We start from the raw sequence: 57264 nt of genomic DNA, 5'->3' as shown, positions 1-57264 counted from the left end.
TCGCTGATGGCTCTGAGGCGGCTGTCCGCGCTGAGGGGCCCGGCGGCCCGGAGAGCGACATGGAGGGTGGGCGTGCCGGGCGGCGGCGGTCGCGGCTCGCCGTCGTCTCCGTCGCCGCCGCCGTGCTGCTGGTCGGCGGCGGTGGCGCCTATCTCGCGGCGAGCAGTGACGCCGGAGGCCGTACCCCCGGCGACGGTGCCCCTCCCGGGCCGCTCGCCCTGGACGGCTGGAGCGGCACGGGCGGTATCGCCCCGGGCGAACCGGACCCGTACGGGGCGACGTACATGGCCCGGGGCGATCTGCCGGCCGGGCCCGGCTCCGCGCCGGTGTACGTCCCGGAGGGCCAGGTCGGCAAGGACGCGGTGGTCCGGCTGGCCAGGGCGCTCGGTGTCGGCGGCGCTCCGGTGGCCGAGGGGCGGATCTGGCGGGTCGGCGGCAAGGACGGCTCCGGGCCGAGCCTCCAGGTGAACCGGGACGCGCCGGGAAGCTGGACCTACAGCCGGTATGCGCCGGGCACCGACGACTGCAGGAAGGGTGTGCTCTGCGTGCACGACCCGATGGCCCCCGCGGGCACCGCGGTGAGCGTGGCGAAGGCGACCGGGGCCGCCGCGCCGGTGCTGAAGGCGGCCGGTCTGGACGACGCGAAGATCGACGCGAGCCAGGTCATGGGCAGCCAGCGGGTGGTCAACGCCGATCCGGTGGTCGGCGGGCTGCCGACGTACGGCTGGACGACCGGCCTGACCGTGGACCGGCGGGGTGAGCTGGTGGGCGGGCACGGACTGCTCGGGGCTCCGGCGAAGGGCGACACGTATCCCGTGCTGAGTGCCGGGAAGACGCTGAAGCTGATGAACGCGGCCCCGAAGGGCGACCACCGGATGGGGATCGGCGGCTGTGCCAGCCCGATGCCGCTGAAGGACCGGCTGGAGCGGCCCTGCGGGGAGTCCACGGGCGTGCCGAAGCAGGGAGCGGACCCGGGCACCGACACCGTCACCGTGGAGAAGGCGGTCTTCGGGCTGGCCTCGCACTCCGTCGCCGGGCGGCAGACGCTGGTGCCGTCCTGGCTGTTCGAGGTGCGGGGGCCGGCCGGCCAGGGCGCGTCCACCGTTGCGTATCCGGCGGTCGATCCCCGGTATCTGGCCTCGGCGGCCACGCCCCCGGCTCCGTCGGCTTCCGGGACGCCGACGCCCCGGACCGTGCGGGTGACCGGCTACCTGGCCGACGATCGGGAGCTGACCGTGAGCTTCTACGGCGGGGTGTGTGCCGACTACGAGGTGGCCGCGAAGGAGAGCGGCGAGCGGGTGACCGTGACGGTGACCGAGCATCGCCGGCCGGACAAGGTGTGTGTGCTGATCGCCAAGGAGTACGTGAAGACGGTACGGCTGGCTGCGCCACTGGACGGGCGGACGGTGGTCGGTGCCGACGGCAGCCGTATTCCGCAGGGCAAGCCGGGGGCACTGCGTCCCCACACGCCGGCACGGACTCGCTAGCCTCCCGGCGTACGACGAAGGCGGCGGCCCCGTGCCGGGGTCGCCGCCTTTTCAGACCGTCGGCTCAGCTGAAGGAGTCGCCGCAGGCGCAGGAGCCGGTCGCGTTCGGGTTGTCGATCGTGAAGCCCTGCTTCTCGATCGTGTCCACGAAGTCGATGGTGGCGCCGCCCAGGTAGGGAGCGCTCATCCGGTCGGTGACGACCTTGACCCCGCCGAAGTCCTTCTCGACGTCGCCGTCGAGCGAGCGCTCGTCGAAGAAGAGCTGGTAGCGCAGGCCGGAGCAGCCGCCGGGCTGGACGGCGACACGCAGCGCGAGGTCGTCACGGCCTTCCTGGTCGAGCAGGGCCTTGACCTTGGCCGCGGCGGCGTCGGTCAGGATGATGCCGTCGGTGACGGTGGTGGTCTCGTCCGATACGGACATCTACATCTCTCCCGGGTTGTACGGAGACTGCTTGCCGACGAGTGCAACCGGCGCTTCCGCGGATTCATTCCGGGCCGGGCAGTCCTGTCGCGTTTTTCCTTCTCTTCATGCTCGCACATGCCCGTGAGCACCGGCAGCGGCCTGTGGAGGGACCTTGCGGGGAGTCGGGCGGGATTCACGTCACATCGACGCTATGGCCATCGTCAAACTGACGTGAACCAGTTATGATAGATAGCGTCAGTTAGACGAAAAGTAGAAAGGGTGCGTGTCGTGACCACCGCCCAGACCCCGGAGCTCGACGTGCAGCCGACTCCGCTCGCCCTGCTGCTGCTCGGCCGTGAGGCCGACCCGAAGAGCGAGCGGGGCGTCGAGTGCCCCGGTGACCTGCCGTCGCCGTCCGACCCCGACCTGGTCGAGCGCGCCCGCGCGGCCAAGGAGAAGCTCGGCGACAAGGTCTTCGTGCTCGGCCACCACTACCAGCGCGACGAGGTCATCCAGTTCGCCGACGTCACGGGTGACTCCTTCAAGCTGGCCCGGGACGCGGCCGCGCGCCCCGAGGCCGAGTACATCGTCTTCTGCGGTGTGCACTTCATGGCCGAGTCGGCGGACATCCTCACCTCCGACGACCAGAAGGTCGTACTGCCCGACCTCGCCGCCGGCTGCTCCATGGCCGACATGGCGACGGCCGAGCAGGTGGCGGAGTGCTGGGACGTGCTGACGGAGGCCGGGGTCGCCGAGCAGGTGGTCCCCGTCTCGTACATGAACTCCTCGGCGGACATCAAGGCGTTCACCGGCAAGCACGGCGGCACGATCTGCACCTCGTCCAACGCCAAGCGGGCGCTGGACTGGGCCTTCGAGCAGGGCGAGAAGGTGCTGTTCCTGCCGGACCAGCACCTGGGCCGCAACACCGCCGTCCGGGACATGGGCATGTCCCTGGACGACTGCGTGGTCTACAACCCGCACAAGCCGAACGGCGGCCTGACCGCGGACGAGCTGCGCGCGGCGAAGATGATCCTGTGGCGGGGCCACTGCTCGGTCCACGGCCGCTTCAGCCTGGACTCGGTCAACGACGTGCGCGCCCGCATCCCCGGCGTGAACGTCCTCGTCCACCCCGAGTGCAAGCACGAGGTCGTCGCCGCCGCGGACCACGTCGGCTCGACGGAGTACATCATCAAGGCCCTGGAGGCGGCCCCGGCGGGCTCCAAGTGGGCCATCGGCACCGAGCTGAACCTGGTCCGGCGGCTGGCGAACCGTTTCGCGCCCGAGGACAAGGAGATCGTCTTCCTCGACAAGACGGTCTGCTTCTGCTCGACCATGAACCGCATCGACCTGCCGCACCTGGTCTGGGCCCTGGAGTCCCTGGCCGAGGGCAACCTGGTCAACCGGATCGAGGTCGACAAGGAGACGGAGGCGTTCGCGAAGCTGGCGCTGGAGCGGATGCTGGCGCTGCCGTAGTCCGAGAGCCCCAGGAGTCCACGGCCCCCGGCCGGCCTCTTCGGCCGGCCGGGGGCGTCGTCGTCAGGGATGCCCGCAGAACGGTGCCGAAATACTCAGGCCGCCGTCGACCACCAGGTTCTGGCCGGTGATGTACTCGGCGGCGGGCGACAGCAGGAAGTCGACGGCGTCGGCGACCTCCTGGGGGGAGCCGGGGCGGCCCTTGGGGATGTGCGGGACGATGTCGTCGGCGGTCAGGCCGGTGGCCCTCAGGTAGTGGCCCAGGGAGTCCGTCGTGATCATCCCGCCGGTCACCACGTTGACGTTGACACCCTTGGGCGCCAGCTCGGCCGCGAAGTAGCGGGCCCAGGCCTCCAGGGCCGCCTTCTGGGCGCCGATGGCCGCGTATCCGGGGATGGCACGCCCGGCGGCCAGCGACGAGACGGCCGCGATCCGTCCCCCGCGGTCCATGAGCCGGACGGCGTGCTGGGCGGCAACCACGAAGGACTGGGAGTTCATGGCGTGGCTGCGCGCGAGGTGGCGCAGTTCCACCTGCTCAACGGTCTTCGCGGGACCCGCCGCCGCGTTGGCGACGAGGTGGTCGAGCCGGCCGTACCGCTCCTCGACGAAGGCGAACAGCTCCGCGATCTGCCCGGGGTCCTCCACGTCGGCCCGGCACAGGCTGCCCTCTCCCCCCGCCTTCTCCACCTCCTCCAGGGCGCTGTGCGCGGCCTCCTCGTCCTGCTTGTAGTTGATCACCACATGGCCCCCGCGCCGGGCGAGCGTGACCGCCACGGCCCGCCCGATGCCTCGGGAGGCGCCCGTGACGAGGGTGACCTGGTCCGATCCCGTACGTCCGCTCACGCGGCATCCCTCCGCCCGGCGCCGAAGTCCTCCGGCCCGCACCAGCGCAGCACCGTGCCGCCGTAACTCATGCCCGAGCCGAACGAGACCAGCAGGACCTCGTCGCCGGGGCGCAGCCGGCCCGACTCGACGGCCTCCCACAGGGCCAGGATCACGCTGGACCCGCTGGTGTTGCCGAGCCGGTCCGCCACGACGACGCCCTTGCTCTCCGGCTGGCCGAGTTCGCGGACCAGCCGGCGCAGCAGTGTCGGGTTGGCCTGGTGGGAGACGATCAGGTCGACGTCGTCCAGCGTGGTCCCGGCCGCCTTGACGACCTGTTCGACGAAGTCCGGGATGACGTCCAGCGCGAAGTCGCGCACTCCCCCGCCGTCCATGCGCATGTAGTTGGGCCCGCTGAAGCGGTTGGGCAGACCCTCGGGCGGGTCCAGACGCTCCGTGAAGGCCGTGTAGTACAGCTCCGGTTTGGTGCGCATCAGCGTGGGCCCGACCCCCTGCCCGTCCCGGCACGCCTCCAGCAGGTAACAGCCCGCGCCGTCACCGAAGATGGCGTGCCCGGTGCGGTCCTCGGGGTCCAGGCACTGGGCGACCGTGTCGGCGATGACGACGGCGACCCGGTTGTACTCCCCGGAGCGGATGTACTTCACGCCGACGTCGAGCGCGAACACGCCGCCCGCGCAGCCGCCCGCGTTGATGTCGAAGCCCCTGATGTCGAAGAGGCCCGCCTTGCGCAGCACGGCCGCGGCCATGGCCGGCAGCATGTGGTCCGGGGTGCCGGTGCAGCAGATGACGAGGTCTATGGTCTCCGGGGCGATGCTCGCGCGGGCGCAGGCGTCCTGGAGCGCCCCGACCGCGAGGTCGGAGGTCAGCTGGCCGGGCCGGGCCACCCGGCGCGTGGTGATTCCCAGCTTGGTCCGAATCCATTCGTCACTGGTGTCGAAACGGGCGACGATTTCTTCGTTCGATATCTCGAGGTCGGGCACAAAACGCCCTACCGACCGAATGCCCACGGATACCGGAGCAGTATTCCACACCGTCCGCACACCCCTTTCCAAAAGGCTTGCCTTGTATTGCACGGTCACTCACGATTAAATAATCCTGCCGCGTTTCGGCTCCGTTTCCAGGAAAGGTCCTCATGTCTCGTGCCGTTGCTCTCATCACCGGCGGAACCTCGGGTTTGGGTCTCGCGACCGCACAGCGGCTGCAGGCCGACGGCATGCGGGTGGTGCTGGTCGGCCGCTCACGGGAGCGGGGTGAGGAGGCGGTCTCGCGGCTGGGCGGCGAGGCGGTGTTCGTGCCCGGGGACGTCGCTGTCGAGGGCGATGTGGAGCGGGCCGTCGGGGCCGCCGTCGAGCAGGGGGCGCTGCGGGCCGTGGTGAACTGCGCGGGCCGCGCGCACGCGGCGCGGGTGGTGAGCCGCTCCGGTCCGCACCCCCTGAAGGAGTTCACCGAGGTGATCGAGGCCAATCTGATCGGCACCTTCAACGTCGTCCGCCTGGCCGCCGACGCGATGGCGGCCAATGAGCCGGTCTCCGCAGAGCGCGGAGTCATCGTCAACACCGCCTCCATCGCCGCGTTCGACGGCCAGATCGGGCAGGCCGCCTACGCCGCCTCCAAGGCCGGAGTGGCCGGCATGACCCTGCCTCTGGCCCGGGACCTCGGGCCGTTGCTGATCCGGGTGGTCACCGTGGCCCCGGGGCTGTTCGACACCCCGGCGGCCGATGTGCTGCCCGCCGACAAGAAGGCCGAACTCGCCGGACTGGTGCCTCATCCGCGCAGGTGGGGAGCGGCGGAGGAGTTCGCGGAGCTGGTGCTCCACATCCTCCGCAACCCCATGCTCAACGGCGAGACGATCCGGCTCGACGCCGGCCTGCGGCTGCCGGCCCGCTGAGCCGGCCGGGCCGTTCGCACGGCGCGCGGGGCGGGCATCGGTTGGCCCCGCGCGCCGTGCAGCTACCACGCGACCGGCAGTTCCTGGCATCCGTAGACGATGGCGCCGTCCCGCATCCGCACCTGGTCCGCCGGGACCGTCAGGCGCAGTCGGGGCAGCCGGTCGAGCAGGACCTGGAAGCCGATCCGCAACTCGGCGCGGGCCAGTTGCTGGGCCACGCACTGGTGCACGCCGAAGCCGAAGGCCACGTTGCCGGAGGGCACGCGCGCGATGTCGAAGCGGTCCGGGTCCGTGAAGCGCTCGGGGTCCCGGTTGGCGGCGGGCAGCGACACGGTGACGGTCTGCCCGGCGCGCACGGTCTCCCCGCCCAGCTCCACGTCCTCGGCCGCGCCGCGCGAGATGCCGAACTGGATGACGGTCAGATAGCGCAGAAGTTCCTCGACGGCGCTGTTCATCAGTCCGGCGTCGGCGCGCAGGGCGGCGAGCTGGTCCGGGTGGGTCAGCAGGGTGTAGGTGCCCAGCGAGAACATGTTCGCGGTGGTCTCGTGGCCCGCGGTGAAAAGCTGGAACGCCACACTGGTGAGTTCCACATCGGAAAGTTCCGCCGACTGCACGAGTCCGCTCAGCAGATCGTCGCCGGGCTCTTTCTGCTTGAGCGCCACGACATTCGCGAGGAATTCGAAGATGATGCGGTAGCAGTCCTTCACCTCCTCGGCGGAGGAGTCGATGCGCAGCATCTTCTCGGAGACGGGCTGGATGTCCTGCCAGTCGGCGTACTGAATTCCCAGGAGATCGCAGATGACCCGGGACGGCAGCGGCATGGCGAACGCGGTGACGAGGTCCGCGGTGTCCGCGCCGTCCGCCTGCATCCGGTCGATCAACTCGTTCGCGACCGCGGCGATCTTCGGTTCCATCTCCCGCATCCGGCGGGTGCTCAGCTCGCCGGTGAGCAGCCGCCGGTACTTGGTGTGCTCCGGCGGGTCCATGCCGACGAACATGCCGGGCACGTCCTCCTCGGGTGGCTGGCCGTCGCCCAGGACGTCATGCACCGCGGAGTGCCGGATGCGCGGGTTCGAGCTGAACCGGGAGTCGGACAGCACCTGCCGGGCCAGCTGGTGGCTGGTGACGATCCAGCCCTCATGGCCGTCGGCATAGGTCAGCGGGGCCACGGGGCAGCGCCCGCGCATCTCGGACAGCTCCGGCGGGGGATCCAGCGGGTGGACCCGTGCCGTGGGGATACGGGGTGGCGTGGTTTCCTGCTGGGTCATACGCGCTCCTGGTTCGTGGTGCGGGCGCGGAGCAGTTCCGCGGTGCGCTCCGCGAGGGCCGTGCGCTCCGCTGCGGACAGCAGGCCCTCGGGCGAGGTGATCTCGATGCTGAGCCGGCCGTCGTACGAGGTGACGACGAACAGCAGCAGGCCGTGCATGGTGGTCGTGGTGTAGCCGCGGAAGTCCGTGATGCGCAGACCCCGCGGTGCGGTGAACTCGGGGATGGGACCGAGATTGGTGACGACGAGGTCGACGGAGACGGGTTCGGCGGCGGCGAACTGGCCGGCCTGGAGGATCGCGCGCTCGGCCTCGCCGTCGTCGATGGCCTTGTCGAGGCGCTCCTTGATGACCCGGCCGACTTCGGTCGGATCGGCGCCGCGCGGGACGGAGACGGCCGTCTCGACGCCGCTGACGAAGTTGGTGGACTCCTCGACGGTCACCACCGGTTCGGTCCGGTTCCGCAGGTCCACCGGGCAGCCGCAGACCAGGTCCAGGGCGTCCGCGCCAGGGCGTCCCTCGCGTACGGCGACGGTCGCGGCGCCCGCCACGAAGCCGTGCACCGAGAAGGAGTCGGCGCGCAGCACGTCCCGCAGCAGGGCGGTGTCCTCGGTGTCGAGCCGCAGCCGCTGGGGCACCACCCGCAGCGGCTCCGGGGAGGGGGCAGCGGCCAGGGCCGCGCGCAGTGCGTCCCGGTCCACCGCGCTCTCCACGACACCGGCCGTGTGACGGTCCTTCAGCAGGGTCTCGGCGGACAGCTGGGCCGGGGCCGCGGGGGTGGCGTAGGGCGATGTCCGGCCCTCGGTGAGCGCGGTGTAGTTGCGGCACAGCTTCTCGAGCAGGGTGACGCCGCCGCGCCCGTCGATCATGCTGTGGTGCAGGACGAGGATGATGCGCGCGCTGTGCTCGGAGCGCACGAGGACGAGCCGGCACAGCTGCTCGGTGGAGTCCAGCGGGCGTGCCATCTCGGCCAGGTAGACGGCCTCCTCGTCCTCGGGTGTGCCGTCGGTCTCCCGCAGGGTGACCTCGGGCAGCCGACCGGGCGGAATCCGGAAGAAATAGCCGTTCTCGTCCCGTCCGAGATTTCCCGTCAGGAGTGGAACCGCATGGCACAGCGCCTTGAACGCCTGGATGAGTCGGCCCGGGTCCACTGCGCCGGCGGCGGCTATCGAATAAGAACCGGACCAGTCGACAAACGCGTGATAAGCCTCGCTGGGATCCAGGTACCGCAGCCGTGACATCAAGACTCATTCCCATCGGAGCCGTCCAGTAAAATACCGTGCGCCGGCGTTCCGAATTGGTTCGGCAAGAATTCTCACGGAACGCGTGACCTCAGTATTTCCGGACGTCACCCGAGGTGTCTTCCGCCCAAGAACCAGGTCCGCGAGCCCGTCTCCGGGCCGGGCTCGCCGAGCTGGGACCTGGACCATCGACCAGTGTGGTGAACGCCGCGTGGAACGGGTCAGGCGCCGCGGGCTCCGATGGAATGGCCGTGGGGCGTGGTGAAGGAGCCCATGGCGGCGATGAGCTGGGCTCTCGTGCTGACGCCGGACTTGGCGAGCACGTTGGAGACATGGAACTTGACAGTTTTCTCGGTGACGCACAGGGCCGTCGCGATGGCCTTGTTGGACAGCCCCTGACAGAGCAGGGCGAGGACGCCGTTCTCGCGCTCGGTGAGCAGGTCCCGGAAGCGGTGGTCCACTCCCGGGGGCGTACAGCCTGCTCGGACGGCCTGCAGCAGACAGGCGGTGAGCTCCGAGGAGGCGAAGCCGCCGTCATCCACGACCGCGTGGACGGCGTGGACGACGTCGTCGTTGGCCGCGTTGCGGTGGACGACTCCGCGCACATTGCCTCTGACCAGGTCGGCCAGTCGCTCGGGGCTCATCGCCTCGATGCCGTAGACAACGGTGGCAGGAGGGCTGGAGACGGCCCGGTCCAGTTCCTGGACCAGTTCGGTCAGCCCGGCCTCCAGCAGGACGACATCGGGTCGGAATTCGGCAACCCCCTTCACCGCCTGTCGTTCGTCCGCCGCTTCCGCGACCACGGAGATTCCCGGGTCCTGAGCGAGCAGCATTTTCAAACCGAATCGTGCGTGCGGATGACTGTCGCACACCATGACATCGACCGGGTTCCGTATGGAATGGAACCGACTCTTACCCGTGAGACTGACCGGCAATGGGCTCCCCCTACCTCGTACCGTCAACCTCAGGCAGGCTAATCGAACGCCGGTGCGCCACACAAGAGTTCAGCCACCTCGACTCGATCACATCGCAAATATGTACGCTTTCATTCATTTCTCCGTTCGCGCTCGCCCAGTACCACGTCTGTCACGGAAATCGCCTCGCACGGGCAGTTGTCCGACGCGATCTTGACTGATTTCTCGCTGCCGGGTGGCGCAAAATGCTCGTGGAGGATCACGCGGCCGTCCGTGTCCCGTTGGTCGAATATCTCCGGCGCGCTCAGCGCGCACATGCCCGAGCCGCAGCAGCGGTCCAGGTCGACGGTGATGCGCAGGGTCACGGACAGGCCACCGGCTCCCGGCGCCGGACCGGCGACACCGTCATAGGCATGTGATTGGGGTTGACCGTGGCCCACGGCATCTCCTTGACCTTGACTCCGTCGGCGAGCGTCAGCTGCCAACGGCGGACGATCGTGCCCAGCACCACATGCATCATCGCCCAGGCGAACTGTTCGCCGATGCAGTGCCGGGGACCCGCCCCGAACGGTGTGTAGGCGCCCTTGGGGAGACGTGCGACCGGCATGTCCAGCCAGCGGTCCGGGTCGAAGCGCAGCGGGTCGGGGAAGAGGTCGGGGTCGCGGTGCACGGCGTACGGGCTGTAGAACAGCTCGGTGCCGGCCTTCACATGGCCGCCGCCCAGCGGGAAGTCCCGTACGGCGCGCCGGGAGATGACGAGGATCGGCTGCCGGACCCGCATGAGCTCCTGCAACACCCGCCGGTTGTAGGGCAGGTTGCCGACGTCGGCCATCTCGAAGTCCCGCTCGCCGACGACCTCCAGGACCTCCGCGCGCACCCGCTCCGCCATCTCCGGGTGCCGGGCCAGCTCGTAGAAGAGCCAGGCCATGGCGGTGGCGGCGGTCTCCGAGCCGGCCATGGTGACCGAGACGATCTGGTTGCACAGCTCCTCGTCGGTCATCGGACGTCCGGTCTCCGGGTCACGGGCCGCGAGCAGCATGGACAGCATGCCCGCCGTGCCGGGTTCGGCGGCGCCCTGCCGGTAGGCCAGCATGACGCGGCTGATCGCCTCGCGGAGCTGGGCGAAGGCCGCGTCGAAGCGGCGGTTCATGGGCAGCGGCAGCTTCTCCAGCAGGTCGCCCGGCGACACCGTGCGCCACATGATGGCCTCCAGCACGGTGGGCAGGATCGCCGCCAGCTCCTCGTGCGCGGCCCGGTCCACGACCGAGCCGAACATGGTGCGGGCCAGGATGTTGAAGGTGATGTCCCGCATGGCCTTGTCCACCGGGATCTCGTCGCCGGCCCGCCAGTGCGCGGTCTTCTCCTCGGTGACCTCGCGCATCACCTCGACGTACCGGGTGATCTCGTCACGGTGGAACGAGGGTTTGATCATGGCCTGCTGGCGGCGGTGCTCGTCGCCGTAGGCGTGGATCACGCCGTTGCCGGTGAGCGGGCGGACCTTGTCGTAGAACCGGCCCTTGTCCAGCAGATCCTTGCGGTCCGTGAGCAGGGCGTGGATCAGCGGCGGTGAGGTCACGAACAGCGAGGGCATCGGGCCCAGGTCCACGCGGACCAGGTCGCCGTGGGCGCGCAGCGAGGTCAGAAAGCCCAGCGGGCCGCGCATCAGGGCCAGTGCATGGCCGAGTCCGGGCACCCGCCCGGGGGCGGTCGTGTACGAGACGCTCACGCGTGCGCCTCCGAGGTCGGCGCGGCCAGCCGGCAGTAGGCGCGGTCGCTGTAGACGGTGCGGTCCAGGTGCAGGGTGAGCATCCCGGAGCGGACACCGTTCCACCGGTGCCCCGGCCCGTTGTAACGGGACGTCAGGTACGACCACTGGAGGTTGCCGGCCATCATGTGCCACAGCGCGTCCAGGTAGGCGCGGATGTCGTCGCGGCGGCCCAGTTCGCCCGCCTCGATGGCCGCCCTGGCCTTCATGAACTCGGCCCGCTTGCCGTCGATGAGGGCGAACAGGCGGTCCACACCCTCCTGGAGGCCGAGTCCCTCGCTCAGCCGCAGGACCGAGAGGGCGTTGACGTAGTCGTCCATCATCGCCTCGGCCCGGAAGGAGAACATGTCGTTCGTCAGCATGATGTGCACCAGCGCGATGTCGATGATCTCGCGCAGTTCCGCGTGCCGCTCAAGGTCCTCGGTCAGGTCGATGCCGAGCCCGTACTCGCCGAGCACGAAGTACATGCCCATGCCGACGCTGTCCTTGCGGACGCCTATGTAGGTGTCGTAGTCGAAGACCCGGTCCTCCGTGCGGGAAGTGATCTCGTGGACGCACCCGGCGAGGAAGCGCCGCACCTCCGCGAGGAACCGGTCCCACACGGCGGGCGGCATGTCCGCGCGCATCTCCTTCCACAGTCCCTGGAGGACCGAGCCCCACATCTCGGTGCCGTCGGCCTGCTCGTCGAGGATGCCTGCCAGCAGGACGAACAGTTCCTGGGCCGCGGCGGGGTCCTTGCCGAGCTTGTCCCGGTCCACCATCGCGTTGTCGAACACCGAGAGGTACTCGGTGTACTTGCACAGGTGGCGCAGCCGGTCCTCGCGGGCCGTGGGCAGCACCAGACAGGTCCACAGGGAGGCGGTCTCCTCCAGGAGGAGGTCCATCTCCCGGGGGTCGTCCATGGCGAAGCCCATGGTCTCGCGGACCCAGGCGTCCGACTCCCGCCGGATGTCCTCCGTCTGCGGGTGGCTGCACGCGGGGAGCAGATAGGGGAACTCTGGGAGATAGATCTCCGTGCCGTCCGAGAACGGCTTCGGGATGGTCGACATCCGGTCATTCACCTTTCACGATGCACGCAGGCTGCCGCCAGCGACTCCAGCTCGGTCAGCGCGGGAGGCTGGAGGCCGGCGCCGCGCAGGGCCTGGACCGCTCCGGTGTGCCGCTCGCCGATCATCCGCTCGATGACGGCGGGCGCTCCGGTCGCGCGGACCACGTCCCGCAGTTCGGCGAGGTCGTCGAGACCGAGCCACTCGGATCCGTAGAGCAGGTCCAGCCGGGCGTGCTGCGCGGGGTCCGCCATGTTCCGGGCGACCGTGATGAGCGCGGTCGGCTTGCCCTTGCGGGCGTCGTCCAGCGGCTCCTTGCCGGTCAGCTCGGGCGCGCCGAACAGGCCGATCATGTCGTCGCGCAGCTGGAAGGCCTCGCCCAGCAACAAGCCGAAGGTGTCGTACGCCGCGAGCAGCGCCTCGTCCGCGCCGGCCAGCGCCCCACCGATCTGCAGGGGATAACGGATGGTGTAGCTCGCCGTCTTGTGTCGGACGATCTTCAGCGCGTCGGAGAGGTCGCCACCCCGTGCCTCGCCGACGAGGTCGAGGAACTCCCCGTACAGCGCCGAGATGCGCAGCCGGGCGAACAGCCGGCGGGCACGCTCGTCCTGTACCACCAGGGGGCTGTCGTGGTAGATCTCCTCCGACCAGACCAGGCAGGCGTCCCCGGCGAGCAGCGCACCGTGGTGCCCGAACGCCTGGCTCTCGCCCTGCCAGTCCTGTTCGGCGTGCCACTTGTCGAGGGACAGGTGGACGGTGGGCCGGCCGCGCCGCAGATCGCTGTGGTCGATGATGTCGTCGTGGATCAGGGCCGCGGTGTGGAACAGCTCCAGCGCGGCGGCCACCGCGACGAGGTCGGTGTCGTCCGCGGATCCGCCGGCGCCGCGCCACCCCCAGTAGCAGAACAGGGGGCGGATCCGTTTGCCGCCGTTCAGGATGAAGTCCCGCAGGACCACGAGCACCTGGCGGGCCGCCGGGTCGGGCTCGTCAGTGATCCGCCGCTGCAGGAAGCACTCGAGACTCCGGTCGACCCGCGCCGTGACGGCCGCGCTTTCCGTCAGCGCGTCGGTGAGGGTCACCTGTCGCGCCTGACGACCTTCATGGGCAGCTCCCCGGGAACGAGGGCACCCATGGCGATCGGCTTCACCGGCTCGCCGGTGATGGGCTGCACGGACCAGCGCTGCAGCAGGGTCGCGAGGACGGTCTGGGTCTCGAACCAGGAGAAGGACTCGCCGATGCAGTTGCGGACACCCGCGCCGAACGGCATGAACGCGCTGCGCGGCACCTCCTTGGCCCGCTCGGGCAGCCAGCGGTCGGGGTCGAACGCCTCCGGGTTGTCGTACACCTTCGGGTCGTGGTGGACGGCGTAGATGGAGTACAGGACCTCGGTGCCGGCCGGGATGAGGTGACCGCCGAGTTCGGTGGCCTTCACGCACTTGCGGCCCAGCGCCCACACCGGCGGGTACAGCCGCAGCGCCTCCTGGATGACCCGCCGGGTGTAGTCCAGGGCGCGCAGGTCGCCGGCCTCGACCGGACGGTCGCCGACGACCTCGTCGACCTCCTCCTGCATCCGGCGCTGCACCTCGGGGTGGCGGCCGAGCAGCATGCAGGTCCAGCTCATGGCGCTCGGCGTGGTCTCGGACCCCGCCGTCAGGAGCGTCATGAACTCGTCCTGGATCTGCTTGTCGGTCATCGACTTGTTGCCCTCGTCACGCGCGGTGAAGAGGAGGTTCATCAGGTCGTCCGGCCGCTCGCCGATGCCCTTGTCCTTGGCCCGGTAGTCGGCGATGATGCGCCGCCCCATCGAGTAGAGCCGGCCGATCGCGCTGTGGAACTCCCGGCTGGACTTGTTGGGAATGCGGTCGAGCAGGCCGGGCGGAATGGCCGCGCGCTTCTCCACACCGGAAATCACGATCGGCATGGACTTGTAGACCTCGGCCACGTCCTGTTCCACCATGTCCGTGGAGAACAGCGCCTTGATGACGATGCGTACGGCGAGTTCGTAGAACATGTTGTACATGCCGACGCGCTGGCCGTCCCGCCAGGTGTCGAACACGTCGGTCGCCGACTCGCGCATCACGTCGACATACGTGGCGATCTTCTCGTGGTGGAAGGCCGGCTGCATGAGCAGGCGCTGCCGGCGGTGGAAATCACCCTCGGACAGCAGGATTCCGTTGCCGAGCAGCGGGCGCGCCTGGTCGAACTGCATCCCCTTTTCGAAGGACTTGGCCTTGCGGACGAGAATGTCGTACAGCATGTCGTGGTCGCTGACCACATAGGCCTGTTTGGTGCCGAGCCAGATCCGTACCAGGCCGCCCTGCTCGCTGACGCTCTGGAAGAACCTGAGCGGGTTGCGGAACATCTGTACGGCGTGGCCCGCGAGCGGAATGCGCCCCGGCATCGGAGGAACTGACGGTGCGGCGGTCGCGAGTGCCATGGTTCTTCTTGCCTCCGTGGGTGGGACGTAGAGGGGGGTACGTCGAGGGGATGCAGGACGGCCGGGCGCGGGTCAGGACCAGGTGACGGGCAGCTCGGCGAGGCCTCGGAAGACGAATCCGCCCGGCAGGTACCGGGGCTCGAAGCCGTCCGCGAGGCGCAGTCCGGGCAGCGCCTCCACCAGCGTCTGCAGGGCGATCTGCGACTCCAGGCGGGCGAGGGAGGCTCCCACGCAGAAGTGGATGCCGTGGCCGAAGCCGAGGTGGCGCGGCGGGCCCTGCCGGTCGAGGCGGAAGGTGTCGGGGTCGTCGACCCACTCGGGGTCGCGTCCGGCGGCGGCGAACATCACGCGCAGCCTGGCCCCTTCGGGGACCTCGGTGTCGCCGACCCGCAGGGCCTTGGTGGCGACGCGAGGCGCGCCCTGCACCGAGGAGTCGAAGCGCAGCGCCTCTTCCACGGCGGCGGGGACCAGCTCCGGGTCCTTGACGATCTGCTCCCACAACGCGCGGTCGCGCAGCAGCTGGTGGACCGCGTTGGAGATCAGGTTGGTGGTGGTCTCGTGCCCCGCCGCGATCATCACGCGCAGGGCGACGACGGCGTCCTCGACCGTGCACACCGGGTCGTCCGCGTCGGCGGCCCGCACCAGTTCGGTGAGCAGGTCGTCGGCGGGCTCCTGGCGGCGCTGCTCCAGCAGGCCGAGCACGTACTTCTCGTACGTCACCACGTTGCCGGCGCAGTGCACCTGCTGCTCCGGCGGCAGCGGGACGACCTGCAGGGCGAGCCACTCGTTGTTCCACTGCTTGACCGTGGCCCGGTCCTCCTCCGGGATGCCGATGATGTCGCAGATCACCGTCATCGGAAGCGGGTAGGCGAATTCCTGGAGGAGATCGCAGCCGTCCTTCGCCGTGATGTCGGCGACGAGCCGCTTGGCTATCTCCCGGATCGACGCCTCACGGCGCCGCAGGGCGCGCGGGGTGAAGTACTCGCTGATGAGATTCCGGAACCGGGTGTGGGCGGGCGGGTCCACGTTGTAGAGGGCGACCCGGAAGAACAGGGAGTCGTCCAGGATCTCCTTCGCCTCCGGGCAGAAGGGATAGGAGCCGTCGAGGTTGTAGCGGCTCGTGAAATGCTCGTGGTCCCGCTGGACGGCCTCGATTTCCGCGCGTCCGGTGACGATCCATTCGTCCAGCGCGGTCTGGTGGGCGACCGGCTGTTCCTTTCGGGCGCGCGCGAATGCCGCGTAAGGACACGCGGTGTATTCCGGCGACATGGGGTCGAAGAGTTCTGCGGCGGAAGGGTCGGGCGACATCGGGAGCGCTTTCCTCCTGTATTCGGGCGGTCGCCGACCGCCGGTGGCGGCAGGATCTCGCCCGCACGATCGGATTAAAGGATCACCGACCGGCGATACGGGTGTCTTCCGCCGAGAGGCCAGGATCCGCGTGCCCGGCCAAAGACGAGGAGGTGCGGTTTCCTGGTCGCCGGACCAGGAAGCCGCACCTCCGTGAGAGCCGCCCGCGGGCCGCTGCACCCCTGCGGGCTCCGCGTCCGCGGCGTGGACGTGATCAGGCCGCCGATGGCGACCACCGCGAGAGGCTGGGCGATGAAGCCGCCCTCGCCGGTGACACCCAGGGCCATGGGAAGCAAGGCGAAGATCGTCGCGGGCGCCGTCATCAGGATGGGGCGGAGGCGGTGGCGGCCGCCCTCGATCACCGCGTCCACGACGCCGTAACCCTGTCCGCGGTACTGGTTGATCAGGTCGATCAGCACGATCGCGTTCGTCACCACGATGCCGATCAGCATCAGCATGCCGATCATCGCCGGGACGCCCCTCGGGGTGCCGGGGGCGACCAGCAGGCCGATCGCGCCCGTCGCCGCGAACGGGACGGAGACCAGGAGGATCTTCGACCGGAGCTCGGTGCCGATCGCGCCCGTGTTGTCACCCGTCGGCCCGGCCGTGACGGTGGCGGAGCGCCGGCCGTCGATCCGGGTCAGCGACACCGGGCCGTCCACCAGCTTCACCGTGGCGATGTCACCCGGCTTCACCGGGCCGAGGCGCAGCGCCTTCAGCTCCTTGTCCGGGCCCTGCTCAGCCCGCAGTACGCCGGGGTGGAGACCCGCAGTACGCCCGGGTGGAGATCAGTCCATCCGCGGACGCACCAGCCCCGACTCGTACGCGATCACCACGAGCTGTGCCCGGTCGCGCGCGCCCAGCTTGGCCATGGCCCGGTTGACGTGCGTTTTCACCGTCAGCGGGCTGACCTCCAGGCGCTCGGCGATCTCGTCGTTGGAGTGGCCGCCGGCGACCTGGACGAGCACCTGCCGCTCCCGGCCGGTGAGCGCGCCGAGCCGCTCGGAGCGGGCGGGGTCGCGGCCGTCGTCGTCGCCCTGGGCGAGGAAGCGGGCGATCAGGCCCTTGGTGGCGGCGGGAGACAGCAGGGCCTCACCGCCCGCCGCGACCCGGATGGCGTTGAGCAGCTCCTCCGGCTCGCTGCCCTTGCCGAGGAAGCCGGAGGCGCCCGCGCGCAGCGCCTGGACCACGTAGTCGTCCACCTCGAAGGTGGTCAGGATGACCACGCGGACCTCCGCCAGGGAGGGGTCGGCGCTGATCAGCCGGGTGGCGGCGAGCCCGTCCGTGCCGGGCATCCGGATGTCCATGAGGACCACGTCGGCGGCCTGCTCCTTGGCCAGCCGGACCGCCTCGGCGCCGTCGGCGGCCTCCCCCACGACCTCCATGTCGGGCTCGGAGTCGACCAGTACCCGGAACGCGCTGCGCAGCAGTGCCTGGTCGTCGGCGAGCAGGACACGGATCGTCATGCGGGCTCCCCCGGGGCCGTCGTACGGGTCTCCGTACGGCTCTCCGTACGGCTCTCGGTACGGGTCTTGAGGGGCAGGATCGCATGGACGCGGAAGCCGCCGCCGAAGCGGGGTCCGGTGATGAGGGTGCCGCCGACGGCCGTGACCCGCTCGCGCATGCCGAGCAGTCCGTGCCCGCCGCCCGCCCCGGGCACCCCGGCCGCGCCCGCCCCGTCGTCCAGCACGGTCACCTCCATGTGCGTCCCGACCCGGACGACGCTGACCTCGGCCCTGGCCTCGGACCCGGCGTGCTTCTGCACATTGGTCAGGGCCTCCTGGACGATCCGGTAGGCGGCCAGGTCGACGGCGGCGGGCAGTTCGGTGCCCTGGTCGGCACGGGCCACGTGTACCGGCAGTCCCGCGTTGCGGAAGGTGGCGGCCAGCTCCTCCAGGCGGCTGAGGCCGGGTGCGGGCTCGGTCGGTGCCTCCGGGTCACCGGACTGCCGCAGCAGTCCGACGGTGGCGCGCAGCTCGTCGAGCGCGGACCGGCTGGCCTCCCGGACGTGGGCGAGGGCCTCCTTGGCCTGGTCGGGCCTCTTGTCCATGACGTGCGCGGCGACCCCGGCCTGCACGTTCACGAGGGCGATGTGATGGGCGACGACATCGTGCAGGTCCCGGGCGATGCGCAGCCGCTCCTCGGCGACGCGGCGGCGGGCCTCCTCCTCGCGGGTGCGTTCGGCTCTCTCGGCGCGTTCCCGGATGGCCTGGACGACCGCGCGCCGGCTGCGTACGGCGTCCCCCGCGGTGGCGCCGATGCCGGTCCAGGCGAGCACGCCCAGGTTCTCCTGCGCGTACCAGGGCAGCGGGCCGCCGAGCATGGCGGCGGCCGTCAGCACGGTCATGGTGAGCAGGCCGACGCGCCAGGTGGTGGTGCGGTCGGTGGTCGCGGCGACGGTGTACAGGGCGATGACGGCGGACATCGTGACCGGGGCGCGTGGGTCGCCGGTGACGCACTCGATCACCGAGAGGGCGCCGGTGGTGGCGAGGACGGTCTTGGGGGCGCGGCGGCGGAGGACGAGCGCTACCGCGGCGAGGAGCATGAGCAGGAGGCTGAGGGGGTCGGGGGTGCGGACGCCCCAGGTGACGCCGTGCGCTCCGCGGGGGACGACGAACGAGCCGGCGACCATGCACACGAGGGCGCCTGCGGCGATGGACGCGTCCAGGGCCCAGGGGTGGGCCTTGAGGCTGCAGCGGGCGCGGTCGAGCGTGCGGGCGGAACTCACGGGTGAACAGTACGGGTGCCGTGCGGTGCCCTGTACTGGTGCCGGTCGGGGGTGGGACCGGGCGCTGCTCGCTGAAGGTGCCTCCCCCGGAGGGGGTACCCCAGCGTCCGCCTGTGCCGCCCCGGGGGCGCGGGGAACTGCGCGATCAGGCGTCGGCGGCCCGCAGTCCGCGGGCCGCCCGAGCCGGCCGGGCTCTCACCCGGGGATCAGCCCGTCGTCGCTGAGCATGTCCCGGACCTCCTCCAACGACGCGTCGGCCGACGGCAGGATCAGCTCCGAGGGTTCCAGCGAAGCGTCCGGCAGGGGCCGGCCCAGCTCACGGACCTTGTCCAGGAGGGCGTGGAGGGTGGCGCGGAAGCCGGCGCCGTCGCCGCTCTCCATCGCGGCCAGCAACTCGTCGTCCAGCTTGTTCAGCTCGACGAAGTGGGAGTCGTCCAGCTGCACCTGGCCCTCCCCCATGATCCGTACGATCACGTCGGCCTCCTCGGCTCGGGTCCCGGCCCGGGCTACTGCTTGTCGAAGCGCGGGGTGTCCTGCGGCTGCTGCTGGGTCTGCCCCTGGCCCGTGCCGCCCTCGATCGCCTGCTGCGGGGAGCCTCCGGCCAGCTCGGCCTTCATGCGCTGCAGTTCCAGCTCTACATCACTACCACCGGACAGCCGGTCCAGCTCGGCCGCGATGTCGTCCTTGGCCATGCCGGTCGGGTCGTCCAGGGCACCGGAGGCGAGCAGCTCGTCGATCGCGCCGGCGCGGGCCTGGAGCTGCTGCGTCTTGTCCTCGGCGCGCTGGATGGCCAGGCCGACGTCGCCCATCTCCTCGGAGATGCCGGAGAAGGCCTCGCCGATGCGGGTCTGGGCCTGGGCGGCGGTGTAGGTGGCCTTGATGGTCTCCTTCTTCGTCCGGAAGGCGTCGACCTTGGCCTGCAGGCGCTGGGCCGCGAGGGTGAGCTTCTCCTCCTCGCCCTGGAGGGTGGCGTGCTGCGTCTCCAGGTCGGTGACCTGCTGCTGGAGCGCGGCGCGCCGGGACAGCGCCTCGCGCGCCAGGTCCTCACGGCCGAGCGCGAGCGCCTTGCGGCCCTGGTCCTCCAGCTTGGTGGACTGCTGCTGCAGCTGGTTGAGCTGGAGTTCCAGACGCTTGCGGCTGGTGGCCACGTCGGCGACGCCGCGGCGGACCTTCTGCAGCAGCTCCAGCTGCTTCTGGTACGAGTAATCGAGGGTCTCGCGCGGGTCCTCGGCCCGGTCAAGGGCCTTGTTCGCCTTCGCGCGGAAGATCATCCCCATACGCTTCATGACACCGCTCATGGGCTTCGCGCGCCCCCTTCTGACGGACTCCAGCTCACAGATCCTGCGACAGGACCCACAGTACGGGCCCTGACTCCATTACCGCACTGTTCGGGGAGTGATGCGCTCATCCCCGAGGACGACTGCGGACGCTCCCGCTCCGGCGTGAGGAGTAGGTGATCCCCCACCCGCCCGCACCGGAACGCCCCCTCTGTCCCCCTACAGACGTCCGGTGTTGCCGGATCGTTCCCGGCCGGGCTGGGGTCCATGCCGGTGCAGCCCTTACCCTTGGGTTTTGTGTTCCGTAGCCGTGCCAAGGACGAGAAGGCTCCCGCCGACAAGACGGCGGTAGACCTCTCCAAGCAGCCCCGTGACCCGCAGGCCCCGAAGGGCAGGCCCACGCCCAAGCGCAGTGAGGCCCAGTCCCAGCGGCGCAGCGTGGCCCATACGCCGACCACCCGCAAGGAGGCCGCGAAGCGTCAGCGCGAGGAGCGGCGCCAGGCCCTGGAGCGGCAGCGCCAGGCGCTGGCCAGCGGGGACGAGCGCTACCTGCCCGCCCGGGACAAGGGTCCGGTCCGCAAGTTCGCCCGCGCCTGGGTGGACTCGCGGTTCAATGTGGCGGAGTTCTTCCTGCCGCTCGCCGTGGTGATCCTCGTGCTGAGCGTGGTGCGGGTGCCGGCGATCCAGTCGACCGCGCTGCTGCTGTGGCTGGTGGTGATCGTGCTGATCGTGGTGGACGCGGCGATCAGCGGGTTCCGGCTGAAGAAGCGGCTCGCGGAGCGCTTCCCGGACGAGAACACGCGTGGCGCGGTGGCCTACGCCCTGATGCGGTCCCTGCAGATGCGCCGGCTCCGGCTGCCGAAGCCGCAGGTCAAGCGCGGAGAGCGGCCCTGAGCGCAGAGGCTTTCACCGGGGGTGCGGCCAACGCGTGGCTGAGCAGGCTGGGCAGGCTGCGTGATGTCGTACGGCAGGAACTGGTGGCCCGGCAGCTGGACGAGCAGATAGCCGGGCGGTTCCCGGTCGGGCAGCGGCTGCGGGTGCTCGACGTGGGCATGGGCCAGGGCACGCAGGCGCTGCGGCTGGCCCGGCTCGGCCATCGGGTGACCGGCGTCGAGCAGGACCCGACCATGATCGCCGCCGCGCGTGAGGCGCTGGCCGCCGAGCCGGAGGGCATCCGCGAGCGGGTCCGGCTGGTGGAGGGCGACGGGCGGGACACCGGTGTGCACTTCCTGCCGGGCAGCTTCGACGTGGTGCTGTGCCACGGGGTGCTGATGTACGTGGAGGAGCCCGACCCGCTGGTGGCCGGCCTGGCGAGGATGCTCGCCCCTGGCGGACTCCTCTCCCTGCTGGTGCGCAACGGCGACGCACTGGCCATGCGCGCGGGCCTCGCCGGTGACTGGGCGGGCGCGCTGGCCGCCTTCGACACGACCGCTTACCGGAACCGTCTGGGCCTGGACGTCCGCGCCGACCGGCTCTCCGCGCTCACCGCCACGCTCGCCGGGATCGCGGCCCCGCTGCACGCCTGGTACGGCGTCCGGGTCTTCACGGACACCGCGGCGGACGACGCGCCGATCCCGGACGACCTGGAAGCCCTCCTCGCGGTCGAGGAGAGGGCCGGGCGCACGGACCCCTACCGCGGGGTGGCGGCGCTGCTGCACCTGTGCGGCGTACGCGGCTGAGACCGTTCGGGGGAACAGCGCGGGCCGGGTGATCACCGCCCGGTGAGACTCGGGGCATGGACGCTTCCCTCACCCGTGCCCTCCGGAAGGCCGTGTCCGCCGTCGCGCCGGTCTGCTGCGCGGCCCTCGCCGTCGGCTGCACCGGCTCCTCCGCTCCGGCCGTCCAGGACACCGCCGCACCGGCACGGACGGCCGTGCTGCCGGCCGTGAACGAGCTGCAGGCCCAGTACCAGAAGGTCATCAAGGAAGTCCTGCCGTCGGTCGTGCAGATCCAGGCCAGCCATGACCTGGGTTCCGGGGTGGTGTACGACGACAAGGGGCACATCGTCACCAACGCACACGTGGTCCAGTCGGAGAAGACGTTCCAGGTGACCACGGCCAACAACGAGGAGCCGCTCACCGCGCGCCTGGTGTACTCCTACCCCGAGCAGGACCTGGCCGTGATCAAGCTGGACAAGGTGCCGGCCGGGCTGAAGGCGGCTCAGTTCGGCGACTCCGAGAAGGTGGAGGTCGGCCAGATCGTGCTGGCCATGGGCTCGCCGCTCGGGCTGTCCTCCAGCGTGACCCAGGGCATCGTCTCGGCGACCGGGCGGACCGTCAGCGAGGGCAGCGCGGGCGGGGGTACCGGCGCGACGATCGCGAACATGGTGCAGACCTCGGCCGCCATCAACCCCGGCAACAGCGGCGGCGCGCTGGTGAACCTCGCCGGGCAGGTCATCGGCATCCCGACGCTCGCCGCCGCCGACCCCGGCCTCGGGGGCAGCGCGGCGGCCGGCATCGGGTTCGCCATCCCCGCGTCCATGGTGAAGACGGTCGCCGGCCAGATCGTCAAGAACGGCAAGGTCGTCGACTCCGGGCGGGCCGCGCTCGGTATCACCGCGCGGACGGTCGTCGACGACCGCTACCAGCCCGCCGGGGTCGCGGTGGTCACCGTCAGCAGCGGCGGCGCGGCCGACCGGGCGGGCCTGCGCCCGGGCGACATCATCACCAGGCTGGGTGACCACTCCATCACCACCATCACCTCCCTCTCGGAGGCGCTGGCGACGGACAGGCCGGGCCAGCGGATGACAGTGACCTTCCAGCGGGACGGGGCCGTACGAACGGCGGAGGTGACGCTCGGCGAGCAGTGAGAAAGCGGGGGTACGGCCCCGAGCCGTACCCCCGGGCCCGGGCCTACGCCTCCATGGCGGCGTGCAGGCTCATCGGTCCGTAGATCTCGGTGTTCTCCTCGAACAGCCGCACCTGGTCGGCCCCGCCCTCCAGCAGCGCCTTCCAGTGCTCCCCGATCCAGGATTCGGCATCCCCCTGGGTGGTGAACTCCTCGGGCTGCACCGCGGGCTGGACCTCCGTCCCGTCGGCCTTCTCGAACCGCCACGTCCATGCCGTCATGTGGGCCTCCTTGTGATCCAACACCTGCCGGAAGACTAGCCGGAAGCGCAAGACCTGATCGGACGGGCGAAAATCGATCCGTGGACGTGACTCTGCTCGGTACCGGCGCCCCGGCCGGACTGCCCCGGCCCGACTGCCCCTGCGCCGCCTGTGCGACCGCGCTGGGGCCCGACGCGCGGGCGGCCACGGCCGTGTTGGTGGACGGGGCGCTGCTGCTCGATCTGACGCCGGGCGCGGCGTTCGCGGCGGCGCGGGCCGGGCATTCGCTGGCCGGGGTGCGGCAGGTGCTGCTGTCCCATCCGCACCACGGGCCGGTGGTGGAGGTGCCGGCCGGACTGCCGCAGCCCGGGCGGGTTCCGGACGGGCGGGAGTTGGCGGTGCTGACGGGGCATCGGGTACGGGCGCTGGCGATGGACGCGGGCGGCACCGGATACGACGTGACCGGCCCGGACGGCCGGCGGCTGCTCTACCTGCCGCCCGGCGGGGCCCCGGCCGGTCTGGAGGAGGCGACGGCGGAGTCGTACGACATGGTGCTCGCGGACGTCGTGGGCCGCCCGGACGCGCTGGCCCGGCTGCGGGCGGTCGGCTCCGCCGGGCCGACCACGGACGTGCTCGCCGTCCACCTCGACCACGACGTGCCGCCCGGTCCGGAGTTGCGGCGCCGGCTGGCGGCGGCCGGGGCGCGGGCGGTCGCCGACGGCACGACGCTGACCGTCGGCGCGTACGAGGACGTACCGGACGTGCCGCGCCGGACGCTGGTGCTGGGCGGGGCGCGCTCGGGCAAGTCGGTGGAGGCCGAGCGGCGTCTGGAGACCTTCCCGGACGTGCTGTACGTGGCGACCGGCGGGACGCGGGACGGGGACGGCGAGTGGGCGCAGCGGGTGGCTCTGCACCGGGAGCGGCGGCCGGGGTCGTGGCGTACGGCGGAGACGACGGACCTGGTGCCGTTGCTCCGCGAGGACGGGCCGCCGCTGCTGATCGACTGTCTGTCGCTGTGGCTGACGGACGTCATGGACTCCGTGGGGGCGTGGGACGACGCGGAGTGGGCGGGGGGCGGTGAGAAGTCCCTGCGGGAGCGGGTGCGGGAGCTGGCGGACGCGGTGCGCGGTACTCGGCGGACCGTTGTCGCCGTGTCCAACGAGGTGGGGTCGGGGATCGTGCCGGCGACTGCCTCCGGCCGTCGGTACCGGGACGAACTGGGGCGCCTGAACGCGGCGTTCGGGGCGGAGTGTGAGCAGGTGCTGTTGGTTGTCGCCGGTCAGGCTCTGGTGCTCCGGGGCTGAGTGGGCGCCCGGTGCCGGTGCGGGCCGGGGCCGGGGCTGTATCGCTGTGCGGCTCCGCCGCGTGGGCGCGACCAGCCACGACGCACCCGCGGTCAGCCGCGGTCCTTGCGGGCCACGATCCTGTACGCGTTGGAGAACGCGGTGCGGCGGAACAAGGGCGCCAGGATGTGGTCCACGGCCGACGCCAGGTCCAGCAGGGGCGCCGCGACGATCCTCAGCAGCAGATGGGGAGCCGAGGCCAGGGCGACGGCGCCTGCGAGGTCGTAGGGCACATGGGGGTCCGTGCGGTCGATCACGAGAACGGTGCAGCCCAGGGACTCCAACTCGGCGCGCAGATTGGCCAGAGGCATCAGGTGCAGGTGGCGGGGCTGGCCGTACGGCAGCCAGAGCCTGCCGAGCAGCGCGGCGAACGCGCAGCGCGGGTCGGCGACTTCCACGACGAGGTGGCCGCCGGGGCGGAGGACCGTCAGGGCCGCGCGGAGTTCGGCGCGCGGGTCGGGCGCGTGCTCCACATGCCGGAACATGCTGACCACGTCGTAGCGGGCGCGCAGCCGGGCCGCCATTCCGGGGGTGGAGAGGTAGCCGCGGTGGGCCTCCTCGACCCGCTCCTCCAGCTGGGCCTGCTGCACCCGGGCCGTCGGGTCCAGGCCGTCGAAACTCGTGTACGGGAAGAACTCCTTCGCCGCCTCGGGGAAGCGGGCGTGGCCCGTGCCCACGTCCAGCCAGCTCTCCGCCTCGGCCAGCGCCGACAGCCTGCGGGCGGTGGCGCGGTGCCGGCGCCGGACCGCCTCGGCGGACAGGATCCGGGCGGTGAACTCCTCCAGGTGCCGTTCGTAGACGTCCCGGTGGAAAAAGGTGAACCCTTCCGCCGTGAGCCGGGGGTTCTGGAAGACGTGGCCGCACTCACGGCACCGGTCGACGGCGAACCTGCCCGGCCGGTGTCGCAGGGGGTCCCTCGCGCGCACCCGGGTGCGCAGCTTTGCGGAGCCGCACCAGGGGCAGTTCTCGCGGCGCGGCTCAAGAAACGGGTCGGCCGACCGCGGGAGGGTCGTCGGCGTGAAAGGCGAGGTCGGCATGGACGGCTCCCTGTGCGACATTCCGCTGCAAACCGGAACGTATGGGATCCCGATCTTGGGTGCAATGACGTCGTGGGGGTGTGGTGGTGATGTGGCGCGGAAGCGTGCGTTCTCTGGCGGTACTGTTCGGCGAATGAGCAGGCTTAATCTGGACGACTTCACCGATCTGATCGAGCGCCCGGACGGGGGCGTGCGCCGCGACGCCGAGGCCCGGCGGGAGCGCCAGATCGTGCCGCCCGGGGCGCTGGGACGCCTCGACGAGCTGGGCGAGTGGCTGTCCGCCGCGCAGAGCGCCGTACCGGTACGGACCGTGGAGCGGCCGCGGGTGATCCTCTTCGCCGGTGACCACGGGGTCGCCGAGCTGGGCGTCTCGGCGCGTCCCGCGGGCAGCGCGGAGCAGCTGGTGCGGGCGGTGCTGGAGGGCGCGAGCCCGGTGTCCGTGCTCGCGCGGCGGCAGGAGGTGCCCGTACGGATCGTGGACATGGCCCTGGACTGCGCGCCCGACGCCTTCCCGGAGGACGTCGTACGGCACCGGGTGCGACGCGGCAGCGGCCGTATCGACATCGAGGACGCGCTCACCCTCGACGAGGCGGAGGCGGCGCTGCGCGCGGGCGTCGCGGTCGCCGACGAGGAGGCCGACTCGGGTACGGACCTGGTGGTGCTGGGCGACATCAGCGTGGGCGGGACCACGGCCGCGGCGGTGCTGATCGCCGCGCTGTGCGGGACCGACGCGTCGGTGGTGACCGGGCGGGGCGGGCTCGCGATCGACGATCTGGCGTGGATGCGCAAGTGTGCGGCGATCCGGGACGCGCTCAGGCGGGCGCGGCCGGTGCTCGGGGACCAGCTGCAGCTGCTGGCGACCGTGGGCGGGGCGGACCTCGCGGCGATGACCGGGTTCCTGCTGCAGTGCGCGGTGCGGAAGCTGCCGGTGATCCTGGACGGGGTCGTGGCCGCCGCGTGCGCGCTGGTCGCGCAGCGGGTCGCGTTCCGGGCGCCGGACTGGTGGCTGGCCGGGCACGACAGCGGGGAGCCGGGGCAGGCCAAGGCGCTGGACCGGATGGCCCTGGAGCCGCTGCTGGAGCAGGGCGTGAAGGTCGGCGAGGGCGCGGGCGCGCTGCTGGCGCTGCCGTTGGTGCGGGCCGCGGCGGCGCTGGCCGCCGAGCTTCCCGAGCAGGAGCCGGAAGAGTCCGAGAAGGAGTCGGCAGAGCTTTTCGAGAAGGAACCGGAACACACGAACGAGTAGGCGTGTTCCGGTCGGTCCGGCACCCAGGACGTGCCGGCCGGGTCGGCGGTGGAACAGCGCGCACGCCACGGAGACCGGAAAAGTACGGTTGGTCAGGGCAGCACCCATATCATCCTGCCCCATGGGAGATGCCCGAATTGCCGTGCGGCTGCAGGCCGAGCCGGGGCGCACGGGTGAGGAGGGGCGGCGGTCCACCGGGGCCTCCCGGCGGGCCGCCGCCTTCGCCGTCTGGTATCTGCGGACCGTCGCCTTCATCAACTTCCTCAGCGCGGTCTGGGTCTCGCTCGGCCGGGACGTGCGCCGGCACAACCAGGACGACTTCTTCACCCCGTACCTGTTGACGGCCGGCTTCGCCTCGGGCGTCTTCACCGCGTTCCTGGCCATCACCATGCGGCGCAGAAAGCGGGCCGCCTGGATCCTCAACCTCGTGCTCAGCGGCTCCTTCCTCGCCCTGTTCGCGCTGGCCATGGCCTTCCCCGACATCCAGCGGTACGCACAGAACTGGATCTCGCTGGGCCTCACCGCCGCATTCGTCGCCGCGCTGCTGGTGGGCCGCCGGGAGTTCTACGCCAAGGGCGACCGGTCCAACCCGCGGCTGGCGGCGACGGTCGCCGTGGGCGGCGGGCTCATCGCCAGTCTGCTCGCCGGGCTGCTGGTGACCGTCACCAACCAGGCGCCGGACGCGGCCCGTTCCACCTTCCTGGAGCGCTGGCACTACGGCACCCTGCGCCTGGTGTCGGTGGCCGCCGAGGAGTCCCGCTTCCAGGGGATCGACCCGCCGAACTGGGCCAACGTCGCCGTGAACGTGCTCAGCACGGCCCTCGTCCTCGCCGTGCTCTACGCCGCCTTCCGCTCCCGGCGCGCCGTCGACCCGCTCACCGAGGACGACGAGAAGCAGCTGCGGGCCCTGCTGGAGCGGCACGGCGAGCGGGACTCGCTGGGCTACTTCGCGCTGCGCCGGGAGAAGAGCGTGGTGTGGTCGCCGACCGGGAAGGCGGCCGTCGCCTACCGGGTGGTCGGCGGGGTGAGTCTGGCCTCCGGTGATCCGCTCGGGGATCCGGAGGCCTGGCCGGGCGCGATCGCGCCGTGGCTGGCCGAGGCGCGGGCACACGGCTGGATCCCGGCGGTGATGGGGGCGAGCGAGGAGGCGGGCACCGTCTACGCCCGGCACGGGCTGGACGCCCTGGAACTCGGCGACGAGGCGATCGTGGAGGTCGCCGACTTCACACTGGAGGGCCGGGCGATGCGGACGGTCCGGCAGGCCTGCAACCGGGTGAGGCGCGCCGGGTACGAGGTGCGGATCCGGCGCCACGAGGACATCCCCGCGGACGAGATGGCGTATCTCGTGGGGCGTGCGGACGACTGGCGGGACGGGGCGACCGAGCGCGGGTTCAGCATGGCGCTCGGCCGGCTCGGGGACCCCGGCGACGGACGGTGCGTGATGCTGGAGTGCACGGACGCCGAGGGCCGGCTGCGCGCGCTGCTGTCCTTCGTGCCGTGGGGGCCGCACGGGCTGTCCCTGGACCTGATGCGCCGCGACCGGGACTCCGACAACGGACTGATGGAGTTCATGGTCATCGAACTGCTGCGGCGCGCCGACGAGATCGGGATCACGCAGGTGTCACTGAACTTCGCGATGTTCCGTTCGGTCTTCGAACGTGGCGCGCGCCTCGGTGCCGGTCCGGTGCTGAGGCTGTGGCGCTCGCTGCTCAGCTTCTTCTCGCGCTGGTGGCAGATCGAGTCGCTGTACCGCGCCAACGCCAAGTACCGGCCCATCTGGGAGCCACGGTTCCTGCTCTTCGAGAAGAGCGCGGACCTGCTGCGCATCGGCCTCGCCTCGGCCCGCGCGGAAGGCTTCCTGGAGGCGCCGGGACTGCCGAAGTGGCTGCACCGCAGGCACCTCGGCACGCACAGATGACCGTACGGGGATGAGGAACGCTTGATGGGAACGCTCGCCCGCTGGGCGCGTGAGGAGTGGGGTCTGCTGTACGTCACCGTACGGCAGGCCCTGCCGAAGCGGCGCCTGCGGGCGGTCCCGATGACGCTCGGTGCGGTGTGCCTGACGGCCCTGCTGCAGCATGTGCAGAACCAGTCGTGGGGCTACCAGCTCGTGCTGAACGCGGGCGGCGTACGGGCCGAGGACCCGCTGTGGCTGGCCCTGCTGCGCACTCCCCTGTCGCTGTTCGTGCCTGCGCTGGATCTGCCGGTGTGGGGCGCGCTCGCGCAGATCCTGCTGGTGTTCGGGATCGCCGAGATGTGCATCGGCTGGTGGCGGACGCTGGCCATCGCCTACGTCGCCACGCTCGCCGGCACGCTGTACGCACGCATCGGCATCACGCTCGGCACGCACGCCCCGTTCGGGTTGCCGTGGACGGACGCGCAGGTGGTGGACACCGGTCCGTCGGCGGCGGTGGTGGGGCTCGCCGTCTTCGTGAGCTGGCGGTACGGCGCCTACCTCACCTCGGGCGCGGTGACGTTGGCGATGGTCGTCGAGGTGCTGCTCAAGGAGAACCTGGCGGGCAAGGAACACCTGGCCGCGCTGATGGCCGTGGGGATGCTGTGCCTCGCGGTGGCGCTGCGGCACCGCCGCGGGCACGGGCTGGGGCGGGCGTACGGCCGCCTGCTGCAGCGCGGTCAGCGGCCGCCGGGCAACCGGGCCGGGCGCGGGTCGGGCTTGCCGCCGATCCAGTCCTGAAGGGCGCGGCGCGGCCCGGCCCAGCGGCGGTCGTGGCGGTAGGCGCGCAGGGCCGCCTTGGCGCGGGCGCGGGGGCGGCGGCCGTAGCAGCGGCGGGCCCACGGGGAGCCGGGGCGGGCGAGCCGGATCGCACCGACGAGCGCGACCAGCGGCACGATCACACCGAACACCGCGGTGCGGGCCTTGCCCTTGCTCAGGGCCACGAGGGAGAGCAGGAAGTTCCCGGCGATGTTGGAGATGACCGTACCCCGGTCGGCCAGTTCCTGCTGGGACAGGTCGTTCACACCGAACGGTGCGAAACCGGCCAGCAGCAGCCCGACGATCGCGGCGGTGAGCACGACGACCTCGACGCTCTTGCGGCCCTCCTCGGTCCAGTAGACGTCGTCCAGGTGCAGGATCAGTGCGAACTCGTCCAGGACCAGACCGGCGCCCGTCCCGAACAGGACGGCGGCGACGGCCCCGCCCGTACCGTGCCGGTCGCTGGCGACCGCGCCGAATCCGCCGACGAGGGTGAGGACGACCCCGGGGACGACGTGGTGGATGTGCAGCCCGCCCGCCTTGACGTTGCCGAACGGGCCCTTGCCGGCCCGGATCAGCCGGGTGATCACCCGGGTGATCATGAAGGTCAGCAGGAAGGCGGCGAGGGCGAGCAGCAGCGGGAGTTTGCCCGGTTCGGCGATGTTCCGTACCCACCAGTGCCCCATATGCGCACCATATCCCCGGGCGCGGACGACGGCTCCGCGACCGCCGGATAACCTTCGCCGGTGCTCAAGTCCAGTCCTCTCGACGGCCTCCGCTTCGCCTTCGGCACCCTCACCGTGCTGCCCGTCCGGGTGCACCGCTGGGACCGGCAGGCCGCACGCGGCGGCATGCTGGGCGCCCCGGTCGCCGGGCTGGTGGTGGGCGCCTGCGCGGCCGGACTCGGACTGCTCCTGCTCCTTCTGGGCGCCGGTCCGCTGCTCGCCGCCGTCGCCTCGGTCGCCGTACCCGCCGCCCTGACCCGCGGGCTGCACCTCGACGGCCTCGCCGACACCGCCGACGGGCTGGGCAGCGGCAAGCCCGCGGAGGACGCCCTCAGGATCATGAAGCAGTCGGACATCGGCCCGTTCGGGGTCCTCACCCTCGTCCTGACCCTGCTGGCCCAGGTCGCGGTCCTGGCGCAGTTGTACGGCGACTCCTGGGCCCGGGGCGCACTGGCTGCCGTGGTCTCGGCCGTCGCGGCCCGGCTGGCCCTCACCCTCGCCGCCCGAGCAGGGGTCCCGGCCGCCCGGCCGGAGGGGCTGGGCGCAGCGGTGGCCGGGGTGGTGCCGGTGGCGGGGGCGGCGGCGGCTGCGGCGGCGGTCATCCTCGGTTCGGCCGCGGGGGGTTGGGCCTGGGGCCCGTACGGTGCCGTGCGCGCGGCGGCCGCGGTACCGCCGGCTCTCGTAGCCGCCGAACTCCTGCTGCGCCGCTGCGTGAGGCGCTTCGGCGGAGTCACCGGGGACGTCTTCGGCGCGCTGGCGGAGACGGCCGCGACGACCGCCCTGGTGGTCCTGGCACTGGGTGGCTGAGGCGCGCCTCCTCCCCCGTCGGCGCTAAGCTCTTCGCCCGCACACGGACAAGAGAGTTGCATTCGGGGGAATTCCGTGCTGAAGCTGCGCCGCTTCACGGCCTGGTCCATAGACTTCGCACTTGTTGTCACGGCAGCCACCGTGCTGGCCGTCCTCACCTTCCACAGAGTCACCGCGCTGGTGACGGACGTGCCCGAGTTGGCGACGAAGGGCGGCCTCGACCTCGTCACCTCGCGCGGCGACGTCATCGGCGCCTCCGAGCACCTCGGCCTGTCCCTCTGGGACAAGGTGGTGCTGGACGTCGAGGAGGCCTTCGGCGCGCTCGTCCTCGTCACGTTCCTCTACCAGTGGGCCTGCCTCACCTGGCTCGGCCGCACCCTCGGCAAGGGCCTGCTCGGCCTCCAGGTCACTCCACGGCTGTCCCGGCACGCCCTGCGCCGGGCCGCGGTCAGCACCGCCGCCGACGTCGCGGTGTACGCGCTGGCCTGTGTGCTGCTGATCGAGGGGCACTTCGCGCTGTCGGTGCTGGTGTGGGCGGTCGCGGTGGTGCTGTTCCTGGTCAACGCGCTGACGGTGTTCTCCCCCGGCCGCCGCTCCCTCGCCGACCGGCTGGCCGGCACCTCGGTCGTGGGCGCGTTGAGTGGCCACCGCGCCACACGCGGGTGAACACCCGAAGGAATGAGCGAACGGGCACACGCGCGTAGTCTCGTCCCGGGTGTTCGCCGACAGGGTGAAGGCCCCGGTGGCCACCTGCGCCCACGCATGGACCTAGGGTCGGCTCTCGGGCCCGGTCGACCCACCCCATTTCGGCCAAGCAACTTCACATCGGAAGCGAGATTTCACCACCGTGACTGCTCTGACTCTCAGCACCGCCGCGGCGCCCGGCCTGCGGGCCGACGCGATCGTGATCGGTGTCGCCAAGGGTGCCCAGGGGCCCGTCGTCGCGCCGGGCGCCGAGGCCGTGGACAAGGCGTACGACGGCAAGCTGGCCGGCCTTCTGGAGACCCTCGGCGCCTCGGGTGCCGAGGGCGAGCTGACGAAGCTGCCCGCTCCGGCCGGCTTCAAGGCACCGCTCGTCGTGGCGGTCGGCCTGGGCGCGGAGCCGGACGCCAAGAGCGAGAACGCGGACGGCGAGGGCTACGACGCCGAGGCGCTGCGCAAGGCCGCCGGTGTGGCGGCCCGGGCGCTGGCCGGCTCGAAGAAGGCCGCGTTCGCGCTGCCCGTCGACAGCCCGGGCGCCGTCGGCGCGATCAGCGAGGGCATCCTGCTCGGCGCGTACTCCTTCGACGTCTACAAGGAGAACGCCAACGGCAAGGACGCCAAGGCCAGGAACGGCAAGGCGCCGCTGGCCGAGGCCGCGGTGCTCGGCGGCAAGCCGCGCGACGCCGCCCACAAGGGTGCCGTCGCCCGCGCCGTCGCGGTCACCGAGGAGATGAACCGCGCCCGCGACCTGATCAACACCCCGCCGAACGACCTCACCCCGGCCGTCTTCGCCGGCCTCGCGCAGACCGCGGCCAAGGAACACGGCATCAGGGTGCAGGTGCTCGACGACAAGGCCCTGGCCAAGGGCGGCTACGGCGGCATCCTGGGCGTCGGCGGCGGTTCCGCGGCCACCCCGCGCCTGGTGAAGCTGTCGTACAAGCACCCGAAGGCCGAGAAGCACCTCGCCTTCGTCGGCAAGGGCATCACCTACGACTCGGGCGGCATCTCGCTGAAGCCGGCCGGGCACAACGAGACGATGAAGTGCGACATGAGCGGTGCCGCCGCCGTGTTCGCCGCCGTCGTCGCCGCCGCGCGGCTCGGCCTGGAGGTCAACGTCACCGGCTGGCTGGCGCTGGCCGAGAACATGCCGTCCGGTTCCGCCGTGCGCCCGGGTGACGTGCTGCGCATGTACAGCGGCAAGACCGTGGAGGTCCTCAACACCGACGCCGAGGGCCGGCTGGTGCTCGCCGACGCGCTGTGGGCGGCCTCGCAGGAGAACCCGGACGCCATCGTGGACGTCGCGACGCTCACCGGCGCGATGATGCTGGCGCTGGGCAGCCGGACGTTCGGGGTCATGGCCAACGACGACGCGTTCCGCTCCGCGGTGTTCGAGGCGGCGGAGGAGGTCGGCGAGCCGGCCTGGCCGATGCCGCTGCCGGAGCACCTGCGCAAGGGCATGGAGTCCCAGGTCGCCGACATCGCGAACATGGGCGAGCGGATGGGCGGCGGGCTCGTCGCGGGTCTGTTCCTGCGCGAGTTCGTGGGCGAGGGGATCACCTGGGCGCACCTCGACATCGCCGGGCCGGCGTTCAACGAGGGCGGTCCCTTCGGTTACACCCCGAAGGGTGGCACCGGCTCCGCCGTGCGGACGCTGGTGCGGCTGGCCGAGCTCACGGCTGCGGGTGACCTGGGCTGACTCGCTGAAGGCTCGGTCCGTTCCGTAGTACGGCTCCGCCGCGTGGGGGTGTTCGCGCCCGCGCGGCGGAGCCGCATATCGGACACAGCCCCGCGCCCCTTGCTCACGCGCGCTTCGTTTTCAGCTGTACGTGGGGTGTCTCACACCCCAGCCCGGCGTCTCGTCCGCCTCGAACAAGTGCAAAGATGGAGCCCGGCAGGACAGGGCCCCCACCGAAGGGCCGAAGCATCAAGCGGCCGGACACCAGCCGCCTGCCGGTCATCGGAGACCGGCGTACGGCGCACATGCATGGAGGACGTGACGTGGCGAACGACGCCAGCACCGTTTTCGACCTAGTGATCCTCGGCGGTGGTAGCGGTGGTTACGCCGCGGCCCTGCGCGGGGCGCAGCTGGGCCTGGACGTCGCCCTGATCGAGAAGGACAAGGTCGGCGGCACCTGCCTGCACCGGGGTTGCATCCCCACCAAGGCTCTGCTGCACGCGGGCGAGATCGCCGACCAGGCCCGCGAGAGCGAGCAGTTCGGTGTGAAGGCGACCTTCGAGGGCATCGACGTCCCGGCCGTCCACAAGTACAAGGACGACGTGATCTCGGGCCTGTACAAGGGTCTGCAGGGTCTCATCGCGTCCCGGAAGGTGACGTATATCGAGGGTGAGGGCCGGCTGTCCTCCCCCACCTCCGTCGACGTGAACGGTCAGCGGATCCAGGGCCGCCACGTCCTGCTGGCGACCGGCTCCGTGCCGAAGTCGCTGCCGGGCCTGGAGATCGACGGCAACCGGATCATCTCCTCCGACCACGCCCTCGTCCTGGACCGCGTGCCGAAGTCCGCGATCATCCTGGGCGGCGGTGTCATCGGCGTCGAGTTCGCCTCGGCGTGGAAGTCCTTCGGCTCGGACGTCACGATCATCGAGGGCCTGAAGCACCTCGTCCCGGTCGAGGACGAGAACTCCTCGAAGCTTCTTGAGCGCGCGTTCCGCAAGCGCGGCATCAAGTTCAACCTCGGCACCTTCTTCCAGAAGGCCGAGTACACCCAGGACGGCGTCAAGGTCACCCTCGCCGACGGCAAGGAGTTCGAGGCCGAGGTGCTGCTGGTGGCCGTCGGCCGCGGGCCGGTCTCGCAGGGCCTGGGCTACGAGGAGGCCGGGGTCGCCATGGACCGCGGCTACGTCCTCGTCGACGAGTACATGCGCACCAACGTCCCGACCATCTCCGCGGTCGGTGACCTCGTCCCGACGCTCCAGCTCGCGCACGTCGGCTTCGCCGAGGGCATCCTGGTGGCGGAGCGTCTGGCCGGTCTGAAGGTCGTTCCGATCGACTACGACGGTGTCCCGCGGGTGACGTACTGCCACCCGGAGGTCGCCTCCGTCGGCATCTCCGAGGCCAAGGCCAAGGAGATCTACGGCGCGGACAAGGTCGTCGCTCTGAAGTACAACCTGGCGGGCAACGGCAAGAGCAAGATCCTGAAGACCGCGGGCGAGATCAAGCTCGTCCAGGTCAAGGACGGTGCCGTGGTCGGCGTCCACATGGTCGGCGACCGCATGGGTGAGCAGGTCGGCGAAGCCCAGCTGATCTACAACTGGGAGGCGCTGCCGGCCGAGGTCGCCCAGCTCATCCACGCCCACCCGACGCAGAACGAGGCGCTCGGCGAGGCCCACCTGGCGCTGGCCGGCAAGCCGCTGCACTCCCACGACTGAGCCTTCGGTCAACGGGCGCGACGACACAGACTTCCGCAATTCGTTAGGAGCAACCGAAACCATGGCGGTTTCCGTAACCCTTCCGGCGCTCGGTGAGAGCGTCACCGAGGGCACTGTCACCCGCTGGCTGAAGGCCGAGGGCGAGCGCGTCGAGGCCGACGAGCCGCTGCTCGAGGTCTCGACCGACAAGGTCGACACCGAGATCCCCTCGCCGGCCGCCGGTGTGCTGGCCTCCATCAAGGTCGCCGAGGACGAGACGGTCGAGGTCGGCGCCGAGCTGGCCGTCATCGACGACGGTACCGGCGCCCCCGCGGCCGCCCCGGCCCCCGCCGCCGCCGAGGCCCCGGCTCCGGCTCCGGCCGCTCCGGTGGCTGAGGCCCCGGCCCCCGCCCCGGCCCCCGAGGCCCCCGCCGCTCCGGCCGCTCCGGCCGGTGGCGCCGAGGGCACGGACGTGGTCCTGCCCGCGCTCGGTGAGTCCGTCACCGAGGGCACCGTAACCCGCTGGCTGAAGTCGGTCGGTGACTCCGTCGAGGCCGACGAGCCGCTGCTGGAGGTCTCCACCGACAAGGTCGACACCGAGATCCCGGCGCCCGCCTCCGGCGTGCTGCTGGAGATCGTGGTGAACGAGGACGAGACCGCCGAGGTCGGCGCCAAGCTCGCCGTCATCGGCGCGCCCGGTGCCGCCCCGGCCGCCGCTCCGGCTCCGGCCGCGCCCGCCCCGGCTCCCGCCGCCGCTGCCCCGGCCCCGGCCCCGGCCGCCCCCGCGGCTCCGGCCCCCGCCCCGGCCCCGGCCCCCGCTCCGGCCCCCGCCGCTCCGGCCGCGCCCGCCGCTGCCGCCCCGGCTCCGGCGCCCGCTCCGGCCCCGGTCACCCCGACCGCCGCGCCCACCTCCCCGACCGCCACCCAGGCGACCGACGAGGGCGCGTACGTCACCCCGCTGGTGCGCAAGCTCGCCGCCGAGAACGGCGTCGACCTGGCCACCGTCAAGGGCACCGGCGTGGGCGGCCGCATCCGCAAGCAGGACGTCATCGCCGCCGCCGAGGCCGCGAAGGCCGCCGCCGCTCCGGCTCCGGCCGCCGCCGTCGCTCCGGCCGCCGCGAAGAAGGCCCCGGCGCTGGAGGTCTCCCCGCTGCGCGGCCAGACCGTCAAGATGCCCCGCATCCGCAAGGTCATCGGCGACAACATGGTCAAGGCGCTGCACGAGCAGGCCCAGCTGTCGTCGGTCGTCGAGGTCGACGTCACCCGCCTGATGAAGCTGCGCGCCCAGGCGAAGGACTCCTTCGCTGCCCGTGAGGGCGTCAAGCTCTCGCCGATGCCGTTCTTCGTCAAGGCCGCCGCGCAGGCGCTGAAGGCCCACCCGGTCATCAACGCCAGGATCAACGAGGCCGAGGGCACGATCACCTACTTCGACGCCGAGAACATCGGTATCGCGGTGGACTCCGAGAAGGGCCTGATGACCCCGGTCATCAAGCACGCCGGCGACCTCAACATCGCGGGCATCGCCAAGGCCACGGCGGAGCTGGCGGGCAAGGTCCGCGCCAACAAGATCACCCCGGACGAGCTGTCCGGCGCGACCTTCACCATCTCCAACACCGGTTCGCGCGGCGCGCTGTTCGACACGATCATCGTGCCGCCGGGCCAGGTCGCGATCCTCGGCATCGGTGCCACGGTCAAGCGTCCGGCCGTCATCGAGACCGAGGAGGGCACGGTCATCGGCGTCCGCGACATGACCTACCTGACCCTCTCCTACGACCACCGCCTGGTCGACGGCGCCGACGCGGCCCGTTACCTGACGGCGGTCAAGGCGATCCTGGAGGCGGGCGAGTTCGAGGTCGAGCTCGGCCTCTGACTTCCCTGATCGGACCGCAGTACGGCGCCCCGTCCGGAGCTTCTCCGGGCGGGGCGTTTCGTGTTTGTCGGCACACGTTGCGTGTAAGGCTCGTCTCACCTGCGCAAAAGCGGCCCCACACCTCCTACCCGCGGAGCGAACGCGCCGTATTGTCTAACCGTCAGCCCTCCCGAAGGAGCCCTCATGACCGCGCCCGTCGTCCACTCGCTGCGCGAACAGATCCGCGAGCACATCGTGGAGGGAATCGTCAGCGGGCGCTGGCAGCCGGGCGAGCGCATCGTGGAGCGCCGTATCGCCACCGAGCTGGAGGTCAGCCAGACCCCGGTCCGCGAGGCCCTGCGCGAGCTGGAGTCCCTCCGCCTGATCGAGTCGGCCCCCAACAAGGGCGTACGCGTCCGCAATCTGACCGCGGCGGACCTGGAGGAGAGCTACCCCGTCCGGGCCGGCCTGGAGGCCATCGCGGCGGAACTCGCGGCCGACCGCCTCGCCGAGGACTGCTCGGCCCTGGAGCCGCATGTGGCAGCGCTCTACGACGCCGACCGCAACGCCGACGGCACGGCCCAGGTCCGCCACACCGTCGGCTTCCACCGCGAGCTGGTCCGGGCCGCGGACAACTCGGTGCTCCTGCACACCTGGGAAGGCCTCGGTATCGAGGTGTTCACGGCCCTGTCCATCCGCTGGCTGGGCACGGTGCAGCAGTCGTACGCGGAGGAGCACGAGGAGCTGGTGCAGGCGTTCAAGCGCCGGGATCCGCGGATCGCGGAGCTGGTGAAGGCGCACGTCCTGGGCTGCGCGCCGCGCCCTTGATCGCACCCGAGCATCCCCCCGCTCACCTGCGAAAACAAGGCGATTCGGCGTCACCCGGTGCCATCCTCGAAGGCACCCCGTGCCGACTTTCTCGAAATCGAGAGGTTTTCCCCCCGAACCCTTTGATCGATCATCGATCAGGGAGTTACAGTCGCCGACGGACTTCCACCGAGGTCCGCGCCCTGTCCTGCCAAAGACCAAGGGCACCCCCGAACCCCTTACCGATGAGGGAACCCCCTTCGACTGAGGAAGGCGGCGACATGACCGACCCCAACGCCATCCAGCCGAGCGCGCTCGACCAGCTCCCCGACCGCGACCCGGAGGAGACCGCCGAATGGCAGGCCTCCCTCGACGCCGTCGCCAGGGAGGCCGGGCCGCACCGCGCCGCATACCTGATGCGCCGCACGCTGGAGCGCGCCGAGGCGGGCGGCATCGCGCTGCCGAAGCTCCTCGAGACGGACTACGTCAACACCATCCCCACCTCCGCCGAGCCGGGCCTGCCCGGCGACCCGGAGATGGAGGCCCGGATCACCGCCTGGAACCGCTGGAACGCGGCCGCGATGGTGACCCGCGGCGCGAAGTACGGCGTCGGCGGCCACATCGCCACCTTCGCCTCGGCGGCCTGGCTGTACGAGACCGGCTTCAACCACTTCTTCAAGGGCAAGGAGGGGGACGGCTCCGGCGACCAGCTGTACATCCAGGGCCACGCCTCCCCCGGCATCTACGCCCGCGCCTTCCTCGACGGCCGGCTGAACGAGCACCACCTGGACAACTTCCGCCAGGAGGCCGGCGGCAACGGCCTGCCGTCGTACCCGCACCCGCGCCGCCTGCCCTGGCTGTGGGAGTTCCCGACGGTGTCGATGGGCCTCGGCCCGCTCTCCGCCATCTACCAGGCGCGCTTCAACCGCTACCTCACCAACCGCGGCATCAAGGACGTCTCCGCGTCCCACGTCTGGGCCTTCCTGGGCGACGGCGAGATGGACGAGCCGGAGTCGACGGCGGCCCTCGCGCTCGCCGCCCGTGAGGAGCTGGACAACCTCACCTTCGTCATCAACTGCAACCTGCAGCGCCTCGACGGCCCGGTCCGCGCCAACTTCAAGATCGTGCAGGAGCTGGAGGCCCAGTTCCGCGGGGCCGGCTGGAACGTCGTCAAGACGCTGTGGGGCACCGCCTGGGACGAGCTGTTCCAGCTGGACACCACGGGCGCGCTGGTACGCCGCCTGCGCGAGGTACCGGACGCGCAGATCCAGACGTACCAGACCCGCGACGCCGCCTACATCCGCCAGGACTTCTTCGGCAAGGACCCGGCGCTCGTCGAGATGGCGAAGCTGCTGAGCGACGACAAGATCCTTGAGTGCTTCCACCTCTCGCGCGGTGGTCACGAGGCCCGCAAGGTCTACGCCGCGTACAAGGCCGCCGTCGAGCACAAGGGCGCGCCGACCGTGATCCTGGCCCAGACGGTCAAGGGCCACACCCTCGGTGAGGGCTTCGCGTCGAAGAACGCCAACCACCAGATGAAGAAGCTCTCGGTGGACGAGTTCAAGACGATGCGCGACCTGCTCGGCCTGCCGATCAAGGACAGCGACTTCGTCGACGGCGTGGTCCCCTACGGCCACCCGGGCGCCGACTCCCCCGAGGTCCGCTACCTCCAGGAGCGCCGCGCGGCCCTCGGCGGTCCGGCCCCGGCCCGCCGTACGCACGCGCTGGCCCCGCTGCCCGCCCCCGCCGAGAAGGCCTTCGCCTCCTTCGACAAGGGCTCCGGCTCGCAGAACGTGGCCACGACCATGGCCTTCGTCCGCCTGGTCAAGGACCTGGTCCGCGACAAGGAGACGGGCAGGCGCTGGGTGCCGATCGTCCCGGACGAGGCGCGCACCTTCGGTATGGAGTCGCTGTTCCCGTCCCTCGGGATCTACTCCCCCAAGGGCCAGACGTACGAGCCGGTCGACCGCGACCAGCTGATGTACTACAAGGAGGCCAAGAACGGCCAGATCCTCAACGAGGGGATCACCGAGGCCGGTTCGATGGCCGACTTCATCGCCGCGTCCACCGCGTACGCGACGCACGGCGAGGCGATGATCCCGTTCTACATCTTCTACTCGATGTTCGGCTGGCAGCGCACCGCCGACCAGATGTGGCAGCTCGGCGACCAGCTCGGCCGCGGCTTCCTGGTCGGCGCGACGGCGGGCCGTACGACCCTGACGGGCGAGGGCCTGCAGCACGCCGACGGCCACTCCCCGGTCATCGCGGCGACCAACCCGGCCGCGCTGACGTACGACCCCGCGTTCGCCTACGAGATCGCGGTGATCGTCCGTGAGGGTCTGCGCCGGATGTACGGCGAGGCCAAGCCGGGCGAGGACCAGAACGTCTTCTACTACCTGACGGTCTACAACGAGCCGCTGCCGCAGCCCGCGAAGCCGCAGGGTCTCGGCATCGACGAGGGCATCGTCAAGGGCCTGTACCGCTTCAACACGGCGGAGTCCGCGGGCGTGACCGCCCCGGCGAACGCCCCGCGCATCCAGCTGCTGGGCTCCGGTACGGCCATCCACTGGGCCCTCGAAGCCCAGAAGCTGCTCGCCGAGGAGTGGGGTGTCGCGGCCGACGTCTGGTCGGCGACCTCCTGGTCGGAGCTGCGCCGGGACGCGATGGAGGCCGACGCGGCGCTGCTGCGCGGCGAGGAGCGCGTGCCGTTCGTCCGCCAGGCGCTGCAGGGTGCCGAGGGCCCGGTCCTCGCGGTCTCGGACTACATGCGCCAGGTCCCGGACCAGATCGCGCAGTGGGTCGAGCAGGACTGGTCCTCGCTGGGCGCCGACGGCTTCGGTCTGTCGGACACCCGTGAGGCCGCCCGCCGCCACTTCGGGGTCGACGCCCAGTCGATCGTCGTCGCGGCCCTGGCCCAGCTCGCCAAGCGCGGCGAGGTGAAGGCCACGGCGGTCAAGGAGGCCCGGGAGAAGTACGGGCTGTAGTCACCGGGGTTCTGTGAAGGGGTACGGCTGCTGCCGTACCCCTTCCTTGTCGGTACCCCCCGGCATCATGAGACGCATGCGTGCCGCACGCCTGATCAAGATGGTTCTCCTCCTCCAGTCCCGGCCCTCCATGACCGCCGCCGAGCTCGCGCGGGAGCTGGAGGTGTCGGAGCGGACCGTGACGCGGGACGCGCAGGCGCTGTCGGAGGCGGGGGTGCCGGTGTACGCCGACCGGGGGCGGGCCGGGGGATACCGGCTGGTGGGTGGATACCGGACCCGGCTCACCGGGCTGGCCCGGAGCGAGGCCGAGGCGCTGTTCCTGAGCGGGGTGCCGGGGGCGCTGAGGGAGATGGGCCTGGAGGATGCCGCGTCCGCCGCCCGGCTGAAGGTGTCGGCTGCGCTGCTGCCGTCCCTGCGGGACGCCCCGGACAGCGCCGCGCAGCGGTTCCATCTGGACGCGCCGGCCTGGTTCCGGGAGCCGGAGACGCCCGCGCTGCTGCCGGTGGTCGCGGAGGCGGTGTGGGACGACCGCCGCGTCACCGCCCGGTACCGGCGGGGCGAGGAGGAGGTGGAGCGGCTGCTGGAGCCGTACGGGCTCGTGCTGAAGGCGGGCGTCTGGTACCTGTGCGCGCGGGTGGTCGGCGGTGGGGCCTTCCGGACGTACCGGATCGACCGGTTCGGCGCGGTGGATCCGCTGGAGGAACGCTTCGCCCGTGATCCGGACTTCGATCTCCCCGGCCACTGGGCCGAGCAGGCCGAGCGGTTCGCGCGCTCGCTGCTGCGCGCCGAGGTGATCGTACGGCTGTCCCCGGGAGGCGTGCGCGCGCTGCGGTACGCCTGCGACCCGATGTCGGCGCGGGAGGCGCTGAGCGAGGTGGGCGAGCCGGACGGGGAAGGCTGGGTGACGGTGACGCTGCCGGTGGAGTCCGAGGAGGTCGCACACACGCAGCTGACGGCGCTCGGCGCGGACGTCGAGGTGCTGGCCCCCGAGAGCCTGCGCGAGCGGTTCGCGGAGACCGCTGCCCGGCTGGCCGCGCTGTACGGCGGTCCGCGCCCCCCTGACCGTACGGGCGCCGGGTAACGATCCGCCGCACTCCGGCGCACTCCGCGTGCGTCCCTCCGGTGGAGGCCCGATGCTGGTGCCGTGATGGACGAGACGGAGTTCTGGGAGCTGATCGACGCCGCCCGCGAGACCGCCGAGGGCGATCCCGAGGAGCAGGCCGACGTGCTCGTGGACCGGCTGCTCCGGCTGGACCCCGATCTGGTCCTGGACTTCGCCCGTCACTTCGAGGCGCGATACAACCGTGCCTACCGCTGGGACCTGTGGGGCGCCGCCTGGGTGCTGCTGGACGGGGCCAGCGACGACGCGTTCGACTTCTTCCGGTGCTGGCTGATCGGCCAGGGCCGCGAGGTCTACGAGGGCGCCCTGCACGATCCGGACGCGCTGGCGGAGTTGCTGGGCGAGTTCGACGAGGAGATCGACGGCGACGGCGAGGAGCTGGGCTACGCGGCGGACGAGGCGTACGAGCAGTTGACCGGCACCGTCGCGCCCGATCTGGGTATCGCCCCGGCGCCCGCCGAGCCGGAGGGCACACCGGTGGACTTCGAGAACGAGCGGGCGCTCGCCGAACGGTTCCCCCGGTTGTGGAACCGTTTCAGGGAGTGAGCGGCCCCACCGCGCGGTGCAGCGGGGCGGCGTCGGCCCGGTCGAGCCTGGTGACGTGCACGACCGTAGGGCGCGCGGGGTTCTCAGGGCCCTGCGTGGCGGCTATGGCGTTCCTGTGGACGGCGGCGCGGGGGCGGTGCGGGGCCGGAGGGCGGCGGTGCGGCCCTGGAGGCGGGCGGCCTTCTCCCTGATCTCAGGGAGGCGGGCGGTGAGGGCGGCGCCGGGGCAGCTGGTCATGAACCCGGCGTTGTGGCCGGCGAGGGCGGGCAGGGTGGCGGTGGTGCCGGAGCGGTAGCGGCTGTGGCTGCTGCTGGAGACCAGGCGGACGGTCGCGCGCGGGTCGACGTCGGCGAGGCCGAGTTTCCAGGCGGTCAGGGCGGCGATCGCGTCGGTCATGGCCTGGGGCACGGGGACGCCGGCGGTGAAGGTGCCGAGGGCGGCGATGCCGGCGGTGCGGTGGTTGAAGCCCAGGGTGTGGGCGCCGGTGACGGGCCGGTCGACGCCTCCGGCGCGGCCTTCGTAGATGGTGCCGCAGCGGTCGACGAGGAAGTTGTACCCGATGTCGTCCCAGCGGCGGTCGCCGGTCTGCCCGGCGTACAGGTGCTGGATGATGCGCGGCGCGTCGGCGCAGTCGTACGCGCTCGGCGAGTCGGTGTGGTGGACGAAGACGGCGACCACCTTGTCGTCGTAGCGCGGGGGCGGCTGGGTGCGCCGGGCGGTGCCCAGCCAGACGGAGCGGGGCACGATGTGCGGCCGGGCGGCGCGGTGGGCCGGGGTGCGGGCCGGTCCCGGCCGGTCCGGACGGATCCCCTGGGGGCGCCCGGCATCACGGGCGCACAGGACGAGCGCGAGGACGGCCACCAGCCCGGACAGACCGCCGACCAGCAGCAGGACTCCGGGCACCCGCCGGCGCGCCCGGCTCCGCCTTCCCGGGCGCTCCGGCGGTTCCGGCGGTCCAGGCGTGGCCGCTGCCCCGGAGAGCCCGGGTCCCTGCGGTGTCCCGAGCATGCCAGGGTCTCCCGACGGCCTCGGCGCCCCCGCACTCCAGGCCTCCGGGATCTCCGTCCCCTCCGAACGCGCCTCCCCCTCCGCAGTCCCCACCCCCTCCGGACCCTCCCCGGTCTCCGCTCTTTCCGCTCTTTCCGCTCTTTCCGTGGTCCCCGGCGGCCCCGGCGGCTGTCGGGTTCCGGAGCTGTGCACTGTTCTTCGGGCGGCGTGCATGGTCCCACTCTCGGTGTGGCGGGGCGTGTCCGCGATGTGCGCTGTGCCACCCGGCGGAACCATCGTCCTGGTCCGGGACGTTTCTGGGGGTACACACATACGTGGCCGGTTCGACGCCCGGTGGCCGTGCCCGTACGGGTGACTGATCACCGGGCCCGTCCCGTCCGTACTGAGGGGTCCGAGAGAAAGGCGGCTCCGTGGACCTGCTCGACCTGGTGCTTGTGCTGGTCATCCTCGTCTACGCAGCGTCCGGTTACCGGCGCGGGCTGGTCGCCGGCTGTGTCTCGCTGGCCGGGTTCGTCGGCGGTGCCGTCGTCGGCGTATGGGTGCTGCCCTGGGTGACCGGCCTGGTGGAGCGGGGTACGGCGCAGGCGACGGTGCTCGCGGTGGTGACGGTGCTGGTGCCGGCGGTGTTGGGGCACGAGCTGGCGGGCCGGCTGGCGCTGCGGCTGCGCGGGGAGCTGGACCGGGGTCCGCTGCGGGTGGCGGACGGGATAGGGGGCGCGGCGGCGAACTCGGTCGCGGTGCTGATCGTGGCCTGGGTGGCGGCGAGCGTGCTGGCGGCGGCCCCCTCGCAGACCCTGACCACGGCGATACGGAACTCGACGCTGCTCGGCGCGGTGCAGCAGGCGATGCCGGACACCACGCCCGCGTGGTTCTCACGGGCCACGTCGGCGCTGACGGAGGCGGGTTTCCCGCAGGTCTTCAACCCGTTCGAGAACGAGTCGACGGCCCGGGTGGCCCGGCCCACGGGTGACAGCGTCACCCCGGCCGCGACGCGCGCCGCGAAGCTGAGCACGGTGAAGATCGAGGGCGTCTCGGGCAGCGAGGGCCGGGAGGGCAGCGGGTTCGTCTCTTCCGCGCGGCATGTGATGACCAACGCGCACGTGGTGGCGGGCATCGACCACCCGAGCGTGCGGGTGGGCGGCGTCGGGCGGTCGTACGGGGCCCGGGTGGTGCTCTTCGACCCCGACCGGGACGTGGCGGTGCTGTATGTGCCGGATCTGCGGGCCCCGGTGCTGCGCTTCGACACGGGCGCGGTGCGCGGCGCGGCGGCGGTGGTGGCGGGCTATCCGCAGGACGGCAGCCTGAACCTGCAGGCGGCGACGGTGGCGAGCCGGGTGCGGGCGACCGGGCAGAACATCTACAACGACGGCGTGGTCACCCGGGACATCTACTCGATCCGGTCCACGGTCCGGCCGGGCAACTCCGGCGGCCCGCTGCTGACCACGGACGGCAAGGTGTTCGGCGTGGTCTTCGCCCGCTCCACCTCGAACGCCGAGACGGGGTACGCGCTGACGGCGGACGAGGTGGCGGGCGACGCCCGGCGCGCCGCGGGGGCGACAGTGCCGGTGGACACGGGGCAGCTGGTCAGCTCCTAGCGAGCGGAGGGGGTCACAGCCGCCGGCCCATGAGCACGTCGTCGACGTAGGCGCCGTCGAGGAGGAACTCCCCCGGCTGCACTCCCTCGACAACAAACCCCTCGGACGCGTACAGCGCGCGGGCCGGGGCATTGTGCCCGAGCACCCGCAGGCTCAGCCGCCGTGCGCCGCGCCCGCGCGCCTCCTCGACGGCGGCCCGGATCAGCGCGCGCCCGAGCCCCCGCCCGCGTGCCTCCTCGGCGACGGCGAGGCCCTGGATCTGCAGGACGTGCGCGTTGGAAGCCAGCGGGGTCGGGCGGGCGATGCGGACATAGCCGACCAGCCGCCCCTCGGTCTCGGCGACCAGGTAGTCCCCCGGGAGGTGGCGCTCGTCGAAGAACGGCTTGTACGGCGGCTCCGGTCGCGGCGACACGGCGTGCAGGGTGGACCAGGTGGCCCGGTCGAGGACGGCCAGTTCCTCTTCGTCGGCGGCCACGGCGATGCGTATGTACGGCTCCGGCATGGCGATCACCTTACGGCGGGCGGCCGGAGCGCCTCACGCGTATTTCGGGCGGGCCTGCCGGGGCCGCGGGCATGCTGGGGCCATGGAGCGTATGCGAATCGCCGTGGCCGGCGCGTCCGGGCTCATCGGCAGCGCCCTGGTGCGGTCCCTGACCGCGGACGGGCACGAGGTGGTGCGACTGGTGCGCCGGGCGGCTGCGGGCCCGCACGAGGTCTGCTGGGACCCCGTGGGGCAGTACGTCGACGCGGCGGGGCTGAGCGGCTGTGCCGCGGTGGTCAATCTGGCCGGGGCGGGAATCGGCGACCGGCGCTGGACGCCGTCGTACAAGCGGCTGCTGCGGGACAGCCGGGTGCTGGGTACGGCCGCGCTGGCGGAGGCGGTGGCCGCGCTGCCCGAGCCGCCGCGGGTGTTCGTCAGCGGCAGCGCGATCGGCATCTACGGCGACACCGGCGACCGGGTGGTGGACGAGGACGCGCCGCCGGGCGACGGTTTTCTGCCGTCGCTGTGCGTGGAGTGGGAGGAGGCGGCGGCGCCCGCGCGGGAGGCCGGCGTGCGGACGGTGTTCGCGCGGACGGGTCTGGTCGTGGCGCGGGGCGGCGGTGCGTGGGGGCGGCTGTTCCCGCTGTTCCGGGCGGGGCTCGGGGGGCGGCTGGGTGACGGGCGGCAGTACTGGTCGTACATCGCGCTGCACGACGAGGTCGCCGCGCTCCGGTATCTCATCGACCACGGCACGCTGTCCGGGCCGTTCAACCTGACGGCCCCGCAGCCGCTGACGAACCGTGAGATCACGGCGGCGATGGCACGGGTGCTGCGCCGCCCGGCGCCGTTCGCGGTGCCCGCACCGGTGCTGCGGGCGGTGCTGGGCGAGCTGGCCGGGGATGTGCTGGGGAGCCAGCGGGTGGTGCCGAAGCGGTTGTTGGGGGCGGGGTTCCGTTTCGCCTTCCCTGGTATCGATGACGCGATCCGCTCCGCGGGCTGAGAGGAGAACCTGCAACACGGGCGAACAGACGTGACCGTATGCGACCTCCATGCGACCGTGCCCTGTTGATGCGCGACTGTTTGCGACCGATCACGGCCCTAACCTCGACCCGAACTCGGGTATCCCCGGAGCCAGTTGGGGGCATGACGTCTCCACCGGCCGCGCAACCACAGGAGGGGCCTCGTGCTTGAGCCCGCGTACCAGGTGGACGTCGTCATCGTGGGAGCCGGAATCGCCGGACTCTCGGCGGCTCATCGGCTGACCAGCGCAGGAATCTCAACCGCAGTCCTGGAGGCCGCCCCGTACGTCGGCGGCCGCATGTCGACGGAGAAGGTCGACGGCTTCCGGCTCGACCGCATCGGACAGCTGCTGTCCACGTCCTACCCCGAACTCCGCATCACCCCGGGCCTGGACTCTTTGGTGCTGCGCACCTTCGCGCCCGGTGTCCTGCTGCACCGCGACGGACGCGCACAGCGCGCCGGCGCACCGGCGGCCGGAGGGAGCGCAAGGGGCGCACTCCATGTGGTGCGCGCCCTTGCAAGCGCCCCCAGGGGGCCGGCGGCCACCCCGGGCCGGGTCGGCGCGCCGGTGGGCGGCGCGGTCGACCAGGCCCGGCTCGGCACCGCCCTCGGCCGGATCGCCACCACCCCGGTCGAACGCATCCTGGCGCGCCCGGAGATGCCCGCCGGACAGGCCCTCGCCCAGCGCGGGATGCCGGGGCGCACGATCGACGGCTTCCTGCGCCCGCTGCTCGCCACGCTGCTGTGCGACCCGGATCTCAGCACCTCCAGCCGGTGTGCCGACCTCGCACTGCGGGCCTTCGCGAGCGGCCGGCTGTGTGTGCCGGAGGGCGGCGCGGAGATGCTGCCGGTGCTGCTGGCGCGGGCCCTGCCGCCCGGCACCGTGCACACCGGGGTGCGGGTCACGTCGGTCTCCACGACCGCGGTGACGACCGCCGAGCACGGCGAGATCCGCTGCCGGGCGGTGCTGCTGGCGACGGACGCACGGGCCGCGGCGGAGCTGCTGCCGGGCCTGCGGGTGCCGGACTTCCACCCGGTGACCGTGGTCCACCACACCACCGACGATCCGGCGGCGGCCTTCTCGGCGGGTACCTCGCTGCTGCTGGACGCCGACCGCGGCGGGCCGGTGGCACACACGGCGGTGCTCAGCAGCGTGGACCCGAGCCGGGCGCCGGTCGGCCGGGTACTGATCTCCTCGACGGTGCTGGGCACCCCGCCCGAGGGCACCGACACCGCGGTGCGCATCCACCTCGCCCGGCTCTACGGCACCTCGACGCGCCGCTGGGAGACGCTGGCGGTCCACCACACCCCGGAGGCCGTCCCGGCCATGCGCCCCCCACACGACCTGCGCCGCCCCGTGCGCCTCCTGGCGGGCCTGTACGTCTGCGGCGACCACCGCGACACCAGCACGGTCCAGGGCGCCCTCCACTCGGCCCACAGGGCCGCGAGCGCCATCCTGGCCGACCTGGGCGCAGCTGGTTCCCTGCACCGGGCCGACCCGGCACCGACGTTGCCGCGGGCGGCGTAGGAGAGTGCGGCACCGCCGGTCACCCGACCGGTGGCGCCGGACCCTGTTCAGCCCGCCCTCATGCCAGCGCCGCCACCTTCTCCCGGTACCCCCTGACCGGTGCCGCGTCCCGGTACGGCTCCAGCCGGCGTTCGAAGTCCCGCACGTACTCCACCGCGCGAGCGCTCCGCATCTCCGCGGCCTGCCCCGCCGCCTCGGCGGCAAGCGCGCACGCCTGGTCGAGTTCGCCGAGCCCGAGGCGGGCCGTGGCGAGGACGACCCGGCAGAAGAGGCGGCTGCGGGCGTAGGAGGGGGCCCGCAGCTGCAGCGAGCGTTCGGCGTGCTGGGCGGCCGCCCGGAACTGCTGCAGATCCCGGTGGCAGTGCCCGAACTCGTCGGCGAGCTGCGCCTCGTCGAAGAACTTGGCCCAGTACGGCACCTCGTCGCCGGGCCGGGCCGCCTCCAGGGCGCGCTCGGCCCGCACGAGCGCCGCCGTGCACGCCCGCACCTCGCCGAGCACGCTGTGCGCCCTCGCCTCGGAGGCGTGCAGCAGCGCCTGCACGACCGGCGGGCCACCCGTGCCCGCGCCCTGCTGGGCGACCCGGGCCAGCTGCACGGCCTCCCTGCCGTGGCCGAGGTAGACGGCCTGGCGGCTCATGGTGACCAGGACGTACGAGCCGTACGCACGGTCACCGGCCGCCTGCGCGAGCCGCAGGGCCTGCACGAAGTAGCGCTGGGCGAGGCCGTGCGCGGCGATGTCGTACGAGGTCCAGCCGGCGAGCCGGGTCAGGTCGGCCGCCGCGGCGAACAGGCGGCGGCCGGTCTGCTCGTCGTAGGTGCCGCGGAGCATCGGCTCGCACTCGTGCTCCAGATAGCGCACCAGGGCCTGGCGGGCGTGGCCGCCGCCGAACCGGTCGTCGAGGGTGCGGAACAGCTCGCCGACCGAGCGCAGCGCATTGATGTCACCGCCCGTGACCTTGTGGCCGGGGGCCCGCTCGGCCTGTCCGCGGGCCCGGGGCGGAACCGGCAGCACCGGCCGGACCTGGGGCTTGGCCGGGGCCGGGCGACCCTGCGCGGGCACCCGGGGTGCCTGTTCGCGGGCCACCTTGTCGTCCGGCTTGCCGATCAGCCAGTCCCGGCTGGGCACCACGAGCCCCGCCGGGGTGAAGGCGATCTTGCGCAGCTCGGCGTGGCTGCCTGAGTCCTTGCGCCACAGCCCGCTGACGATGTCGACGGCCTCCTCCGGGGTGGCGGCGAACTCCAGCCCGGCGTACACCGGCGCACACGCGTCCAGGCCCAGATCCTGGGCGGTGAGCCGGCGCCCGAGCCGGCGTGTGAACACCTCGGCGATGAGGGCGGGGGTCGTACCGCGCGGCTGCTGTCCGCGCAGCCAGCGGGTGACCGAGGTCTTGTCGTATCTGAGGTCCAGCCCGTGCTCCAGGCCGAGCTGGTCGACGCGACGAGCCAGACCCGCGTTGGAGAACCCCGCCTCTGCGATGAGCGCGGCGAGCTGGCGGTTGGGGGTGCGCTGCGCGGGTCGGTCCGTCATCTGCGGTGCGGTCTCCTGCCTTCCGTGCTTCTGAAGTGCCCGGATTGCCTTTGAGCAGCCCTTATGGCCGCACGAACGGCGTGAATGTAGCGGAGAGTGAACAGGTGATCACAGTCTTCCCTCCGCATTCATCCGATCGTGTGAGGAACGCCCGCAGGGCTGACGTACGCCGGTCGGTCGTACAGTGGCGTGGGCGCGCTATGTGCCTGACACACCGGTCGCTGAGGGAGGCGCTTGCCGTGAGTGAGTTGCGGTTCGTCCGCATGGGGTTCGGTGCGGATGCCGTCGATTACCAGGAGGCGTGGGACGAGCAGCGGCGGGTGCACGCGGCCCGGTTCGCCGACGAGGTCCCGGACACCGTGATCCTCCTGGAGCACCCCCCGGTGTACACCGCCGGCCGGCGCACCGAGGACAGCGAGCGCCCGCTGGACGGCACCCCGGTCGTCGACGTGGACCGCGGCGGCAAGATCACCTGGCACGGCCCCGGCCAGCTGGTGGGCTACCCGATCCAGAAGCTCCCGCGCCCGGTGGACGTGGTCGCGCACGTCCGGCGCCTGGAGGAGGCCCTCATCCGCACCTGCGCCGAGTTCGGCCTGGAGACCACCCGGGTCGAGGGCCGCAGCGGCGTGTGGGTGCTCGGCGACCCGGTCGAGCAGCGGCCGGCCCTGGGAGGGCTGTCCCTGGACTTCGACCCGCGCCTCGCCGACGAGGAGTTCGACCCGCGGCTGAACGGTCCCGAGTACGCCCCCTCCAACGCGGGCCAGCGCCGCGAGGACCGCAAGATCGCCCAGATCGGCATCCGGGTCGCCAAGGGCGTCACCATGCACGGCTTCTCGTTCAACGTGAACCCCGACATGAAGTGGTTCGACCGGATCATCCCGTGCGGCATCCGGGACGCGGGCGTGGCCTCCCTCGCGAGCGAGCTGGGCCGGGACGTCACGATCGAGGAGGTCCTGCCGGTGGTCGAGAAGCACCTCAGGGACATCCTGGAGCACGCGGAACTGAAGCCGCGGGAGATCGAGAAGGCCTCCGCCTGATCCACCGCCGGGGGGAATGCGCCCTGCGGCTGTGGGGTTGGCCTCACCGCCAGGGCGTGCAGAGCACGGGCGTACGCTGGTGTACGCCGAAGAATCAAAGCTTAGGGAGCCGGTCGTGTCCGCAGTCGCACCCGACGGACGCAAGATGCTGCGCCTGGAGGTCCGCAACAGCCAGACCCCCATCGAGCGCAAGCCCGAGTGGATCAAGACCCGGGCGAAAATGGGCCCCGAGTACACCAAGATGCAGAACCTCGTGAAGAGCGAGGGCCTGCACACGGTCTGCCAGGAAGCCGGCTGCCCGAACATCTACGAGTGCTGGGAGGACCGCGAGGCGACCTTCCTCATCGGCGGCGACCAGTGCACCCGGCGCTGCGACTTCTGCCAGATCGACACCGGCAAGCCCGAGGCCCTGGACCGCGACGAGCCGCGCCGCGTCGGTGAGTCCGTGGTCACGATGGACCTGAACTACGCCACCATCACCGGTGTCGCCCGCGACGACCTGAAGGACGGCGGCGCCTGGCTGTACGCCGAGACCGTGCGCCAGATCCACCAGCAGACGGCGGACCGCGAGGGCGGCCGTACGAAGGTGGAGCTGCTGGCTCCCGACTTCAACGCCGTTCCCGAGCAGCTCGCAGAGGTCTTCGCCGCCCGCCCCGAGGTCTTCGCGCACAACGTCGAGACGGTCCCGCGGATCTTCAAGCGGATCCGCCCCGGCTTCCGTTACGAGCGCTCCCTGAAGGTCATCACCGAGGCCCGCGACTACGGCCTGGTGACCAAGTCCAACCTGATCCTCGGCATGGGCGAGACCCGCGAGGAGGTCAGCGAGGCGCTCAGGCAGCTGCACGACGCGGGCTGCGAACTGGTCACCATCACCCAGTACCTGCGCCCCTCCGTCCGGCACCACCCGGTCGAGCGCTGGGTCAAGCCGCAGGAGTTCGTCGAGCTGAAGGAGGAGGCCGAGCAGATCGGCTTCTCCGGTGTGATGTCCGGCCCGCTGGTGCGGTCGTCCTACCGTGCCGGGCGCCTGTACCGGATGGCGATCGAGAAGCGTGGTTCCTACATCGCCGTCCAGGCGGTGTGAGGCCAGCGTGTGAATTCACGCACAAGCACTTACCGGCCAGTAATGGCCGAGTCGACGCGGTCCTGACCGTCCTCGCTGATGAGGGCGGGCATCAGGGCCGCGTCAGCGTTTCAGGGCTCTGTATCAAGGCTTCATTGGCGTTTGACCGGTCGGACACGCCCTGGTAACACCAATCAGTGACTCTGGTATCACGCCCCGTACACCATCCGATCCGAGGGGGGACCTCGATCATGCAGGCCGCGCCCGTACGCGCCACCGCCATCCCGTCCTTCACCGATGCCCTCCGCGCCGTCGAGTCCCTGCTCATGAGCGGCGGCCAGCGCACCGCCCGCCGCAACGCGTGGACCTCCGTGCTGGAGGACCGCCGGCGCGCCAAGGACCGGGTCGAGGCGCAGCGTGTCCTGGAGCAGGCCGCCGACCGCTCCTGACCCGCGCCGCCCCGGGCACTGCCGTCGTCCGCACTCCCGGGGGCACGTAGACTTCGTGGCATGGCGAGGAAGGAAACCGCGGCGGACGCCGCGAACGCAGGGCGACTGAAGCAGATCGCTCTCACGTACAAGATGACCCGCAAGGCCGACAAAAAGATCGGTCTTGTACTCGCGGCCGTCGGCATCGGCACCCTCGGTGTCTTCCTCGCGATCGGCTTCCTGATCGGTCACCCGATCTACCTGGGCATCTTCGGCCTGCTGATCGCTCTGCTGGCGACGGCCATCGTGTTCGGCCGCCGGGCCGAGCGGGCCGCTTTCGGCCAGATGGAGGGCCAGCCGGGCGCCGCGGCCGCCGTGCTGGACAACATCGGCCGGGGCTGGACGACCACTCCGGCGGTGGCGATGAACCGCAGCCAGGACGTGGTGCACCGGGCGGTCGGGAAGGCCGGCATCGTGCTGGTCGCCGAGGGCAACCCGAACCGGGTGAAGGGCCTGCTGGCCGCCGAGAAGAAGAAGATGAACCGCATCGTCGCGGACGTGCCGGTACACGACGTGATCGTCGGCAGCGGCGAGGGGCAGGTCGAGCTGAAGAAGCTGCGTACGACGCTGCTGAAGTTCCCGCGCGTGCTCACCGGTCCCCAGGTGACGGCCACCAACGACCGGCTGCGGGCCATGGGGGACCTGATGAGCAACATGCCGGTGCCGAAGGGGCCCATGCCCAAGGGCATGCGGATGCCGAAGGGCCGCTGACCGTTACACCACCCCGCCCGATCAGCTGGGCCGGAACTGGGGGCCGTAGGTGCCCGGGGCGTCGGGGAGGGGGGTCTCCATCAGTTCCACTGCCGGGTCCTCCATGGCGCGCATGGCGCGTACCGCCGCGCCCAGGCTGCGGCCGCCACCGCCGCCCCACGCCTCGTCCAGGGAGTCCAGCACCGCCCAGTAGGTGCTGTCGAACTGGTCCAGCAGCCGCTGGACCTGGGCCGGCGGGCGGGGCCAGCCGTCGGGTGGGACCGCGGCCATGGGGCGGGCGTCGGGGAAGGGTACGGACGCGCCGGTGAACTGCCAGCCCTGGGAGGTCCGGCTCAGCCGCCGCCCGTGGTAGATCTCCGCGAAGGCGTAGTAGTGCGCCGGGTGGTCGTCCTCGAAGGCGTTGGCCGGGGAGCTGGTGGTGCCCTCGCCCTGCTCCCTGACGATCTCCAGGGAACGGTCGACGTCGTCGAGGCCGGTGACCGGCTCCAGCACGTCGGAGCCGATGCGGTCGGAGAGCTGTCCCTCGGCCGACAGATACGGCGCGGTGCGCCGGAACGCCTCCTGCAGGTCGCCGTAGAAGCCGCCAATGGTGGGCGAGTGGGCCGCCGTGCGGGCGAGCGGGGCCTCGGGGGCTTCGATCGCCATCATCACGTCGCGTACGTAGTCCCTGGTGAGGCCCGAGAGGTACACGTGCACCCCGGCGCGCACACCGCCGGGCAGCGGGCCGGGATAGTGCAGCGCCGCGTCCCTGATCCGTGGCCGCCCGCCCACGGCCACGAGCAGGTTGCAGACGACGCCCAGGTGGTACATCTCGTCGCCGACGATGCGCCGGATCAGCCGCGCGGCCTCGCCGCGGCGGTCCCTGACCGACCACCAGCCGCACAGGTACGGCGGGATGGTGGCGAGTTCGAGCCGCACGGCGATGTCCAGGGCCGCGCGGATCCACTCGATCCCGCGGTCGCCCTCGGGCACGGCGAGCAGACGGGCCATGGAGCCGCGGCCGGGCCCGGAGCCGGGCAGCGAGCCCGGCGCGGCGCCGGGCGTGGCAGCCGGACCGTCGGGCGGCCCTGCGGCTGCCGGTGCGACAGCGGGCGGCGGTGCCGGAGCGGTGCCCGGGACCGGTGCGGTGGCGGCCAGGGCGGCCGTTGCCAGGAAGCCTCTGCGCCCGACCGGGGCGGCCGTCGGCCCGTCCGGATGTTCGCTCGTGCCCGTCACCTTGCCTCCGCTCCGTCCTGCCCCGCCTGCGCACACGGCGGCCGGGGCCTCTTCGACAGCTCGCGAAGCTAGCAAGCCGGCGCGGCCGTTTCCGGGACGTCCGGCCGCCGGTGTGGCGCGGACCGGCCGCTGACACGCCGCCGAACGGAGCATCCTGCCGGTAATCGGCTCATGCGCTCCTAGCCTTCCGAATGTGACAAAACGCCATATCCCGTACGTTGCCTGCAGCACCGCAGTCCTCGGCGCGCTCCTCGGCGCCGCCCCGGCGTCGGCCGATCCCCAGGTGCACGTCGTGCATCCGGGTGAGTCGATCCAGAAGGCGGTGGACGCCGCGCGGTCCGGCGACACGGTGCTCGTGCAGGCCGGCACGTACCACGAAAGCGTCGAGGTGACCACGTCCGGGATCACGCTGCGCGGCGTGGGCCCGGACACCGTGCTCCAACCGGCCGCCGACAAGGCCGGGAGCACCGAGAAGGCCGGGAAGAGCTGCGCGGGGCAGGGCAACGGCATCTGTGTGGTCGGAGCCAAGAACCAGCCTGTCCGGGGCGTCACCGTCGCCGACCTGACCGTGACCGGTTTCTCCAAGATCGGTGTGGTCGCGGTGGGCGCGGACGGCCTGACCGTGCGCGCGGTGACGGCCGACAAGAACGGCCAGTGGGGCATCGCGGAGGAGCGCTCCACCCGCAGTGTCTACCGGCAGGACATCGCCCGGTCCAACGGTGACGCCGGCCTGTTCCTCGCCAACACCATCACGGCCGAGCAGGGCGCCGCCGACACCGGGGGCACCGTCCTCGAACAGAACCGGCTGGAGGACAACCGGATCGGCATCACCGTCCGCCGGCTGCGCAACCTCACCGTCAAGCAGAACTACATCACCGGCAACTGCGCAGGCGTCTTCGTCGTCGGCGACGAGAACAAGCCGAGGACGGGCGCCCTGACGGTCAGCCACAACCTCATCGAACGGAACAACAAGTACTGTGCGGCGACCGCACGGCTGCCCTTCCTGCAGGGCTCCGGCATCATCCTGACCGGCGCCGAGGACACCGTGGTGACGCACAACGTGGTCGGCGCCAACTCCGGAGCGTCCCCGCTGTCGGGCGGGATCGTCCTGTTCAAGAGCTTCGTGGGCGCCACGAGCGAGCGGAACCGGATCTCGGGCAACCGGCTGGGCGGCAACGGCCCGGCCGACCTCGTGAACCAGGAAGCCGCCAAGAGCAGCAACGTCTTCCAGCGCAACGTCTGCGGGACCTCGAAGCCCGCGGGTCTGTGCTGACCGGACGGCCGTACCCCACCCAGGCGCCGTACCCCACCCAGGCAAGGAAGGAAGGCGGCACATGACCGCACCATCCCCCGAGCTCTCGGCTCCCTGCGCGCAGGGCGCACCCCCGTCCCCGCCGCCGTCGATGCGGCTGAGAGAGCTCGTGTTCGGGGCGGCGTGCGCCGCCGCCGTCCGCGCGGCCGCCCGGCTCGGGGTCGCCGACGCCCTCGGGGACGCTCCGACGGCCGTGGAGGACCTCGCGGCCGCGGTGAAGACCGAGCCGAAGCCGCTGCGCCGGCTGCTGCGTGCCCTGTCCTGCTACGGCGTCTTCGCCGAGCACCCGGACGGGAGGTTCGGCCACACCGAGATGTCCCGGCTGCTGCGCGAGGACGACCCGCACAGCCTGCGCGACATCTCGCTGTGGTGCACCGAGCCCTGGACGTGGGACGCCTGGCCGAAGCTGGACGAGGCGGTGCGCACCGGCCGCAACGTCGTCGAGGGCCTCTACGGCAAGGAGTTCTTCGTCTATCTGAACGAGGACGCCCCGGAGTCGGCCGATGTCTTCAACCGGGCTATGACCACGTCCAGCGAGCAGTCGGCGCGCGATGTCGCCGCGCTGCTGGACCTGTCCGCCAGCAGGTCGGTGGCGGACCTGGGCGGCGGGCAGGGACACGTGGTGGCCAGCCTGCTCGACAAGTACCCGGCGATGCGGGGCTGGCTGCTGGACCTGCCGCGGGTGGTGGAGAACGCCCTGCCCCGGCTGCGCCCGGGCGGCGACCTCGCGGAGCGGGCGCGGATCGTGCCGGGTGACATCCGCGAGTCGGTCCCGGTCGAGGCCGACGTCTACATCATCAAGAACATCCTGGAGTGGGACGACGAGTCCACGGCCAGGCTGCTGGGCAACGTCGTCGAGGCGGGCGGCCCCGGCGCGCGGGTCGTGGTCATCGAGAACCTCGTCGACGACACCCCGTCGATGCGCTTCAGCACCGCGATGGACCTGCTGCTGCTCCTGAACGTCGGCGGGGCCAAGCACACCACGCAGAGCATGGTCGGGCGGCTGGAGGCGGCGGGCCTGACGGTCGGTGAGATCCGGCCGGTCAACCCCTATCTGCACGCGTTCGACTGCACGATCCCCATGTGAGCTGCGCATCCTCGCCGCACACCAGTGCCGGGGCCGCATCGGAGGCGGGCCCGGCACCGGTGTCCGGGAGGGGGATCAGACGCCGGCGTCGCGCTCCCAGAGGTAGAAGCGCTGTGCCATCGCGTCCTTCGGGGACCGCCAGGTCTCCGGGTCGTACGCGCTGACGTACGCCGAGAGCCGCTCGCTGACCCCCTTGAACTCGGGGTGCGAGGTGACCTTGGCGATGGCCGGTCCCGGCTCGCGCTCGGACTCGATGAGGTGCATGTACACATCGCCGAACTGGAAGAGGCTGCGCCGGACGACTCCGACGAGGTGCGGCAGCTCTCCGCGGTCCGACTCCGCGAACACCTTGGCGATGTCGGGGGCGGAACCCGGGGCCATGCGGGCGACGATCAGGGCCTGGTGCACGGTCGTGTCCTCCGTCCGGCTAGTCGGCCAGGGCCGGGGCGGGCCGGTGACCGGCGGCCGCCTTCTCGATCTTGTCGCGGATCAGGGCCATCTGGACCTTGGAGTTCTTGTTGATGTTGTCGGTCATCCAGGCGTCGTCGACGGGGGCGTCCGGCTTCATCGCGAAGTCCTGGGTCCACACCATCCGGGTGCCGGCCGGTACCTCCTCGTACCGCCAGTGGATGTTCATGTGGGCGAAGGGGCCGGTCTCGACGCGGCGGGCGGTGACGGTGAGGCTGTCGCGGTCCGGTTCGCGTTCGGAGACCCAGCTCCAGACGGTGCCGTTCTCGTCCGGGTGCATGGTCAGCCGGAACGTCGTCTTGTCGCCCTCTCTCTTGAGGACC

Annotated in this window: 53 protein-coding genes and 1 pseudogene (2 of these 54 only partly in view); 28 read left to right on the top strand and 26 right to left on the bottom strand. The window is 71.7% G+C overall.

What is annotated here, in order from left to right; translation table 11 throughout:
- Positions 1-1487: the 3' portion of a hypothetical protein gene (locus ACZ41I_RS03805; RefSeq protein WP_468513062.1), read on the top strand. Its footprint begins 235 nt before the window's first position; 1487 of the gene's 1722 nt are visible here — the last part of the coding sequence; the start codon falls outside the window, past its left edge; its stop codon occupies positions 1485-1487.
- A gap of 64 nt (positions 1488-1551) precedes the next feature.
- On the opposite strand, the gene ACZ41I_RS03800 is transcribed toward ACZ41I_RS03805, so the two are convergent.
- Complete coding sequence (locus ACZ41I_RS03800; RefSeq protein WP_028422454.1) at positions 1552-1908, bottom strand: iron-sulfur cluster assembly accessory protein; 357 nt, start codon at positions 1906-1908, stop codon at positions 1552-1554.
- Between the two features lie 270 nt (positions 1909-2178).
- Here ACZ41I_RS03800 and nadA point away from each other — a divergent pair, with 270 nt between their 5' ends.
- Positions 2179-3363, top strand: coding sequence for a quinolinate synthase NadA (nadA, locus tag ACZ41I_RS03795; RefSeq protein ID WP_468513061.1), 1185 nt, complete (start codon positions 2179-2181; stop codon positions 3361-3363).
- Between the two features lie 63 nt (positions 3364-3426).
- Here the strand turns inward: nadA and ACZ41I_RS03790 are convergent, their stop codons facing one another.
- Positions 3427-4206 (bottom strand): SDR family oxidoreductase, encoded by a 780-nt coding sequence (locus ACZ41I_RS03790; RefSeq protein WP_399773562.1) that lies wholly within the window; start codon positions 4204-4206, stop codon positions 3427-3429.
- Positions 4203-5213, bottom strand: coding sequence for a 3-oxoacyl-ACP synthase III family protein (locus tag ACZ41I_RS03785; protein WP_363218102.1), 1011 nt, complete (start codon positions 5211-5213; stop codon positions 4203-4205). Before ACZ41I_RS03785 ends, ACZ41I_RS03790 begins: the two co-directional genes overlap by 4 nt.
- Before the next feature lie 125 nt (positions 5214-5338).
- Here ACZ41I_RS03785 and ACZ41I_RS03780 point away from each other — a divergent pair, with 125 nt between their 5' ends.
- Entirely contained in the window at positions 5339-6094 is a 756-nt protein-coding gene (locus ACZ41I_RS03780) for an SDR family NAD(P)-dependent oxidoreductase (protein ID WP_468323496.1), read from the top strand.
- Positions 6095-6156: 62 nt separating this feature from the next.
- Here ACZ41I_RS03780 and ACZ41I_RS03775 read toward each other — a convergent pair whose 3' ends face one another.
- From ACZ41I_RS03775 to ACZ41I_RS03710, 14 genes and pseudogenes are all read right to left on the bottom strand, one after another.
- Positions 6157-7362, bottom strand: coding sequence for a cytochrome P450 (locus tag ACZ41I_RS03775; protein ID WP_363218100.1), 1206 nt, complete (start codon positions 7360-7362; stop codon positions 6157-6159).
- On the bottom strand, positions 7359-8600 hold the full coding sequence (locus ACZ41I_RS03770; RefSeq protein WP_399773571.1) for a phthiocerol/phthiodiolone dimycocerosyl transferase family protein: 1242 nt from the start codon (positions 8598-8600) through the stop codon (positions 7359-7361). The genes ACZ41I_RS03775 and ACZ41I_RS03770 overlap by 4 nt, the downstream gene beginning before the upstream one ends.
- A gap of 221 nt (positions 8601-8821) precedes the next feature.
- Entirely contained in the window at positions 8822-9433 is a 612-nt protein-coding gene (locus ACZ41I_RS03765) for a response regulator transcription factor (protein WP_363218098.1), read from the bottom strand.
- Positions 9434-9645: 212 nt separating this feature from the next.
- A complete protein-coding gene (locus ACZ41I_RS03760; RefSeq protein ID WP_363218097.1) occupies positions 9646-9879 on the bottom strand; it encodes a ferredoxin in 234 nt (77 codons plus the stop codon).
- Positions 9876-11240, bottom strand: coding sequence for a cytochrome P450 (locus tag ACZ41I_RS03755; RefSeq protein WP_363218096.1), 1365 nt, complete (start codon positions 11238-11240; stop codon positions 9876-9878). The genes ACZ41I_RS03760 and ACZ41I_RS03755 overlap by 4 nt, the downstream gene beginning before the upstream one ends.
- Complete coding sequence (locus ACZ41I_RS03750; protein WP_363218095.1) at positions 11237-12328, bottom strand: terpene synthase family protein; 1092 nt, start codon at positions 12326-12328, stop codon at positions 11237-11239. The genes ACZ41I_RS03755 and ACZ41I_RS03750 overlap by 4 nt, the downstream gene beginning before the upstream one ends.
- 8 nt (positions 12329-12336) lie before the next feature.
- Positions 12337-13404, bottom strand: a complete 1068-nt coding sequence (locus ACZ41I_RS03745) for a polyprenyl synthetase family protein (RefSeq protein ID WP_363218094.1) — start codon at positions 13402-13404, stop codon at positions 12337-12339.
- Positions 13401-14762: a cytochrome P450 gene (locus tag ACZ41I_RS03740; RefSeq protein WP_399773578.1), complete on the bottom strand. Its 1362-nt coding sequence runs from the start codon at positions 14760-14762 to the stop codon at positions 13401-13403. The genes ACZ41I_RS03745 and ACZ41I_RS03740 overlap by 4 nt, the downstream gene beginning before the upstream one ends.
- Positions 14763-14834: 72 nt before the next feature.
- Positions 14835-16070: a cytochrome P450 gene (locus ACZ41I_RS03735; RefSeq protein ID WP_399773580.1), complete on the bottom strand. Its 1236-nt coding sequence runs from the start codon at positions 16068-16070 to the stop codon at positions 14835-14837.
- 242 nt (positions 16071-16312) lie between these two features.
- Positions 16313-16831, bottom strand: a pseudogene (locus ACZ41I_RS03730) (efflux RND transporter permease subunit); the annotation flags it as partial.
- Positions 16832-16897: 66 nt separating this feature from the next.
- Positions 16898-17575, bottom strand: coding sequence for a response regulator (locus tag ACZ41I_RS03725; RefSeq protein ID WP_399773583.1), 678 nt, complete (start codon positions 17573-17575; stop codon positions 16898-16900).
- Positions 17572-18837, bottom strand: a complete 1266-nt coding sequence (locus tag ACZ41I_RS03720; protein ID WP_468513060.1) for a sensor histidine kinase — start codon at positions 18835-18837, stop codon at positions 17572-17574. The genes ACZ41I_RS03725 and ACZ41I_RS03720 overlap by 4 nt, the downstream gene beginning before the upstream one ends.
- A 195-nt stretch (positions 18838-19032) precedes the next feature.
- On the bottom strand, positions 19033-19311 hold the full coding sequence (gene pspAA, locus ACZ41I_RS03715) for a PspA-associated protein PspAA (protein ID WP_363218089.1): 279 nt from the start codon (positions 19309-19311) through the stop codon (positions 19033-19035).
- Between the two features lie 32 nt (positions 19312-19343).
- Positions 19344-20135 (bottom strand): PspA/IM30 family protein, encoded by a 792-nt coding sequence (locus ACZ41I_RS03710; RefSeq protein WP_363218088.1) that lies wholly within the window; start codon positions 20133-20135, stop codon positions 19344-19346.
- A gap of 246 nt (positions 20136-20381) precedes the next feature.
- Between ACZ41I_RS03710 and ACZ41I_RS03705 the strand changes: the two genes are divergently transcribed.
- The 3 genes from ACZ41I_RS03705 to ACZ41I_RS03695 all read left to right on the top strand — a co-directional run bounded on the left by ACZ41I_RS03705 (position 20382) and on the right by ACZ41I_RS03695 (position 22923).
- Positions 20382-21008: a DUF3043 domain-containing protein gene (locus tag ACZ41I_RS03705; protein ID WP_363218087.1), complete on the top strand. Its 627-nt coding sequence runs from the start codon at positions 20382-20384 to the stop codon at positions 21006-21008.
- Between the two features lie 83 nt (positions 21009-21091).
- On the top strand, positions 21092-21793 hold the full coding sequence (locus tag ACZ41I_RS03700; protein WP_363218086.1) for a class I SAM-dependent methyltransferase: 702 nt from the start codon (positions 21092-21094) through the stop codon (positions 21791-21793).
- Between the two features lie 56 nt (positions 21794-21849).
- Positions 21850-22923: a S1C family serine protease gene (locus tag ACZ41I_RS03695; protein WP_399773590.1), complete on the top strand. Its 1074-nt coding sequence runs from the start codon at positions 21850-21852 to the stop codon at positions 22921-22923.
- Between the two features lie 43 nt (positions 22924-22966).
- On the opposite strand, the gene ACZ41I_RS03690 is transcribed toward ACZ41I_RS03695, so the two are convergent.
- Entirely contained in the window at positions 22967-23182 is a 216-nt protein-coding gene (locus ACZ41I_RS03690) for a hypothetical protein (protein WP_360087886.1), read from the bottom strand.
- Positions 23183-23262: 80 nt separating this feature from the next.
- Between ACZ41I_RS03690 and ACZ41I_RS03685 the strand changes: the two genes are divergently transcribed.
- Positions 23263-24465, top strand: coding sequence for a bifunctional adenosylcobinamide kinase/adenosylcobinamide-phosphate guanylyltransferase (locus ACZ41I_RS03685; RefSeq protein ID WP_363218084.1), 1203 nt, complete (start codon positions 23263-23265; stop codon positions 24463-24465).
- A gap of 92 nt (positions 24466-24557) precedes the next feature.
- Here the strand turns inward: ACZ41I_RS03685 and ACZ41I_RS03680 are convergent, their stop codons facing one another.
- Positions 24558-25541, bottom strand: coding sequence for a class I SAM-dependent methyltransferase (locus ACZ41I_RS03680; RefSeq protein ID WP_363218083.1), 984 nt, complete (start codon positions 25539-25541; stop codon positions 24558-24560).
- A gap of 133 nt (positions 25542-25674) precedes the next feature.
- Here ACZ41I_RS03680 and cobT point away from each other — a divergent pair, with 133 nt between their 5' ends.
- The 3 genes from cobT to ACZ41I_RS03665 all read left to right on the top strand — a co-directional run bounded on the left by cobT (position 25675) and on the right by ACZ41I_RS03665 (position 29479).
- On the top strand, positions 25675-26784 hold the full coding sequence (gene cobT, locus ACZ41I_RS03675; protein WP_363218082.1) for a nicotinate-nucleotide--dimethylbenzimidazole phosphoribosyltransferase: 1110 nt from the start codon (positions 25675-25677) through the stop codon (positions 26782-26784).
- Between the two features lie 121 nt (positions 26785-26905).
- Complete coding sequence (locus ACZ41I_RS03670; RefSeq protein ID WP_399773598.1) at positions 26906-28702, top strand: phosphatidylglycerol lysyltransferase domain-containing protein; 1797 nt, start codon at positions 26906-26908, stop codon at positions 28700-28702.
- Between the two features lie 24 nt (positions 28703-28726).
- A complete protein-coding gene (locus tag ACZ41I_RS03665; RefSeq protein WP_363218080.1) occupies positions 28727-29479 on the top strand; it encodes a hypothetical protein in 753 nt (250 codons plus the stop codon).
- On the opposite strand, the gene ACZ41I_RS03660 is transcribed toward ACZ41I_RS03665, so the two are convergent.
- The gene (locus ACZ41I_RS03660; RefSeq protein WP_468513059.1) at positions 29419-30183 is read right to left on the bottom strand and encodes a hypothetical protein; all 765 of its coding nucleotides are present in this window, start codon (positions 30181-30183) and stop codon (positions 29419-29421) included. The two genes, ACZ41I_RS03665 and ACZ41I_RS03660, sit on opposite strands and share 61 nt — an antisense overlap.
- 60 nt (positions 30184-30243) lie before the next feature.
- Between ACZ41I_RS03660 and ACZ41I_RS03655 the strand changes: the two genes are divergently transcribed.
- From ACZ41I_RS03655 to ACZ41I_RS03615, 9 genes are all read left to right on the top strand, one after another.
- On the top strand, positions 30244-31029 hold the full coding sequence (locus ACZ41I_RS03655) for an adenosylcobinamide-GDP ribazoletransferase (RefSeq protein WP_468513058.1): 786 nt from the start codon (positions 30244-30246) through the stop codon (positions 31027-31029).
- A gap of 75 nt (positions 31030-31104) precedes the next feature.
- Positions 31105-31695 (top strand): RDD family protein, encoded by a 591-nt coding sequence (locus ACZ41I_RS03650; RefSeq protein WP_399773608.1) that lies wholly within the window; start codon positions 31105-31107, stop codon positions 31693-31695.
- Positions 31696-31876: 181 nt separating this feature from the next.
- Positions 31877-33427 (top strand): leucyl aminopeptidase, encoded by a 1551-nt coding sequence (locus ACZ41I_RS03645; protein ID WP_468513057.1) that lies wholly within the window; start codon positions 31877-31879, stop codon positions 33425-33427.
- Positions 33428-33729: 302 nt separating this feature from the next.
- Entirely contained in the window at positions 33730-35118 is a 1389-nt protein-coding gene (gene lpdA / locus ACZ41I_RS03640) for a dihydrolipoyl dehydrogenase (protein WP_363218075.1), read from the top strand.
- Between the two features lie 61 nt (positions 35119-35179).
- The gene (gene sucB / locus ACZ41I_RS03635) at positions 35180-36967 is read left to right on the top strand and encodes a 2-oxoglutarate dehydrogenase, E2 component, dihydrolipoamide succinyltransferase (protein ID WP_468513056.1); all 1788 of its coding nucleotides are present in this window, start codon (positions 35180-35182) and stop codon (positions 36965-36967) included.
- Between the two features lie 183 nt (positions 36968-37150).
- Positions 37151-37774, top strand: a complete 624-nt coding sequence (locus tag ACZ41I_RS03630) for a GntR family transcriptional regulator (protein WP_363218046.1) — start codon at positions 37151-37153, stop codon at positions 37772-37774.
- A 260-nt stretch (positions 37775-38034) separates the two neighbouring features.
- Positions 38035-40737, top strand: a complete 2703-nt coding sequence (gene aceE / locus ACZ41I_RS03625; RefSeq protein ID WP_468513055.1) for a pyruvate dehydrogenase (acetyl-transferring), homodimeric type — start codon at positions 38035-38037, stop codon at positions 40735-40737.
- Positions 40738-40813: 76 nt separating this feature from the next.
- A complete protein-coding gene (locus tag ACZ41I_RS03620) occupies positions 40814-41818 on the top strand; it encodes a helix-turn-helix transcriptional regulator (RefSeq protein ID WP_399773616.1) in 1005 nt (334 codons plus the stop codon).
- Between the two features lie 66 nt (positions 41819-41884).
- Positions 41885-42403: a DUF4240 domain-containing protein gene (locus tag ACZ41I_RS03615; RefSeq protein WP_363218072.1), complete on the top strand. Its 519-nt coding sequence runs from the start codon at positions 41885-41887 to the stop codon at positions 42401-42403.
- Between the two features lie 102 nt (positions 42404-42505).
- On the opposite strand, the gene ACZ41I_RS03610 is transcribed toward ACZ41I_RS03615, so the two are convergent.
- Positions 42506-43306: a peptidoglycan recognition protein gene (locus ACZ41I_RS03610; protein WP_399773619.1), complete on the bottom strand. Its 801-nt coding sequence runs from the start codon at positions 43304-43306 to the stop codon at positions 42506-42508.
- A 515-nt stretch (positions 43307-43821) separates the two neighbouring features.
- Between ACZ41I_RS03610 and ACZ41I_RS03605 the strand changes: the two genes are divergently transcribed.
- Positions 43822-45006 (top strand): MarP family serine protease, encoded by a 1185-nt coding sequence (locus ACZ41I_RS03605; protein WP_468513054.1) that lies wholly within the window; start codon positions 43822-43824, stop codon positions 45004-45006.
- Between the two features lie 13 nt (positions 45007-45019).
- Here the strand turns inward: ACZ41I_RS03605 and ACZ41I_RS03600 are convergent, their stop codons facing one another.
- Positions 45020-45508: a GNAT family N-acetyltransferase gene (locus tag ACZ41I_RS03600; RefSeq protein ID WP_399773624.1), complete on the bottom strand. Its 489-nt coding sequence runs from the start codon at positions 45506-45508 to the stop codon at positions 45020-45022.
- 82 nt (positions 45509-45590) lie between these two features.
- Between ACZ41I_RS03600 and ACZ41I_RS03595 the strand changes: the two genes are divergently transcribed.
- Together ACZ41I_RS03595 and ACZ41I_RS03590 are read left to right on the top strand one after the other, a co-directional pair.
- A complete protein-coding gene (locus ACZ41I_RS03595; protein WP_399773626.1) occupies positions 45591-46487 on the top strand; it encodes a TIGR01777 family oxidoreductase in 897 nt (298 codons plus the stop codon).
- A gap of 183 nt (positions 46488-46670) precedes the next feature.
- Positions 46671-48035: an NAD(P)/FAD-dependent oxidoreductase gene (locus ACZ41I_RS03590; protein WP_468513053.1), complete on the top strand. Its 1365-nt coding sequence runs from the start codon at positions 46671-46673 to the stop codon at positions 48033-48035.
- Positions 48036-48093: 58 nt separating this feature from the next.
- On the opposite strand, the gene ACZ41I_RS03585 is transcribed toward ACZ41I_RS03590, so the two are convergent.
- Positions 48094-49563, bottom strand: a complete 1470-nt coding sequence (locus ACZ41I_RS03585; RefSeq protein WP_399773632.1) for a regulator — start codon at positions 49561-49563, stop codon at positions 48094-48096.
- Positions 49564-49802: 239 nt separating this feature from the next.
- Between ACZ41I_RS03585 and lipB the strand changes: the two genes are divergently transcribed.
- The 4 genes from lipB (at position 49803) to ACZ41I_RS03565 (ending at position 52859) form a co-directional block, all read left to right on the top strand.
- On the top strand, positions 49803-50600 hold the full coding sequence (gene lipB / locus ACZ41I_RS03580; RefSeq protein WP_363218054.1) for a lipoyl(octanoyl) transferase LipB: 798 nt from the start codon (positions 49803-49805) through the stop codon (positions 50598-50600).
- 115 nt (positions 50601-50715) lie between these two features.
- Positions 50716-51681, top strand: coding sequence for a lipoyl synthase (lipA, locus tag ACZ41I_RS03575; protein ID WP_468513052.1), 966 nt, complete (start codon positions 50716-50718; stop codon positions 51679-51681).
- A 230-nt stretch (positions 51682-51911) separates the two neighbouring features.
- Complete coding sequence (locus ACZ41I_RS03570; protein ID WP_069781302.1) at positions 51912-52109, top strand: SCO2195 family GlnR-regulated protein; 198 nt, start codon at positions 51912-51914, stop codon at positions 52107-52109.
- Positions 52110-52169: 60 nt separating this feature from the next.
- Positions 52170-52859, top strand: coding sequence for a DUF4191 domain-containing protein (locus ACZ41I_RS03565; RefSeq protein ID WP_363218056.1), 690 nt, complete (start codon positions 52170-52172; stop codon positions 52857-52859).
- A 21-nt stretch (positions 52860-52880) separates the two neighbouring features.
- On the opposite strand, the gene ACZ41I_RS03560 is transcribed toward ACZ41I_RS03565, so the two are convergent.
- A complete protein-coding gene (locus tag ACZ41I_RS03560) occupies positions 52881-54074 on the bottom strand; it encodes a ferritin-like domain-containing protein (RefSeq protein ID WP_468513051.1) in 1194 nt (397 codons plus the stop codon).
- A gap of 193 nt (positions 54075-54267) precedes the next feature.
- On the opposite strand from ACZ41I_RS03560, the gene ACZ41I_RS03555 reads away from it, so the two are divergent.
- Positions 54268-55347, top strand: a complete 1080-nt coding sequence (locus ACZ41I_RS03555) for a right-handed parallel beta-helix repeat-containing protein (protein WP_468513050.1) — start codon at positions 54268-54270, stop codon at positions 55345-55347.
- Positions 55348-55408: 61 nt separating this feature from the next.
- On the top strand, positions 55409-56473 hold the full coding sequence (locus ACZ41I_RS03550; protein ID WP_363218059.1) for a methyltransferase: 1065 nt from the start codon (positions 55409-55411) through the stop codon (positions 56471-56473).
- A gap of 75 nt (positions 56474-56548) precedes the next feature.
- Here ACZ41I_RS03550 and ACZ41I_RS03545 read toward each other — a convergent pair whose 3' ends face one another.
- Positions 56549-56881 carry a TcmI family type II polyketide cyclase gene (locus ACZ41I_RS03545; protein ID WP_468513049.1) on the bottom strand — a complete coding sequence of 111 codons (333 nt, stop codon included), beginning with the start codon at positions 56879-56881 and terminating at the stop codon, positions 56549-56551.
- 19 nt (positions 56882-56900) lie between these two features.
- Positions 56901-57264, bottom strand: the 3' portion of a protein-coding gene (locus tag ACZ41I_RS03540; protein ID WP_363218061.1) for an SRPBCC family protein. The gene runs 116 nt beyond the window's last position; the window shows 364 of its 480 coding nt (coding positions 117-480); its start codon lies off the right edge, out of view — the gene reads right to left on this strand; its stop codon occupies positions 56901-56903.

This window comes from Streptomyces sp. NPDC030799, from assembly GCF_055572255.1.
The sequence above is the reverse complement of the archived record's forward strand: the minus strand, read 5'-3'. Positions and strand labels throughout refer to the sequence as shown.

Coding starts and splice junctions, on each gene's coding strand:
- ACZ41I_RS03800 (WP_028422454.1), bottom strand. CDS start 1,908: ATGTCCGTATCGGACGAGACCACCACCGTCACCGACGGCATCATCCTG.
- ACZ41I_RS03780 (WP_468323496.1), top strand. CDS start 5,339: ATGTCTCGTGCCGTTGCTCTCATCACCGGCGGAACCTCGGGTTTGGGT.
- ACZ41I_RS03775 (WP_363218100.1), bottom strand. CDS start 7,362: ATGACCCAGCAGGAAACCACGCCACCCCGTATCCCCACGGCACGGGTC.
- ACZ41I_RS03770 (WP_399773571.1), bottom strand. CDS start 8,600: ATGTCACGGCTGCGGTACCTGGATCCCAGCGAGGCTTATCACGCGTTT.
- ACZ41I_RS03765 (WP_363218098.1), bottom strand. CDS start 9,433: ATGCTGCTCGCTCAGGACCCGGGAATCTCCGTGGTCGCGGAAGCGGCG.
- ACZ41I_RS03750 (WP_363218095.1), bottom strand. CDS start 12,328: ATGTCGACCATCCCGAAGCCGTTCTCGGACGGCACGGAGATCTATCTC.
- ACZ41I_RS03740 (WP_399773578.1), bottom strand. CDS start 14,762: ATGGCACTCGCGACCGCCGCACCGTCAGTTCCTCCGATGCCGGGGCGC.
- ACZ41I_RS03735 (WP_399773580.1), bottom strand. CDS start 16,070: ATGTCGCCCGACCCTTCCGCCGCAGAACTCTTCGACCCCATGTCGCCG.
- ACZ41I_RS03725 (WP_399773583.1), bottom strand. CDS start 17,575: ATGACGATCCGTGTCCTGCTCGCCGACGACCAGGCACTGCTGCGCAGC.
- ACZ41I_RS03710 (WP_363218088.1), bottom strand. CDS start 20,135: ATGAGCGGTGTCATGAAGCGTATGGGGATGATCTTCCGCGCGAAGGCG.
- ACZ41I_RS03705 (WP_363218087.1), top strand. CDS start 20,382: ATGCCGGTGCAGCCCTTACCCTTGGGTTTTGTGTTCCGTAGCCGTGCC.
- ACZ41I_RS03695 (WP_399773590.1), top strand. CDS start 21,850: ATGGACGCTTCCCTCACCCGTGCCCTCCGGAAGGCCGTGTCCGCCGTC.
- ACZ41I_RS03690 (WP_360087886.1), bottom strand. CDS start 23,182: ATGACGGCATGGACGTGGCGGTTCGAGAAGGCCGACGGGACGGAGGTC.
- ACZ41I_RS03680 (WP_363218083.1), bottom strand. CDS start 25,541: ATGCCGACCTCGCCTTTCACGCCGACGACCCTCCCGCGGTCGGCCGAC.
- cobT (WP_363218082.1), top strand. CDS start 25,675: ATGAGCAGGCTTAATCTGGACGACTTCACCGATCTGATCGAGCGCCCG.
- ACZ41I_RS03670 (WP_399773598.1), top strand. CDS start 26,906: ATGGGAGATGCCCGAATTGCCGTGCGGCTGCAGGCCGAGCCGGGGCGC.
- ACZ41I_RS03665 (WP_363218080.1), top strand. CDS start 28,727: ATGGGAACGCTCGCCCGCTGGGCGCGTGAGGAGTGGGGTCTGCTGTAC.
- ACZ41I_RS03660 (WP_468513059.1), bottom strand. CDS start 30,183: ATGGGGCACTGGTGGGTACGGAACATCGCCGAACCGGGCAAACTCCCG.
- sucB (WP_468513056.1), top strand. CDS start 35,180: ATGGCGGTTTCCGTAACCCTTCCGGCGCTCGGTGAGAGCGTCACCGAG.
- ACZ41I_RS03630 (WP_363218046.1), top strand. CDS start 37,151: ATGACCGCGCCCGTCGTCCACTCGCTGCGCGAACAGATCCGCGAGCAC.
- aceE (WP_468513055.1), top strand. CDS start 38,035: ATGACCGACCCCAACGCCATCCAGCCGAGCGCGCTCGACCAGCTCCCC.
- ACZ41I_RS03620 (WP_399773616.1), top strand. CDS start 40,814: ATGCGTGCCGCACGCCTGATCAAGATGGTTCTCCTCCTCCAGTCCCGG.
- ACZ41I_RS03615 (WP_363218072.1), top strand. CDS start 41,885: ATGGACGAGACGGAGTTCTGGGAGCTGATCGACGCCGCCCGCGAGACC.
- ACZ41I_RS03600 (WP_399773624.1), bottom strand. CDS start 45,508: ATGCCGGAGCCGTACATACGCATCGCCGTGGCCGCCGACGAAGAGGAA.
- ACZ41I_RS03595 (WP_399773626.1), top strand. CDS start 45,591: ATGGAGCGTATGCGAATCGCCGTGGCCGGCGCGTCCGGGCTCATCGGC.
- ACZ41I_RS03585 (WP_399773632.1), bottom strand. CDS start 49,563: ATGACGGACCGACCCGCGCAGCGCACCCCCAACCGCCAGCTCGCCGCG.
- ACZ41I_RS03570 (WP_069781302.1), top strand. CDS start 51,912: ATGCAGGCCGCGCCCGTACGCGCCACCGCCATCCCGTCCTTCACCGAT.
- ACZ41I_RS03565 (WP_363218056.1), top strand. CDS start 52,170: ATGGCGAGGAAGGAAACCGCGGCGGACGCCGCGAACGCAGGGCGACTG.
- ACZ41I_RS03550 (WP_363218059.1), top strand. CDS start 55,409: ATGACCGCACCATCCCCCGAGCTCTCGGCTCCCTGCGCGCAGGGCGCA.